Consider the following 57,671-nt stretch of genomic DNA (forward strand, 5'->3'; position numbering starts at 1 on the left):
TAGGGTAAAAACCAATCAAGTTCATGATGGCATCTGGAACACTTTCATTTTTGATGTTCTTTGTCACCTTGAAATCCTCCAACTCGTCATACACAAAGTTGATGACATACTTATCCTGTTTGGCATTCAAATCCTTTAATGCCGCAGAAAATGACACATTATTATATTGTCGAGTGATACGTTGGGCAGAAACGCCTATACTTATCACCGAAAGCAAAATCAAACTTATCAGATATTTACTCATAGCCTATTCTCTGTTTTTATAGTCCATATACTGTATATACAGTTGAGGGAATCAAAAAACTAAGCAAAACAACAACTTTTTTCGAAATTTACAGAAAAAACAATCAACGACTCCTTGTCTTCCACAAAGCCATAGGATGAAAAGTCTCTCGTTGATAGGCTGTCTTGTTTGTTGTCAGCATTGGAATTCCAAATACTCTCTGGTTCATGTACAGTTTGCAATGGTACTTTAACAATAGAGTCAGAAGCCACTTTCTCATAGTCATTTGCAGAATGATCTGTTTGTTCCTTAAAACTTAAAAAGAAAAAATTTCTTCCCCAACCATTACCAAATATAACATCTAATGGTTCCCCTGTATCTTTCCATATTCTGACTCTTGCTGCAAATCCAAAATCAAATTTAACGGCAGTACTATCATATGTAAAAGTTACAGTATAGAACTTTCTTCCTATCTGTTTTCTTATTTGAGGGCGGCTGTCTCCTCCGTAATCCTTCTTTTTAAAAACTTGAATATCCGATACGTTAGCCTCTTTAAAAAATGGAACATACGCAGGACCAAAGGTCAAAGCCACGTTTCTTGCGCTATTTACAAGAGTACTATTGTCTAAGACCTCTGGTCGCTTGCATGAACTCAAGAATAGTGTACATAATACCGCTATTCCCCAAACTACAATCATTATAAATGGTATTTTTTTCATAATTCGTAATTTTTATATTCTTGAAATATTGCGTATCGATTACTCTCTATTGATCCTTTCCACCAATTCGTCTGGTGTAAGTATCTCCATCTTGGAGAAACCAAACCACTTTTTGCCCAAGTCCTTTATGGATGCACCTATGTGATATACATCATCGTCTATACAAAGGAAGCGGTCATGTGATAAACGGAATGTTTCAACATCAATCGGTGCATATCTTCTATACGCTTGTCGGATTCTTCGTTTAAGGTCGCAATTTGCGACCTTAAACATTCGTCCTTGGTCAATTGAAACATGAAATCTTCTGGAAATCGTTTAATATTACGTTTTACTTGCTCATTAAGACGCTTTGTTTCAACGCCATAAAGTGTGGCAAGGTCACGGTCAAGCATAACTTGTTGTCCTCTAATGATTTTTATTAGAGGCTCTATATTGTCAACACCAACCAACTGGTCACGATTTGTGACCAGTTCGCCATTAACTGTCTTTTCCGTTATATCTGCCATATTTCTATCTTTATTTTTAAGGTCACAAATTGTGACCTTAAACGTGTTGTTACTTATTATTGTATGCAAAGGTAGTGCTTTTAGCCTTTAAGTCACTATTGCACAACCCCTTTCTTTGAAAAGAACGTAAAATCAATAGTATTATTGCGGTGATTGCACTTTTATTAATCGCTTCACTCGTTGTACAAATGAAAAAAGGAGTAAGAACATTATAGCCTTACTCCTTAATACGTATTTTATAAAATGTGAATACACATTTACAACGATTTGCAAAACAGATCTTTCATCTTATCCAAATCAGGCAAAGCCTTCTGTAATTCTTCAGGCATATCCTGTTTGGTTTTATATGTTGCTACTCCCATTGGGCTGTCGTAGTTCCTTACAACAATGTCAACAAAAGCCTTGTTCATTTCTTTGCATAAAACAATACCAATAGAAGGATTTTCGTGTGGCTTTTTTACAGTAAGGTCTAACGCTTGTAGATATGTACATAGTTGTCCCAAATATGAAGGTTTGAACTTACCGTATTTTAGTTCCACGGCTACCATTGCTGCAAGTTCTCGACTAAAGAACAAAAGGTCTATGAACATTTCTTCTCCTTCAAGTACGACACGATACTGGTTACCCATAAAGATAAAATCCTTTCCGAATTGAAGAATGAAATCGCGCATGTTTCTTACAATTTCTTGCTCAACTACACGTTCGTCAATGTCCTCAATCTCCAGTCCCAAATTTTCAGTATTGATGAAATCAAGCAAATATTCATCCTTAAACATTGATATTGTTTTCATTGATTGCTTAATGTCTGGTATCGCTTTCGGAAAATTGTTAGGCATATTGCCTTGATGGTGATATAGGTCATCTGATAAGTATTTCCGTAATACGTACTTGTTCCAATGATACAGGTTCACTTGATGTATATAGTAGATGCGCTCATCTAAAGTGGTAGTTTTATGCAAAATTTCCATATGATGAGTGAAACTAATGCCCACAAAATCCTCTATATGCAAGTCTGCTGACTCTATAGGTCTGTTAATACAAAGGAGTGTCTTTTCTCCTATTTCAACACCATCTTCTATCTTATTTTCAAACTGTTGTAATTGGTTCGCCAATGGCGAACCAATTGAAAGGCATTGCCATTCCTCATAGAAGATACGCATTTTCTTCAAGTTGCCTGAAGAAAAGCCTCTTAATCCTGGCAATTCACGCTGCAATCTCTCACTAATAGTATCAAGAGCTTTTGCGCCCCAATGTGCTTGCTGTAAATTGATAGACACATAACGCCCTATACCATAATATAAAGACAACTGTATGGCATTACTTGACTGGCTCGCCTGTGCTTGAGCTCGCAAAATTGCCCCTTTTATGGTTTGGACAGCTTTATCTACTGTTATATTGTTTTCTTCCATTATACTCTGTTTTGATATTATTTACAAAGGTAGTGCTTTTAGCCTTTAAGTCACTATTGCACAATCCTTTTTTTGAAAAGAACGTAAAATTAATAGTTTTATTGCTGTGATTGTAGTTTTATTAAACTCACCATGGAAGGGATATGCATAGTGTGTTGTATGCATTCCCTTCCAGGGTGATTTTTTTATGGTTCATCCAGAAATTCGATGATTTCTGCTACTTGTTGCCGGGTGTAGAAGTGGGAAAACTTGCCGGCGTAACCCGAACAGAGGCTCTGCTTGAGCTCGGGGCACCGGTTGATCCATCTCACCAGCCGGTTGAGCGCTACCCTGGGGGTAGCGGTGGGAAAGTAGAGCATGGCGAGCTCCGCCTTCCCGTAACTTCTGTCTTCTATCATAATTTGTTCTTTTTAGTCTGTTTTTGTCAGTTGCTTCTTTCTTCTGCCTGGTAGAATAAAATCTCTCCGATTCATAAGAAAATCCCTCCGAAAGATACGGAAATATCTCCGAAAGATAAAAAAATATCTCCGAAGCAGAATTTCCTAAAATGGGAGATTCTCGGGCGACTTATCGGCATCAGCCAATAGGTTTCCTTCCTGAAGTCAGTCAGTTTCTTGGAGTTTCCCTTGAGCTGCACGCTGGGTGTGTGATGCAGGGCAGCCGGTGCTTGATGTCCTCTGCCGTTCTCTTGTCCACTTCATCGCAGTAATACCAGTATCTGGTTTTATCGTTTTTTTCATGTTGCGAAGGTATACAAAATGTTTTACTTAGGCGGCGAGTCCTATGGGACTCGCTTTTCACAAAGAATAGCCTAGGTTAAAGTTTTTAACGCAGCATTTTTGCGCCCATTTTTGTTGGGGTATTTTGAAGAAGAAGTAGTGAAGAAGCGAAACATCGGAAAAGTGACGAGGTGAAGGGTGAAGGGTATATTTTAAATCTTATATTATATTCTTTTTTTTAGGATTTTTGGAAAAACCAGATAATCAGAAAAATGAAAAAACGGATTTTTTTCCTTGCCGCGCGTATATATAAAAAAGAGTTTTCAAACCTTCACCCTTCACCTTTTTAATTAAGGTTTTGTGTGTCAAATAGTTACGGGTGAAGGGTGGTGAAGGGTGTTTTTCGCTTTTTATAAACATATTTTAAGAATTCAGCCCATTTTTACATATTTTAAGCGTTTTTTTTTGGTTCCGAAATGGGTGCCTTTTTTTAGAGGTCCACTTTTTCCTCTTTTCTTACTGCTGAAATCTTTGAAAAATCGAGTGGGGTAGGGAATCACGTCTTATGTTGTGTTAAGCAATTATCTGATAAAAGAAGTTAACGATACCGAAAAAGGACTGGTTTTTAAACAAATATTAACGCAGAAAACTTGAAGTTTCGCATATTAGATTCTGGTTTCGCAAGTTCAGAAGTTAAAGAATTTTAAGGAGTTAAGAGACAATAGTCTTCTAGCTTAAACTTAGGACATTTGTCCCTTAACTTATCCCTAACTTCCTTTAACTTCCCCACATGCGAAAGTTCTGAAAATAAAAAGAGGGTGAGTCATCTGGTTATGACACACCCTCTTTTTTTGTCTTTTATTTCTTTTTCTTCTTCTTCTTTTTGATGCCGAAGAAATCGCGGAGGCCGTTGAAGTCTTTCTTCATGATGAGGCCGAGACCCTGCGTGTTCAGACTGTTGCGCGTAAAATAGCGGTCGTTGGTCTGATTGTACATGCGTATGGCGAGGTTGCCGCTAGGGAAGATGAGGTAGCGAAGGTCAAAATCGCCGATGAAACTCTGCGTGGCATTCGGATTGTCGCGATAACCGAACTGGCCATTGAAGAGCAGGCGGTTGTTGAGCAGCTTGCCACTCAGAATGCCCTCATATTCGGCATTGTTGAAACCTTCATCGCCCGTAGATATGTTGGCACCGAAATTCCAGTTGTTGCTCTTCACCACGTTGGAAAGTACGGTGTTCAGCTGCTGCGAGATGGTGCCGCTCAGCAGGCTCTGCATCGCCAGCGAAGTCTGACTCTGCTGTTCGCCGTCCTCGCTCACCTGGTTGTTGTTGGTCTGGGCGTAGAACCGGCCGATGCCCAAGAGATAGAGCACCTGCTGGTTCATCTCTTCCTGAGAATTGATGATAGAGTAGATCATCTGCTTCGCATCGCTGTTAACCGTAGGCAGGTCCATAGAGAAATCTACCTTAGGCGATTGAGGCGTGCCGGTGATGTCCATCAGGCAGTCTACGCGGATGTTGTTGCCCGAGAACGAACGGCCTATGCGCAGGTCGCTCAGCGGCACTCCGTTTACGGTATATTTAGCCCGCAGGTTGAGTGGGGCGTTGTATGGGTTGCCACCGAAGGCGATGGTGCCGCCCGGCATAAACTCGAACTCCTTCTTGATGAGATTCTGGATGGTGAGCTTGTAGGTGCCGTGGTCTACCACATAGTTGCCAAACATGTCGAACGAGCCCTTGTTGAAGTAGTTGGCGCGAATTACGCCATCTCCGTTCAGGGTGATGTAATCGCCCGACTGCTCGTCCATGATCAGCTTGAGCGTGAGGTTCTGGTTGGTGTTTACGAGGAAGTTGATGCGCATATCCGATTCGAAATCGATGTCATCCTCTCTCTGTTTCGTGGTTGGAGCCCCGTTCAGGCTGTCCATGATATCCGGCACAATCTCGTGCCAGTGGATAAAGCTCTTGTCGCTGATGGCGTCCGGACTTGCCACATTATATACAAAGATGCTGCCCGGTTCGGGCTCAGCGTTGATATCGATGACGGTTTCGCCGCTCTTGCCGTGGATGCCTACCTCGCCCGTGGCATAGATGGTGCCATAGAAGGTGTTGTCGCCAAACTCGCGGGTATCGAAGCCCAGGAAGTTGTGCGCCTTGATATCGAGGTCGTAGCTCAGCCTGGTGAGGTGCTTGTGGTGGATGCCTCCGCTCAGGATGGCTATGTTGCGGTTGCGGTCGAAGATGGTATCATTCTCTATGAGGATATCATCTGGGATAGCGTGGGCATGGAGCGCATCGAAGGTATAATCGGTGTTGAGCTGCTTGAGGTGCACCTTGCCGTGAGCGGTAAGGTCGCCCACAAGATTGATGTTCTTCAAATCGCCCACCACATTGAGATGGCCATCGCCCCAGGCTTCTACCTGGTTCATGAAACTGCCGCAGAAATTCTCGAGGAATTTCATGCTGGTGCCCTGGGCATCGATACCCAGGTCGATATAGTTACGCTTAGGCGAGACGTATCCGTTGATGAGCGTCTGATGCTCCGGACCATCGTCGGCAACTGCATGAATATCAATCTGTTCAAGCTCCTTGTTGAAGTTGACACCAGCATGGAGCACGCCGAGCGGTCCGTTTTCGAAGGTAAACTCCTTCACGTCCAGCTGGGCGTAGGCATCAGGGTCGTTGAAGAGGCTCTTGATGATAGCCTTGCCCGAAGCCTTGCCGGTGAAATCTACCGAATGGAAATTGATGAGGTTCAGCACGTATGCCACATCCACATCCTTCAGGTCGGCTACGATAGAATCGGTCTTCTCGGGTGTAGCAAGACCGGAAACGATGACGTGCTGCTGGTCGTGGCTCACGGCGAAATGGTCTACCAGCAGGCGGTTCTTGCTGTAGATGATGTCGGCAGGATGAACTTCCCACGGCGTGCCGTCGATTCTGATTTCAGACGGGTGTATGGTTACGTGGGCGGTAGAAACCTGATCTTCGTTCTTGAAGAACTGCGCCCTCGTATCGATGATGCCCTGGATAGGGAGCTTAGCCGAATGGTTGTTGTAGAAGAGCTTGGCGAAGAGCTGGTTGTCGGCAGCGGCTGCCTTTACGTGGATGCCCGGTCCGTTATCGCCCCATTTGCCCTGCCTGATCTGCGCATCTACCTTGAGCGAATCGTTGATGGTATGCAGTCGCACTTTGGCTCCATGATAGTCTTTGCCGCCATAGCTGAAGTCAGGCACGCTGGCATAGATGTTGACGGTTTTCTCGGCATCGTTCATGAATCCATCTGCAAAGACGGGCTGCTCTATCTGCAGCGGAATGCCCAGCATGCGCTGCAGTATCTCGGTAGAGGTGATTTCTGCCTGGAAGGTGAAATGGTTCTTCGCACTCCTGTCTACCTTGCCGATGCCCGGAAGGGTAGGCAGTTTGCTGGCTACCAGGTTGGTGAAGCTCTTGGTGAGGGTAGCGTAATCGTACTCTCCGTCAACATGGATGCTGGCGAACGGGGCTTCGAGGTCGAAATAGCTGTCCTTGCCCTGGTTCTTGGCGCTTACGGTGATGTCATCGAGACTGTAGGTCTTGTCGGCTACCTTCAGTCCCAGGATGGTTGGCAGCAGATGCTGAACATGGGCAGTAGCTGCATACTGTTTGCGCGGGATGGAGTAGGAGCCTTCTACCTGGATATTGGCGTTAGGGTCGGCGATGGATGCGAGTCCCTCTACCAGTCCCTGCTTATAGCTTCCGTCTATCTGAATGTTGCGGTAGCTGTACTTGTTGAAATCGAAGCGCGGAATGCTGCCCTTGGCATAGAAATGCTGCTTGTTGCCGTGAGCCGAAAGCGATGCTGCCAGGATGCCGAACTGCCCGTTGTCGAGGATTCGGCCCAGGTTGATGCCCTGGGTGTTGATGCTAGCCTTGAGCTCGGAGCCAGCCTTTTCGGCCTTGATGGCTACTTCGCCCACGCCGGTCTTCAGCTGGCCGCGGGTGCCTGCCTTCTTGCCAGCACCATATACTTCACCTATATAATATATGTCGCCCAAGCGCAGCACTTCTTTCGGAATGCTGATGCGTTTGCCCAGATTTCTGGAAACCTCTCCGATGCCATCGCCTGATATCTTGAGGGCTGAGATGTTTGCCTTCCAGCGCAGAAGGCGGTCCCAATCGCTCACACGGCCGTTAGCCCTGAGCAGCAGACTGCCGCTCTGAGTCTTGAATTCGAGGTTATGGATGCGGGCAGATGTACTGGTGCCCGAAAACTGGAGATGAAGCTGCAGGGCATCCTTGAACTTGCGGAGTTCAGGCACGAAGCAGGCAATATCGGCAAGCGTGATGACGGATGGCTTGATGCCGCCCTGAAACTGGAGTGTAGGCTTTACGATATGCTTGTTCTCGATGCGGTAGGTAGCGCGCAGGTCGTCAAACTGCAATTGCGAATGAGGAAGCTCGATGCTGAAGTCTCTGAGCTGGGCTTGCTGCTGGTCGGCATCGAGTTTGAATCTCAGATTTCTGAGTTGAAGTCCTGATTTATCTTTCAGCGCTATCTTCTTGACAGCCAAATGGATATCCCTGTCGGTGAGATGGCTCAGAATAATGTGGGCAGAGAGGTCGGTGATGCCTAGATGCTGCGGCGAAAAGACGCCCGGCTTAGGTGCAATATCGCGCTGGTTGTAGGCAACGGCACCATGCCGGATAATCAGACTTCCGATGTGCAGGTCGAGCGGAGTATGGCGGGTGGTATCTTTCGAAGCCAGCGAATCGAGCACGAACTGGATGTTCATCGGGCTCTTGGCATCCTGCTTGTAGATGTTGGCATTGAGACCGAAGAGCTGGGCAGATGAAACCGAAATCTTGCCATCCTTCAAAGGCAGGAAATCGAGCTTTGCCGATACGCGCGAAGCACAGATCATGCTGTCGCCCTTCTGGTCGAGCATCATCACGTCATCTATGATAATGCGGTTGAAGAAGCCCAGATTCACCTTTCCGATACTTACCTGAGTGCCGAATTTCTGAGCCAGTGCACCGGCTACTTCAGAGCCGATGAAGGCCTGTACTGGTGGCACGTGCAACAGTACGACAAGCAAGAAATAGACAGCAGCCAGCGTCCATATAATGCTATTGATGATATGTTTTAAATGTTTCAGAGTTGCTTTCTCTAGTTTACAAAAATGTTACTAATTTGAATTTTGCGACAAAATTACGGAAAAATCGGCATAAAATCGAATAATTCACACAATTTTTCTTTTTTATATCACTTTTTTTCACTATTTTTGCAGCACGTTAGAAGTTTCAGCATAGAAGTAGATAAAATATATGTTTTATGGCAGATGGCCAGTATAGCGTCTTGATGAGGGCGCTGACGCATATATCTTGAAGTGATTAGTAAATTTATATTTAATATTTTTTAATGTAGTTATGGCAAATGTAATTAAGTTACGTAAAGGCTTGGACATTAACCTTACGGGTAAGGCTTCCAAGGATGTAACGCTCCAGGTGGCTCAGGCTGGCGAGTATGCGCTGGTTCCTGCGGCTTTCGTGGGTGTGACTCCTAAGGTAGTGGTACGCGAGGGCGATCATGTCAATGCCGGAGATGCCTTGTTTGTGAACAAGGCTTGCCCGGAGGTGAAGTTTGCCTCGCCAGTGAGCGGAGAAGTAACCGCCATTGAGAGAGGTGAGCGCCGAAAGGTGCTCTGCGTGAAGGTGAAGGCCGACGCAGTACAGACCTCTACGGATTTTGGTAAGAAAAACGTTGATGCGTTAGACGGTGAGGCTGTCAAGCAGGCGCTGCTTGAGGCTGGTCTCTTCGGATACATCAACCAGTTGCCTTATGCTGTGTCCACAACTCCCGACACCAAGCCTAAGGCAATTTTCGTTTCTGCCCTCCGCGACATGCCGCTCGCAGCCGACTTTGAGGTAGAACTCGAAGGCAACGAAGAGGCTTTCCAGACGGGTTTGACAGCCTTGAGCAAGATTGCGAAAACTTATCTTGGTGTTGGCGTTGACCAGCACAGCAATGCGCTCGGCGAGGCTAAGAACGTAGAACTCAATGTATTCGACGGTCCTTGCCCAGCAGGTAATGTAGGCGTACAGGTGAACAACATCGACCCGGTTAACAAGGGCGAGGTGGTTTGGACAGTAGATCCAGCATCGGTTATCTTCTTCGGAAGACTCTTCCTGACAGGTAAGGTTGATTTGCACAAGACTGTAGCTGTGGCTGGTAGTGAAATCAAGACTCCTGGCTATGCTGAAGTATTGGTAGGTACACCTTTAAGCAGTTTTGTAGCCAATCAGCTGAAAGCTACTGACCATGTGCGACTTATCAATGGTAATCCTCTTACCGGTGTAAAGACGACTACAGCCGATTTTGTAGGTGGTCATACATCAGAGATTACAGCCATCCCAGAGGGTGATGACAACGACGAGATGCTGGGTTGGATTCTTCCACGTACCGATCAGTTCTCTACATCGCGTTCATATCTCTCCTGGCTCTTCGGCAAGAAGAAGGAGTATAATCTCGATGCCCGTGTGAAGGGTGGCGAGCGCCACATGATCATGAGCGGCGAGTATGACAAGGTGCTCCCGATGGACATCTATGGTGAGTATCTCATCAAGGCAATCATCACCGGCGATATCGACAAGCAGGAGCAGCTCGGTATCTACGAGGTAAGTCCTGAAGATTTTGCTGTGGCTGAGTTCGTGGATTCATCTAAGCTCGAATTGCAGAAGATTGTACGCGAGGGCTTGAATACCCTGCGCAAGGAGAACGCTTAGTTTTAGTTTACAGTTGACAGTTTATAGTTGATAGCAATGCTGCTAAACCCCTATAAACTCTTAACTATTAATTATTATAATAATGAGTGCATTAAGAAATTATCTCAATAAGATAAAGCCTAACTTCCAGAAGGGAGGTAAGTTGCATGCCTTCGAGAGCGTGTTTGACGGTTTTGAGAGCTTCCTGTACGTGCCAAATACGACAGCGAAGAGCGGAGCCAGCATCCACGATTCAATCGACTCGAAGCGCATCATGAGCTTTGTGGTAATCGCCCTGATTCCTGCTTTGCTCTTCGGTATGTATAATGTGGGATACCAGAATTTCAAGGCTGCAGGTACACTGGATGCTGCCAGCTTCATCGAGGTCTTCGGCTTCGGATTCCTGGCTGTCCTCCCTAAGTTGCTGGTTAGCTACATCGTGGGTCTCGGCATCGAGTTTGCCTGGGCTCAGTGGAAGCACGAGGAAATCCAGGAGGGTTACCTCGTCAGCGGTATCATCATCCCATTGATTATTCCTATCTCTACACCGCTGTGGATGCTCGCTCTGGCGTGCGCCTTCGCAGTTATCTTCTGCAAGGAGATCTTCGGTGGTACCGGTATGAACATCTTCAATGTGGCTGTGGGTGCCCGTATGTTCCTCTTCTTCTCATATCCATTGGCTATGAGTGGTGATAAGGTCTGGGTGGCTAAGGATGCTATCTTCGGTCTGGGTAACACCCTGCCTGATGGCTTCACAGCTGCTACTCCTCTCGGACAGCTGGCTCAGGGCAGCATGCCTTCAGCTAGTCTCTGCGATTCTATCATCGGTTTCATTCCTGGCTGTATCGGTGAGACTTCAGTCATCGCCATCGCCATCGGTGCCATCATCCTTCTCTGGACAGGCATCGCATCATGGAAGACCATGGGCAGCGTATTCGCAGGCGGCATCGTGATGGCGCTTATCTTCCAGGCTCTCGGCATGACACCTATCGCCTGGTATGAGCACATCATTCTCGGTGGTTTCTGCTTCGGTGCCGTATTCATGGCTACCGACCCTGTAACCTCAGCCCGTACTGAGAAGGGTAAGTACTTCTACGGATTCTTCATCGGTGCCATCGCCGTTATCGTACGTGTGATGAACCCAGGTTATCCAGAGGGTATGATGCTCGCTATCTTCTTCGGCAACATGTTTGCTCCACTCATCGACTACTGTGTAGTTCAGGGCAACATCTCACGCCGTGCTAAACGTGCTATTAAATAATGTAGGAGGAATGTAGATATGAAGACAAATTCAAATAGCTATACTATTATCTATTCGGTTATCATCGTGGTAATCGTGGCATTCCTGCTCGCGTTCGTGTCTTCTTCGCTGAAGGCAACACAGGATGCCAACGTGGCTCTTGATACTCAGAAGCAGATTCTCAACTCGCTGAACCTGCGCGACCTTGACAACGCTACTGCGGCTGCCAAATATAAAGAGGTGGTGAAGGACGAGAAGGAGAAGGACGGCATGAAGTATTACGAGTGCGAGATTGATGGTCAGAAGAAGACCGTTTACTCTGTAAAGGGTATGGGTCTCTGGGGCGGCATTTCAGGCTTCATCGCCGTGGATGCCGACAACAACACCATCTATGGCGTATATTTCAACCACGAAGGCGAGACTGCCGGACTTGGTGCTGAAATCAAGGACAACCTGAAGTGGCAGCAGAAGTTCCAGGGCAAGAAGATTCACAAGGATGGAGTAGAGGGCATCGCTCTGGGCGTTGAGAAAGACGCTCCTGCCGGCGACCCTAACAATGTAGATGCCGTTACCGGTGCTACATTGACATCCGATGGTGTGGATGCAATGCTCAAGGAAGGTCTTGCTAAATTCATTAAATAATTAAGCGAAATTATGGCATTATTTAGTAAACAAAATAAGGAGGCATTCATCAAGCCACTGAACGGCGACAACCCTATCCTCGTTCAGGTGCTTGGTATCTGTAGTGCCCTGGCTGTTACTTCCCAGCTGAAGCCAGCCATTGTGATGGGACTTGCCGTTACTATCATCACGGCATTCTCTAACGTAATTATTTCCATCATCCGCAACACCATCCCTCAGCGCATCCGTATCATCGTCCAGTTGGTGGTAGTTGCTGCCCTGGTTACCATCGTGAGCCAGGTGCTGAAGGCTTTCGCCTACGACGTGAGCGTGCAGCTCTCTGTGTATGTGGGTCTGATCATCACTAACTGTATTCTGATGGGTCGCTTGGAGGCGTTCGCCATGATGAACAAGCCTTGGCCTTCATTCCTCGATGGTGTAGGTAATGGTTTGGGTTACGCCCTCATCCTCGTGATTGTGGGTGCTGTTCGTGAGTTTCTGGGCCGCGGCTCATTGCTCGGTTTCCAGCTGATACCGGAGGGAGCTTACAACTTCGGATATGTTAACAACGGTATGATGACCATGCCAGCCATGGCATTGATTCTCGTTGGATGTGTAATCTGGGTACATCGTGCCTATATTTATAAGGAGGAGAAGTAAGATGGAGCACGCAATAAGTTTGTTTTTCCGTTCGATTTTCGTCGATAACATGATCTTCGCCTACTTCCTGGGTATGTGTTCATACTTGGCAGTATCCAAGAACGTGAAGACCTCTTTGGGCCTGGGCTTGGCAGTAACCTTCGTGTTGCTCATCACCGTGCCTGTAGATTACCTGTTGCAGACCAAGGTGCTCAGCGCCGATGGCATTCTGGGTGTTGACCTCACTTACCTGAGCTTCATCCTCTTCATCGCCGTCATCGCCGGTATCGTGCAGCTGGTAGAGATGATTGTAGAGAAGTTCTCACCATCGCTCTATGCAGCGCTGGGTATCTTCTTGCCATTGATTGCCGTAAACTGTGCCATCATGGGTGCATCGCTCTTCATGCAGCAGCGCATCCTGATGGAGCCTACCAATACTCAGGCTATTACCTCTGTATGGGATAGCATCGTTTATGCCGTAGGTTCCGGTCTGGGTTGGACTCTTGCCATCGTGCTGATGGGAGCCATCCGCGAGAAGATGCAGTATTGCGACGTGCCAAAGCCATTGCAGGGACTCGGCATCACATTTATCACAGTAGGCCTCATGGCAATGGCTATGCTTTGCTTCTCAGGCTTGAAAATCTAAAATAGGAGGACTATAGATATGGGTAATACATCATTTATATTGGCTAGTATCGGAGTTTTCCTCGTGGTGATTCTCCTGCTGGTTATCATCCTGCTCGTGGCTAAGAAGTATCTGAGCCCTAGCGGAAATGTAAATATCGAAATCAATGGCGACAAGACCATCAACGTGCCTCAGGGCAGCAGTTTGATGACTACGCTGAATGAGAACGGCATCTTCCTGCCTTCTGCCTGCGGCGGTAAGGCAAGCTGTGGCCAGTGTAAGGTTCAGGTGCTTGAGGGCGGCGGCGAGATTCTCGATTCTGAGAAGCCTCACTTCACCCGCAAGCAGATTAAGGACCACTGGCGTCTGGGATGCCAGTGCAAGGTGAAGGGCGACCTGAAGATCAAGGTGCCTGAGAGTGTGATGGGCGTGAAAGAGTGGGAGTGCGAGGTTATCTCCAACAAGAACGTTTCATCATTCATCAAGGAGTTCAAGGTGGCTCTGCCTCCAGGCGAGCACATGGACTTCGTTCCGGGTTCTTACGCTCAGATCAAGATTCCTGCATACGACTGCATCGATTACGACAAGGACTTCGACAAGGATCTCATTGGCGAGGAGTACATCGGAGCATGGAAGAAGTTCAACATATTCTCTCTCAAGGCTCACAATCCAGAGCCTACCGTTCGTGCTTACTCTATGGCGAACTATCCTGACGAGGGTGATATCATCACTCTTACTGTCCGTATCGCCACAACTCCATTCTTGCCACGTCCACAGGTTGGATTCCAGAACGTACCTACAGGTATCGCTTCTTCTTACATCTTCTCATTGAAGCCAGGCGACAAGGTAATGATGAGTGGTCCTTACGGAGACTTCCATCCTAACTTCACATCAGGCAAGGAGATGATCTGGATTGGTGGTGGTGCCGGTATGGCTCCATTGCGTGCGCAGATTATGCACATGACCAAGACTTTGCACACAACAGATCGTGAGCTGCACTTCTTCTACGGAGCGCGTGCGTTGGGTGAGGCATTCTTCCTGGAAGACTTCTGGGAGCTTGAGAAGGAATTCCCTAACTTCCACTTCCATCTTTCATTGGACCGCAAGGACCCAGTGGCAGATGCTCAGGGCGTGAAGTACTACGAGGGATTTGCTGTTAACTGCATCCGTGATACCTACTTGAAGGATCATGAGGCACCAGAGGATTGCGAGTACTATCTCTGCGGACCTCCAATGCTGATCAAGACCGTAACGGATTATCTGGATTCTCTCGGAGTAGATCCTGAGAGCATCATGTACGATAACTTCGGATAAAACGATAATTCAATCAAAAGAGCAATGCTTGTTCTCAAAAAAATGAGAGGCAAGTGTTGCTCTTTTTTTTATTTTTCTGAATATATACAATATAATAGAGATAATTACGTTTTTATCTTGAAAGTATAGATTTAATTATGAATAAGATAAAGGTAGGTGTATGTTTTGCCCTTTGCAGTCTGGCAGCCCCATCTATGGCACAGTATATGTGGCAAGAGGAGGATGGCACGGAGAAGATAGATCTTCGGGAAGATATACAATATGGTGTTGAGATGCAAGGGTCGTTTTCGAAAGGTAAAACCCCATTGTGGCTTAACGCAAACAAACATGGATTAAGTTCTTTAGAGAAGAATAACGGCTATCTCAGAGGTAGTCTGGTTCGTCCGCTTTCTGCAGATTCTGCCCGCCGCTGGGCTGTAGGATATGGAGTAGATGTGGCAGTACCGGTAAACTATACCAGCCATGTAGTGGTGCAGCAGGCTTATGTGGAGGCCCGCTGGCTTTATGGTGTGCTGACTGCAGGTGCCAAGGAATATCCGATGGAGCTAAAAAACCAGTCGCTCTCCAGTGGTAGCCAGTGTCTGGGTATCAATGCCCGTCCGATACCTCAGGTTCGTCTGGCGCTTCCTGAATATTGGACGCTTCCGTTTGGTAGAGGCTGGCTGCAACTGAAAGGTCATCTGGCTTATGGTATGACTACGGATGATGGCTGGCAGCATGATTTTACGAAACGGCAGACTAAATATTGTGACCACATGCTCTATCACAGCAAAGCAGGTTTTCTGCGTATCGGAAACGAGAATGCTTTCTGTCCGCTCAGCATAGAAATGGGCTTGGAAATGGTTGCTCAGTTTGGTGGCAATGCATATCGTCCAATAGGTGACAGTATGGAACAGATTCCTACCGAGAAAAATCTGAAAGGCTTCTGGCATGCGCTGTCGGCAACGGGCTCTGATGCAGGAGAAGGGGCTTATGCCAATGTTGCCGGCAACCAGTTGGGCAGTTGGCTGATGCGTATCAATTATGACACTGACAGTTGGAAAGCTGCCATCTATGCCGATCATTATTTCGAAGACCACAGCCAGATGTTTCTCCTCGACTATAATGGATATGGTGAGGGCGCAGACTGGAATAAGAAAGTAAAACGCCGTTTCTTCATGTATTCGTTGAAGGATATCATGCTGGGCTTCGAACTGAATCTGAAGTATTCACGCTGGCTGAAAAATGTGGTGCTGGAGTATCTCTATACCAAATATCAGAGTGGTCCGTACAATCATGACCGTACATCGGGTATCGCAGACCATATAGCGGGTACTGATGATTATTATAACCACAGCATCTATCCAGGATGGCAGCATTGGGGCCAGGTGATAGGAAATCCACTCTACCGTTCGCCTATTTATAATAACGACGGATATATTGATATCAGAAACAACCGCTTCATAGCTTATCATCTGGGTTTTGATGGTCAGCCTACACAGCGGTTGGGCTATCGTATATTAGGCACCTATCAGAAAGGTTGGGGTACATATAGCAACCCGTTTACAAAAAAGCATCATAATGTAAGCTTTCTGGTAGAGGCCCATTACGATTTCCCGCATCAGTGGCAGATAAAGGCAGGCTATGCGATGGATTTCGGTAGCGAAAAGATGCTGGGACATAATGCCGGTATGCAGATAACCATCAGCAAAAGAGGCTTGCTGACGAAAAGAAAATAATAATCGATAAGATAGAAAATATGAAAAAGATAATAGGGGTGCTTTCCCTTGCTGTTATGATGCTCACTCTAAGCTCATGTGAGGTAGAAACAAGCCAGAATGGTGATTTGGATGGTTTCTGGCATCTGGAGCAGGTAGATACTTTAGCTACAGGGGGTACTTGTAACTTTGCAGATAAGCGCGTGTTCTGGGGCTGCCAGTATAAGTTGATTCAGGTTGCTGATTATGATTACTTTGGTGATGGTAGAGGATTTTATCTGCGTTTTGAGCAAACCTCCGACAGTTTGCTGATTACATCTGTTTATCGTAATAAATGGCATGAAGATTATGGAGGCGATGTACTTTTAACAGAAATGAATGATTCTTTGCGTAGCTGTGGCATCAATCATCTGAATGAGCATTTTGCCAAGGAGGTAATGACCGGAGGTAAGATGCAACTGAAGAGTAAAACCCTGAGATTGCGGTTCAGAAAATTCTGAAAAAAAGCCCTCGATGCATGTAGCACCGGGGGCTTTTTGGGTATGCTCGGTTTCTTACTTCTTCCTTTCTGATTCCTTGATGAAACCATGTCGGTAAGCATAGAGAAGTTCCTTCAGGTCTTCTATCTGCTTACGGAGTTCGCAACCTATATCTGTGTCGGCTACCAGCATTCGGCGGTTCGACATTTCTACAATCTGTGTGGTACTCTTGATGTCGGTACCTTGCTTGATGGCATCTTCCATACTCGTAAATGGCTCGTGCTGGACCAGCTGAAATCCGCGGGAGTGATATACTAAGGTGTAGCCGGCAATGCCAGTCTCGTTGTGGTAGGCTTTAGAGAAACCTCCATCGATAACCATCAGCTTGCCGTTTGCCTTGATAGGGTTCTCGCCCTTGGTTGTGCGAACGGGCACGTGCCCATTGATGATATGGCGGTTAGGACCGGTTACCCCAAACTCATCCATAATATGGTCGATAACCTGTTCGTTATCGCGCAACAGGAAGTAGTATCCCTTCTCTTCTTTATGAGTCTCCTTATCGGTAATGAAATAGCGCTCGAAGGTGGCCATCTTACTCTTGTCGAAGAGCGGACTGTCAGGACCGCACCATAGGTAGATGAAATAATCGATGGCATATTCCTTTTCATTCGGATCAGAATCTGATTGGAAAGCTGTGCGTATCTGCATGCCCGTATGATGCATCAGGGCTCTGCCGCTGAATTTCTTGCCAGGATATATTTCTACCTCTTTTAATGAACCATCTTCGTTGAGCGGACAGGAAGCATGGAAAAGCAGGTTGTTGTTGAAGATAGCGTACATGCAACCATGCTGCAGCATAACGTTGATATGCTTGTGCAGCTTCTCGCAGACCATAAACGAATGATGCAGTTTCTGAATCAGAATTTCCTCTTCTTCAGATAGTTTGTCTGGATTGTCCGGATCGATGGTAGGGAAGTGGCATGAGGTCATGTCATACTCTTTTCCGTCAATCTCTACCTTGCCTTTCCTGTAATCGATATGGTCAAAAAGACAACGGTCTTTCATCTTCCATTCCGGATGCTTCTTGAAAAGCTGGCTCTCTAATTTAAACTGGATGACAGCTATAGCCTTGTGCATCTGAGAGGTGAGCCGCTGGGTCTTTTCATCCATTGCTGCTGCACCTCCGCTGAGCTTAGGCAGAAATTCTTTGCAATCATCCTCCTTGTAGGTTTCCATCGCAAAAGTAGCGAGTGGTACGAGGTTGATGCCATAGCCTTCTTCCAATGTCGAGAGGTTGGCGTATCGCAGGGAGAGACGGATCACATTACAGATGCAGGCATCATTGCCGGCAGCTGCTCCCATCCATAGTACATCGTGATTACCCCACTGGATGTCCCAACTGTGGTAGCGGCGCATCTTGTCCAAGATGATGTGGGCTCCTGGACCTCTATCGTAGATATCGCCCAGAATATGGAGCTGATCGATAGCCAGGCGCTGGATGACGTTGGCTATAGCGATGATGAAATCATCGGCTCTGCCTGTGCTGATAATCGTATCAACAATAACATTGACATAGGCTGTCTTGTCATGATCTTCGGTGTGCTCGTGCAAAAGCTCCTGGATAATATACGAGAAATCGCATGGCAGCGATTTGCGCACCTTGCTTCGGGTATATTTGCTGGAAACATCACGGCATACAGCCACCAACTGGTGCAGGGTGATGTGATACCAGTCGTTGATGTCGGGTTCGTTCTGCTTGACGAGTTCCAGTTTCTGCTCAGGATAGTAAATAAGAGAGCAGAGTTCTCGCTTCTCCTGTTCGCGAAGGGTATTGCCAAAGAGTTCGTTCACCTTACGCTTGATATTTCCTGATGCATTTTTCAGTACATGCAGGAAGGCCTCATACTCACCATGGATGTCGGCAAGAAAATGCTCGGTACCCTTTGGCAGGTTGAGGATGGCTTGCAGGTTGATAATCTCGGTGCTCGCCTCTGCTATAGTAGGGAACGACTGAGAGAGCAACTGCAAATATCTCATGTCTTGTTCTATATTATAATGTTTCATGTTTTTTTCCATTTTCTTAGAGCCTTTTTACTATTTATTATCTTTTGCAAAGATAGTATAAATAATAGATAAAACAAAGGAAAAAAGTATTTTTTTTGAAAAATCTTTCTGTTTTTTCAGATTTTTGCAGTACTTTTGCAGAAGAAATATAATAATTCTTCAAACTAACTATATTTGATTATGAAACAAACTATTCTTGTTACAGGTGGTACAGGCTTCATAGGTAGCCATACTACAGTAGAGTTGCAGCAGGCAGGCTACAATGTTGTTATCGTAGATGACCTCTCAAACTCAAAGATTGAAGTACTCGATGGTATCGAAAAGATTACTGGTATCCGCCCTGCTTTTGAACAGGTTGACTTGCGCGACAAGGCTGCTACCGAGGCTGTATTCCAGAAATATCCTGATATTAAGGGTATCATTCACTTTGCTGCAAGCAAGGCAGTAGGCGAGAGCGTACAGAAGCCTTTGTTGTATTATCGCAACAATATCGTATCGCTCATCAATCTTCTGGAACTTATGCCAAAGTATCAGGTAAAGGGTATCATCTTCTCTTCTTCTTGTACCGTTTATGGTCAGCCGAAGCCTGAGAATTTGCCTGTAACAGAAGAGGCTCCTCATCAGAAGGCTACTTCACCTTATGGCAATACTAAGGAGATTAATGAGCAGATCATAGCTGATTATATCCATAGTGGTGCAGCCATCAAGAGCATTGTATTGAGATATTTCAATCCTATAGGTGCACATCCTTCTGCTGAGATTGGTGAGTTGCCAAATGGTGTGCCAAACAATCTGATTCCATACGTTACTCAGACAGCTATGGGTATCCGCAAGGAACTCACTATCTTTGGTAATGATTATGATACTCCTGATGGAACCTGTATCCGCGACTATATTTATGTTGTAGACTTGGCTAAGGCACATGTAGCTGCTATGGCACGTGTTCTTGATAAGGAGACTGAGCCTATCGAATATTTCAATATCGGTACAGGTAATGGAAACTCAACTCTCGAAATTGTTGAGACTTTTGAAAAAGCTACAGGTGTGAAACTGAATTGGAAGTATGGTCCACGAAGAGAGGGCGATATTGAGAAAATTTGGGGTGATTGCACCAAGGCGAACAAGGTACTCGGCTGGAAGGCTGAGGCTAAGCTTGAAGATGTGTTGGCTTCTGCTTGGAAATGGCAGCAGAAACTTCGCGCTGATGGCATCATGTAAAGTGTTGGTTGTTTTAGAAAATAATGTGAATTGGCTTCTTTTTTCCTCTGAAAGGTTAAAAAAGCTAATTTTTGGGAAACTTATCGTCGGGAAGACGGTAAGTTTCCTTTTTTTTATATATCTTTGCAGAAAGAACTATTGGTTTAACGAAACTTGAAAATGTATGAAACGGACTTTACTTTCAATATTAACAATTGCAATGTTAGCACTTTCTGTTCCTTCGGATGCCATGGCCAACGAGGGAAACATAGAATGGGCAGACCTTGATGTGGCAGATATCAACTTGAACTATGCTGGGGGCGTGATGCATATCACAGGCGCTAGCGGGCAAGTGGTGAGAATATATAATGTGGCAGGTGTTACTATCAAGACCTTCCGCATAGAAGGTAATGACAAGCGCGTAAACTTGCCATTGGCTGAAGGTATCTATATTGTAAAGGTGGGGAATACCTTTACGCGCAAAATTTGCGTAAAGCATTAATAGTACTATAGAGGCCTTAGAATGCCGTTTAACTTTAATCAGAAAGTAAAAGTCTTTCATTTTTCGTTACTTATCATTTCTTGCTGTTTGATGTTCTGTTCTTGCCACGACAGGGTGCCAAACAGCAATTTCCAATTATCGTTAGATGATTATCAGGACTTACGTTCTTCTGCCTATGCTATCAATTCGAGGGCGGTAAGGAATCTGATAGACAGCATCATGCGAAATGATAAAGACCGACATGCTGCTGATTTGCATACCCGTCGCTATTATCAGAATGAAGGTAATCTGCTTTGGATTACACGTCATGGGGTAAATAGTCAGGCTGACTCCCTGGTGACTTGCCTGCGTTCCGTAGCGGATATGGGATTTGATAAACGTCGGTTCTATGTGGATGCTATTGCCCGAGATATTGATAGGTTACGAGATTTAAATCTAGATTCAGCTGATAATCAGATAAATCAAGTGATAGCCCGACTGGAGTATCGCTTGACCAAAGCTTACTTCAGATATACGATGGGGCAGAATTTTGGATTTATGAATCCTAGTTTTGTTTTCAATCGTTTAGATACTCTTGCTCCCAATCCTTATGATAGTGTCAAGAGACCCGTTAGGTTCAGAGGTCTGTTTGATGTAAAAATGGCTCATGCAGATGATGCGTTCTATCAGAAGGCTATGCAAATGGTTAGATGCGACTCGGTGGCTTCCTTCCTGAAAGAAGTACAGCCTAAGAATCCTTTCTATTATCAACTGCTGGAGAAATTGAAGGCTGGAGGACTGGGCAAGGCGATGAGAATCAAAATTCTCTGCAACATGGAACGTTGCCGCTGGAGACAGTATGATAATCCCTGGCAACACGAAAAATATGTGGTTGTCAATATACCATCGTTCCATCTGATGGCTATTGATCATCAGGATACGCTCTCGATGCGCATAGGATGTGGAGCCAGTAAAACCAAAACCCCGATATTGAACAGTCATATCAAACGTATGGAGTTGAATCCTCAATGGTTTGTTCCCCGTAGTATCGTTCTCCATGATATGATACACCGGGTGGGGAATCATGGCTACTTTCGCGCGCGTAACTACTATGTAAGGGAAGTGGCAACAGGTAAGGAGGTTGACTTAGACAGAGTAACTCGATCTATGCTTATTTCTGGTGCTTATGGCATCGCTCAGCGGGGCGGAAAGGGGAATGCTCTGGGAAGAATCATCTTCCGTTTTGATAATAATTTCTCGGTCTTCCTGCATGATACTAACAGTAAGGGCGTGTTTGGACAAGAGGATAGAGGAGTATCGCATGGATGTATCAGAATAGAAAAACCGTACGATTTCGCTGTCTTCCTATTGGCTGACAAAAACGAGAAACTGAAGGAAAAGATATACTATTCGATGACAGCAGATTCGCTAGCCAATAAAAAACTTGTTGTGAATAACGTAAAGGTTAATCCTCAAGTTCCTCTCTTCATAACCTATTATACACTCTATCCGTTAGCAGGAGGCAGAATAGCTGAATATTCTGATGTGTATGGATTTGATGCGGTAATATTCGATATGTTGAGAAAATATCTATAAACAACACATTTGTAAAAGCAATGATAAACGATAAAGAACTCTTGGCTATGATTAGGGATCCTAAGACCCAACGCGAAGGCTTTGCTGTACTGGTAAGTCAGTATAGCGAGCCGTTGTATTGGAAGGTTCGCCATATAGTTTTAGATCATGATGATGCTGATGATGTGTTGCAGAATGCCTTTGTTAAGGCTTGGACCAATCTGGATTCGTTTCAGGGAAAGTCTTCGCTCTCAACATGGCTTTACCGTATAGCAATTAACGAAGCGCTTGATTTCTTGAGACGCAAGAAGCAGATGGTAAATGTCAGTACCGAAGACGAGCCGGGCTTGGCTTCACGTCTTCTTGCCGATGACTATTTTGATGGTGACCAGATTCAGGCAGAACTGCAAGAGGCTGTAGCCCAACTGCCCGATGTTCAGCGCACAGTTTTCACTCTAAAATATTATGATAATATGAAATATTCAGAGATGAGTAAGGTGCTGTCAACAAGTGAAGGAGCTTTGAAGGCATCCTATCATCTTGCTGTGAAAAAAATAACCGATTTTTTCAATCGTAAGGATTAAACCTTTTCGGTTAGTTTTCGTCTATTTAATAAAGTATAAAAGAAAGGAATGAGGAATATGTTAAAAGAAGACAATATATTGAATAGCCGTTTTGGTAAGAAAAACCATTTCCAGGTGCCGGCTGGTTATTTCGACCAGCTGACGGATAGGGTGATGGCAAATTTGCCGGAGCAGGAACCCCGCATCATTCACATGCAGCCTAGCTTATGGCAGCGTATGCCGATTCGAAAGATTGCGGCGGCTGTTGCTGTTTTGGCTGTGATGGGAGGTGGTTCGGTATTGGCGCTGAAATATACGGGAAGCAGTAAGCCTGCTATGGCACATGTGGACCATATGGTTCAGAAAGCTGCTGTGAATAATAATGAGGATGCTACTTTTAATGAGATGGCCGATTATACGATGATGGATAATGAAACTATCTATGCATCGCTGATTGCAGAAAATTAATGGTTGGTATTTCTTTTTGTCTACAGATAAAGATTTAAAAAAAGATAAGGTATGAGAAAGATAATGCAACATAGGTTTCTTGCGCTTTTAGCTATGCTGATGATTAGCCTGGTTTCACTTGCTTCACAGCCTCAGGGTAGAAAACATCATGATGGATTTGATCCTAAAAGGTTTCAGGCTGAACTAGAACAGTTTATTACGACTAATGCCTGTCTTACGCCGAGAGAAGCTGCTAAATTCTTCCCGGTATATAGACAGATGGGTAAGAAAATGCGTATGATATTCGATGAAATGCGCCGATTCCGTCATGTGAATCCGAATGATAATGAGGCATGTGCCGAAGCTATCAGAAGACAGGATGAGTTGGATATTCAGCTGAAACAGTTGCAGCAAGAGTATCATTCTAGATTTATGACCATCTTGCCACCTAATAAGGTGTTCAGTGTCATCAAGGCAGAGGAACGGTTCCATCGGCAGGCATTCAGACGGATGAAGAAATAAATCTCTAAAAAAGTAGAGATAAAACCATTTAATATGTATTTATGTGACTTTTGGTCACATTAATAGGGTCGCGAAGATATTTTTAATAATATTTTCGCGATTTTATTTTGTCCTTTCCGTTATTTGTTGTACTTTTGCACTTTGGAAAATAATAATATAATATAATAAGGTATGTACAGAAGTAATACGTGTGGAGAGTTACGTCTCTCTGATGCCGGCAAGGAAGTGACACTTGCCGGTTGGGTACAGCGCTCAAGAAAGATGGGTGGTATGACATTCGTCGATTTGCGCGACCGTTATGGTATCACACAGTTGGTCTTCAATGAGGCTGATAACAAAGACTTGTGTGATGCAGCTAACAAGCTAGGTCGTGAATTCTGCATTCAAATAAAGGGTGTAGTAAGTGAACGACAGAGCAAGAATCCTAAAATGGATACTGGTGACATCGAAATCCTGGTGAAGGAACTCAATGTCCTCTCTCAGAGTCAGACCCCTCCTTTCACTATCGAAGATAATACAGATGGTGGTGATGATATCCGTATGAAGTATCGTTATCTTGATTTGCGTCGTCCTGCAGTGCGCAAAAATCTGGAGTTGCGTCATCGTATGTGCATCTTGATTCGTAACTTCCTCGATGCACAGAACTTCATGGAGGTTGAAACTCCTGTTCTTATTGGTAGTACACCAGAGGGAGCCCGCGACTTTGTTGTTCCTTCCCGTATGAATCCAGGTCAGTTCTACGCTCTTCCACAGAGTCCTCAGACTTTAAAGCAGCTCTTGATGGTTGCTGGCTTCGACCGCTATTTCCAGATTGCCAAGTGCTTCCGTGATGAGGATCTTCGTGCTGACCGTCAGCCAGAGTTTACACAGGTTGACTGTGAAATGAGTTTTGTTGATCAGGATGATGTCATCAACCTTTTCGAGGAAATGGCTCGCCATTTGTTTAAGGAGATTCGTGGTGTAGAACTTCCTAAATTGGAACAGATGACCTGGCACGATGCTATGCGCCGTTTCGGTAGCGATAAGCCAGACTTGCGCTTCGGTATGGAATTTGTTGAGTTGAAAGATGCTTTCACAGGTAAGGGTAATTTCTCTGTATTCGATGAGGCTAAGTATATTGGCGGTATCTGTGTTCCAGGTTGTGCTGATTATAGCCGTAAGCAGTTGAACGAATTGACCGATTTTGTTAAGCGTCCTCAGGTTGGAGCCAAGGGCTTGGTTTATATTAAGTACAATACAGATGGTACCGTGAAGAGTAGCATAGATAAGTTCTACTCTCCAGAGGAACTTGCTGAAATCAAGACCGTAATGGGAGCCAAGGATGGTGACCTCGTTTTGATTTTGAGCGGTGATAATGCTAACAAGACACGCATTCAGCTTTGCTCTTTGCGTTTGGAAATGGGTGACCGTTTGGGGCTTCGTGATAAGAATGTATTTAAGTGTCTTTGGATTATTGACTTCCCTCTCTTTGAGTGGAGCGATGAGGAACAGCGCCTGATGGCTACGCACCATCCATTCACTATGCCAAATCCTGATGATATACCATTGCTCGATGAGCATCCTGAACAGGTTCGTGCCAAGGCATACGACTTTGTTTGCAATGGTATCGAAGTAGGTGGAGGTTCTCTCCGTATCCATGATACTCAGTTGCAGGAGAAGATGTTCGAGGTTCTCGGCTTTACTCCAGAGCGTGCTGAGGCCCAGTTCGGTTTCTTGATGAATGCTTTCAAGTATGGTGCACCACCTCACGCAGGTCTTGCTTTCGGTTTGGACCGTTTCGTCAGCATTTTGGCTGGTCTCGACAGTATTCGTGATTGTATTGCTTTCCCAAAGAACAACTCTGGTCGCGATGTAATGCTCGATGCTCCTTCTGAACTTGACCCTAAGCAGTTGGATGAATTGGAAATCAAACTTGATTTGAAGGCTGAATAAAAATAGAGAAACGAAGGTATTCACTCCATAAAAGAGTATGCGTAAAATGCCTTGAGAAAAATTCAATGATTTATAATAAGTAATTGATTTTTAGTAAATAAAGTGCTGCGCTTCTTGACGTAAATCAAGAAATGCAGCACTTTTGTTTATAAGTAGTAGTTTTTTCTATTTTTCTAACACTATTTCGAAATAAAAGTTATAAATTTGCAGCAGATATTAAGGTTGAGCTGACGAAATGAGGCTCAATAGAATCATAAAATTCTTAAAACATGGTAGAAAAGAAAGCGACAACTAAGACTGCTGCAAAGAAGCCAGCAGCAAAGAAGGCTCCAGTAGCAAAGAAGGCTCCTGCAGCAAAGAAGGACGTTCTTTACTTGAACGCAGAGAACGCAGGTTTTAGAGCTGGTGATGTATATCAGGCATTGGCAGCTTCAGAAAAGGCTCTCACAGTAGCAGAAATTGCTAAGGCTGCTAAGATCAGTACAGAGGATGTAATCCTTGGTATCGGTTGGCTCTTCAAAGAGGGTAAGATTAAGGATGAGGACAACAAGGTTGCTCTCGCTTAAATAAGGTTTATTTTTCAAAGAGCCGCGGTTGCTTGTAAGTGAGTAACCGCGGTTTTTTCTTTTTGTGTCTTCTCTCTTGAAAGAGGACGAATGTTATGATTATTATATGAAACTTGATCAGGAGATATTCAATGTTCTTTTGGCTGCGGGTGCAAAAGGGTTGAAAGTAGAAAAAATAGCTCGTCATGTATATAATTCCTGTAATTCGATTTTTACACCTCTGAATTACAAGGATGTTCATAGCTATGTTACACAATATCTCACCAGATGCGCTAAAGACCCACAATCGCTTATAGAAAAAGGTAAGGGGTATGGTGTATATCATGTTAATTTTGATTCAAAGGCCGTACAGCAACTGATGCTCAATTTTTCTTCTTCTGTATTAGAAAATAGTAATGAAGAAGAGAGTAAGGCTGATGATAGTGCTCCTCAAAGTCTTTTTGATGAGAATATGTTCTAAATTATTTTTTTTATGAGGGGAATGTTGTAGTATGTTCGTATAATATATGTAGACTTTATAAAAACTGATAAAAGTTAAACAATAAACATATAAACGAATAAACTATGGCTAGTAGATATTTATTAGGTTTTGACGTAGGCTCAAGTTCTGTAAAGGCTTCGCTTACTGATGTTGACAATGGAGAAATCGTAGCTTCTGCATTCTATCCGGATCATGAAGCACCCATTATGGCTGTAAAGACCGGTTGGGCAGAGCAGGATCCTCAGATGTGGTGGGATAATGCTAAGTTGGCGCTTAAGAAAATCATGGCAGAATCTGGTGCCAAGGGTGAAGATATCCTTGCTATTGGTATCTCGTACCAGATGCATGGCTTGGTTTGTGTTGATAAGAATCAGCAAGTTTTGCGTCCTAGTATCATCTGGTGCGACTCTCGTGCCGTACCTTATGGCGAGAAGGCTTTTCATGATTTAGGTGAGGACTTCTGCTTGCGTAATCTGCTCAATTCTCCTGGAAACTTTACTGCATCTAAACTTGCTTGGGTAAAGGATAATGAACCGGAACTGTTTGATAAGATTGATAAGATTATGCTTCCTGGTGATTATCTGGCAATGAAACTTTCAGGTGAAGTTAAGACTACTATCAGTGGTCTTTCTGAAGGTATGATGTGGGACTTCAACCAGAAAAAGCCTGCTAAATTCCTGCTTGATTACTTTGGCTTCGATGAAAGCATTCTGGCTGATATTGTTCCTACTTTCTCTGTACAGAGTGTAGTAAGTAAAGCGGCAGCTGAAGAACTTGGTCTGAAAGAAGGTACACCAATATCTTATCGTGCGGGTGACCAGCCAAATAATGCTGTGAGTCTGAATGTGTTCAATCCGGGTGAAATTGCAAGTACTGCAGGTACATCAGGAGTTGTATATGGCGTATTGGGTGATGTTAACTATGATCCAAAGAGCCGTGTCAATACTTTTGCTCATGCTAATTATACTACAGACCTTGACCGTCTTGGTGTATTGTTGTGTATCAATGGAACTGGTATCTTGAATGCGTGGGTTCATCGAAATATCACTCCAGATGTAAGCTATGCGGATATGAATGATCTTGCAGCTTCTGTGCCAATAGGTAGTGATGGTGTTAAGATTATCCCATTTGGTAATGGAGCTGAGCGTGTATTAGAGAATAAGGAAGTTGGTTGTTCTATTCGTGGCATCAGCTTTAATAAGCATAATCGTGCTCATATTGTTCGTGCAGCACAAGAGGGTATCGTCTTCAGTTTCTGCTATGGAATGGAAATCATGCAGCAGATGGGTATGGATATTAAGAATATTCATGCAGGTAAGGCTAATATGTTCCTCAGTCCGTTGTTCCGAGATACCTTGGCGGGTGTGAGTGGTGCTACTATCGAACTTTATGAGACAGATGGTAGTGCAGGTGCTGCTAAGGGTGCTGGTATTGGTGCCGGTATCTATAAGGATCATAATGAGGCTTTTGCTTCATTGAAGAAACTTGCAGTCATAGATCCTGATGAGGCTAACCGTTCTGCTTATCTCGAGGCTTATTCTGCATGGAAAGAAGAGATGAAAAAACTTTAAACGTTTGTAATTTACTTTAGACAAACTTTTTTATAATATCAGATAAAGGGTGGGAGAAGTCTCACCCTTTATTTTTCTTTTTCCCGATTCTTTTGACTTTTGGGGGAGCTTCCGTCTTATTTAAGGATTGGATTTAAATATCTGTAGTTGATGTTTCTGAGTATCTATCCACCTATGTTTTGCCATGATGAACCGCTTTAGAAGATAGATAAGTGATTATACAATGAAAAAATCCCCCAGCCCGCTTGAGAAAGCAGGATGGGGGATTGGTATTTTGAATCAAAACAGTTTAATTCTTGAAACTGTGGATTGGAGCCGGAATACGACCGGCACGGTTTACGAATGCCTCGCAACTGAATGGGTTTACAGGCATGATTGGAGCATGACCGAGCAAACCGCCAAAATCTACATTGTCGCCTACCTTCATGCCCACAACTGGGATGATACGTACGGCAGTAGTCTTCTGGTTAACCATACCGATGGCAGCCTCGTCGGCAATGACACCGGAAATGGTGGTGGCTGGAGTATCGCCAGGGATGGCAATCATATCCAAACCTACTGAGCAGACACAAGTCATCGCCTCAAGCTTCTCGATGGTCAGCGCACCAGCCTCTACAGCGTTGATCATACCCTGGTCTTCGCTGACAGGGATGAAGGCACCGCTCAAACCACCTACATAAGAAGAAGCCATGATACCGCCCTTCTTAACCTGGTCGTTCAGGAGTGCAAGAGCTGCTGTGGTACCAGGAGCACCGGCATGCTCAAGACCGATGAGCTCGAGAATATCGGCTACACTATCACCGATAGCTGGGGTAGGAGCCAATGAAAGGTCGATGATGCCGAAAGGTACGTTCAGACGGCGTGAAGCCTCCTTGGCTACCAACTGACCTACACGGGTAATCTTGAAGGCGGTGCGCTTGATGGTTTCGCAAAGAACCTCGAAGCTTTCGCCCTTTACCTTCTCCAATGCATACTTTACAACGCCAGGACCGCTGACACCGACACTCACTACCGCATCGGCCTCAGAAACACCATGGAAGGCACCAGCCATGAACGGATTGTCGTCTGGCGCATTGCAGAGAACAACGAGTTTGGCGCAACCCAGAGAACCTCTGTCCTTGGTTGCCTCGGCTGTATCCTTTACGATTTCGCCCATCAGTCGGACGGCGTCCATGTTGATACCGGTCTTGGTAGAACCCACATTGACTGAGCTGCAGACGAAATCGGTCTGTGCCATCGCCTGAGGGATAGAACGGATAAGGAGCTCATCGCTCTTGCTCATACCCTTGCTTACGATGGCAGAATAGCCGCCCAGGAAGTTGACACCGAGCTCCTTGGCACACTGGTCGAGGGTCTTGGCAATCTTCACGTAATCGTCGGTAGTCTTGCAGGCAGAACCGCCTACCAGCGAGATAGGAGTGATGGAGATACGCTTGTTGACGATAGGCACACCAAACTCCTTGGAGATTTCTTCGCCGGTCTTCACCAGGTTCTTTGCCAGACGTGTAATCTTATTATGAATGTTCTGACAGAGCTCATCGAGATCGGTAGATGCGCAATCCAAAAGGTTGATACCCATGGTGATGGTACGCACATCGAAATTCTCCTGCTCTATCATCTTATTGGTTTCGATAACCTCAGATATATTGATCATATTGTTTGCTTTTTAAATTCTGTGCATCATATTGAAAATTTCCTCGCGCTGGCATTTGATCTGCACGCCCATAGCCTTACCAATATTGGTGAGTTCATCGGCTACTTCCTCGAAAGTTTTCTGCATCTTGCCCATGTCTACGATCATCATCATGTTGAAATACTCCTGTACGATGGTCTGAGAGATATCCAAGATGTTGATACTGTTCTCTGCCAAATAGGTACATACCTTGGCGATGATACCAACGGTATCCTTGCCCACTACTGTAATAATCGTTCTGTTCATGTATTTATTCCTTATTTTAAATTGGTAAGTTTTCGGCTGCAAATTTACAACTATTTTGTTAGACTACCAAATAAAAAGTCAGAAAACTTGTAAAATCACTAACGCTTTGCAAGTTTTCTGACTCATTTTTACCTTTCTTGTTTCCTTATCTTACTTGATACCTCTTTCGTTGAGTGCCTTAGAATATTTGGCTGCATTCTGCAGATGCTCATCGTAAGTGCGGGCAAAATTATGAGTGCCGCTGAAATCCTCCTTGGCACACATGTAGAGGTAATCGTGATGCACATGGTTGAGGACGGCATCGATACCTGCTACGCTCGGAATACGGATAGGCCCCGGTGGCAAACCTGGGTTCTTGTAGGTATTATACGGGCTCTTGATAGACAGGAGGTTGTTGTAGATGCGCTTGAGGTCGAATCGCTGCCACGCATATTTAATGGTAGGATCGGCCTGCAATGGCATTCCCTCTGGATATTCGGCATTGCGAAGCATCAGACGGTTATAATACATGCCGGCTATCATCGGTTTCTCACCGTTGTTGGCTGTTTCTTCGTCCACGATGCTGGCAAGGGTGATGATCTCAACCGGTGTCAGCTTCATAGCCTTTGCCTTTTCGGTGCGCTCAAAGTTCCAGAACTTGTCGCTTTCTTTCTTCATGCGCTCCAGAAATTTATCTACCGAGATGTTCCAGTAGAGATCGTAGGTGTTAGGTACGAACATGCAGGCGATGGTGGCAGTATCGTAACCATATTTCTGACAGACGCTCTCGTCGCGCAGGGCATGGTAGAGGTCGTTGCTGCCAAACATCATCTTCTTGCCAATCTCATCAGAGAGTTTGTCGAGCGTGCGTACCGAAGGGATGGTAAGGCTAACCGGTTCCTGCAAACCGTTCTTCATGTGGCGCCATGTCTTGAGGGCACCATCGCCCGGAGCAATGGCGTATCTGCCGGTGCGGATATGATCGGCATAGCCGGAATGGAGGGTCAGGGTCTTGAATGCCTGGAACGGAATGCTCTTGGCAAATGGGCGGAGCTTGTTGTATACAGAGTCGATGTTATCATCGCTGTCGATGTAAACATACTCGGTGTTGCTGCTCTTCGAGAAGGAAGAGAAACAGTAGATGTAGCCCACGATGGCGATGACTGCGATGCAGCCTATAGCACCATACAGATAGAGCTTAGAAAATGATTTTTTCTTTTTCATATTCTTCTTGTTTGTTATTTTTCGGGTGCAAAAGTACAGTAAAAATGGGAAATAGCAAAGTATAGGAATTTAAAATAGGTTAATTGTCATCTTTCTTTATCCGTTGTGTCTGCTTTTTTGTTACCTTTGCACTTGACATTGAGAATCAACATGTGTATCGGTGCTTTCGGGCACATTATTATAAAAGGATTATGAAAATGAAGTTTTCGATAGCGTATGCTGCCAAGTGGGGTCATGCCCTGCATGTAGAATTAACTTTTGCCGCTGCTGACGGCTATCAAGATACGATGGACTTGCCGATGACCACCCGGGACGGTTATCACTGGGAGGTGGAAATGGCGTCAAGGCAGAACCGCCATCACCCTTTCGTAGCTGTAGCTTACTGCTACTGCGTGAAAGATGCTGAGGGAAAGGTGCTGCGTAGGGAATCGCTCGCTTCTGCCCGCCAATATGTTTTTGATGAGAGTAAGAATTTCTATTTTCAGGACTATTGGCTGGAGGAGGATAATCCTTACGTGGAAAAAAATGCCTTCGTATTGCAGCAGGTAAAGTTTACTGATGTCAAGCCAGCGCGTCTGCCTCTCTTCGACCGTACTATCATCTTCAAGATTCATGCCCCGAAACTCTATGAGGGTGAGGCTGTAGCTCTGTTGGGAAATCATCCTACGCTGGGCAAATGGAATCCGGCTCATTTCCTGAAGATGCAGAACAATCATGGCAAGGACTGGGAAATATCTGTGAATGTGCAGGCTATCGATGAGCCGATAGAATATAAATATGTGGTGATTGATGCACAGACCCAGAAACTGAAGAGATGGGAATTTGGGGATAACAGAATCTTTGGCATTTCGGGTAATGAACAGGCTGGTGGACAGGGAACTCCTCAGGGTGAAATCCGCGTATACCATCAGGATGTTTATGTGCTACACGGCGGTGAGTTCCGCATCAAGAGGGTTCCGGTTCATGCCCAGTTCAATTTCGATACCTATATCTTCGATCTTGACGGAACCCTGATTTCTTCTCTCCACGACCTGGCTGCAAGCTGCAATTATGCGCTGAAGCTGAACGGGATGCCTGAACGTACGCTGGAGGAGGTACGCATGTTTGTAGGAAACGGGGTGAAGAAACTTATGGAACGTGCCGTGCCGGGAGGATTGGAGAACGAGAAGTTTGAGAAAACCCTACAGGATTTCCGCAAGCATTATATGGTGCACAATATGGATAATACGAAACCTTATCCGGACGTGATGGAGATGCTGGAGGAACTGAAGAATAGGGGAAAGAACATTGCGGTGGTAAGCAACAAGTTTTATGCTGCTACCCAGAAAATCTGCCGCCATTTCTTCGGCGACCTGGTAGATGTGGCGATAGGAGAGCGGGAGAATATCAAGAAAAAACCGGCTCCAGATACCGTAAACGAAGCCTTGCGACAGCTGCATGCGGATAGAGAAAGGGCGGTATATATCGGCGACAGCGACGTGGATGTGATGACGGCAAAGAACAGTGGAATGCCTTGTATCTCTGTCCTTTGGGGATTCAGAGATCACGATTTCCTGTTGGCACATGGAGCTTCTATCCTGGTATCATCACCCTTGCAGATATTATAAGAAAGGTAGGATAAAACTATCTGGAAGACCATCATAGAGAATGGTCTTCCAGATAGTTCTTGATAAATTCAAAGTAGGTTTCTGATATCGGAATGCTCTGGTCGCCATAGGTAATGTGCTGCTGATCTACCGTATCAAACTTTGTCATGTTGGCAAGGAACGAACGGTGTACACGCTTGAATTTCTCTCTTGGCAGCCTTTCTTCCAACTGTTTGAGGTTGCCCAGGGTTCTGATGTTAGGCCTGCCCTCAAGATGGAAACGGATGTAGTCTTTGTCGCAGTCAACAAACAGAATATCATCTATCGGGATTCTTACGCATTTGTAATCTCGTTTTACCACCAGAAAACCGTCGCGCTTGATAGGGTTGTAGTTATCGTCCTGCATGTAGCTTTCGAAGACTTTCTGGCATGATCCCATAAAGTCATCGTAGGTGATGGGCTTGAGCAGATAGTCGAATGCATTCACTTTGTAGGCTTCGATGGCATACTCTTTGAATGCGGTGGTGAAGACAATCTTCACGTTCTTGGGTACAACCTTTGCAAATTCCAGACCGCTGATCTGCTGCATGTGGATGGCGAGAAAAAGTATGTCGAGATGGTTGTGATGGATGCCGTCTACAGCATCTATCGCACTTTTGTAGGCTCCGATCAAATGCAGGGTCGGAGTTTTCTCTATATACTGTTCCAGGAGTTGCAAAGCTTCCGGATCTTCATCTATGATGGCGCAATTTAAAATCATAATTTTACTGTTTTAGTGATTTTATTCTCGATTTTCGTAAAAACGAAAATTGTGTTTGTTTATTGTATCAAGCTGCAGATTTTTTCAGATAAAAATCTATTTTCATGATTTTACCTTAAATTTGTTTAATCTATTTGGCTATTTGAGGAAAAAACCGTAATTTTGGAGATTGATAAGTCAGACTATAACTGTAGAATATGAAATACAATAAGAAACAACATACCAAATTGTCCTGTCGGAGCAAGTGTTTTTTCCTTGCCTTGGCTTTGGCTATGGCATCGGTTGATGCCTCAGCCCAGAAGATTTCGCTAGGCTCTTGCATCACCCGTGACGGAGGTCAGTTTAAAGGCGAAATGGTGAGCGGAAAGCCGCAGGGAAAAGGTACTACCATCTATAAGAATGGGGATACCTACGAAGGCTCTTATATGAAAGGTAAGCGCGAAGGTTATGGCGTTTATACCTTCAGTGATGGCGAAAAGTATGAGGGACAGTGGATGCAGGACCAGCAGCATGGTAAGGGTACCTACTATTTCCAGAACAACAACAAATATGTAGGCCTCTGGTTCCGCGATTACCAGCATGGTCATGGCGTCATGTTCTATTATAATGGTGATAAATATGACGGCGACTGGTATAAGGACAAGCGTCAGGGACGCGGCGTTTATACTTATGCCAATGGCGCACAGTATAAAGGCCAGTGGATGAACGATATGAAGAATGGAAACGGCTTCTTCAACTGGGGAGACGGAACTACTTATGACGGTCAGTGGCTAGACAACCAGCGCTCAGGAAAAGGTACTTTCAAATATGCTGATGGCGATGTGTATATCGGCGACTGGAAGGATGATATCCAGGACGGAAAGGGTATCTATAAATTTCATAATGGCGACATTTATGAAGGCGATTATGTGCAGGGAGAACGCACGGGTATAGGCATCTTCCGCTCTGCAAAGGGCGCCAAGTATAACGGACAGTTTAAGGATGGCTTGCGTACCGGTCAGGGTACCTTCATCTGGAAGAATGGCGATATCTATGTAGGCGACTGGAAGGATGATCTGCAGAACGGCAGGGGCAAACTGACCAAGAAGAACGGCGACGTGTTTGAAGGTGAGTTCAAGAACGGTCTGGTTGATGGTAATGTCGTGATTCATTATGCTGATGGCAGAAGATTCAAGGGTGCCTATCACAAAGGTAAGCGTCAGGGACCTTGCATAGAAGAAGATAAAAACGGTAAGCGTTTCGAAGGAACCTACCGTAACGATGTGCGTGACGGAAGATTTGTAGAAAAAGACCGCAACGGACAGGTTACAGCCAAGGGAGCCTACGAAAACGGCAAACGATTTGAAGACTAATCTCTTCGGAAAATTAGAAAAATACAAAGAAATTATAAATAACGAGATAGAGAACCTTTATATTTTAAATAATGAGAAAAAAGAACATATTATAATGTTGAATATTGAATGTTCAATGTTCTGTTTTCAAATCTCAAAGTTAAAAGTAAATGTTCAAATCTCAATGCTTAAACTAGAATTATGGTAGTAGATACTTTAGACAATCTGGAGAAATACGTTTCTCTCAATCCGCTCTTCGCTGATGTTGTGAAGTTTATCAAAGATAATGACCTCTTTAAATTGGAGGACGGTAAGCATTTAATCAAGGAGGGTGACCTCTTTGTTAACATAACGACAGCTCACGGAAAAAGCGAGGAAGATGCTGTTCTTGAAACACATCGCAAGATGATTGATATTCAGATTCCTCTTGACAACGAGGAGACTTATGGCTATACTCCTCTTGCTGATCTTCCTGAAGTGGAATATAACGAGGCTAAGGATGTAACCAAGTATCCTGGTGTGAAAGCGCAGACGCTCGTTACCTGCAAGCCAGGTCAGTTTGCTATCTTCTGGCCACAAGACGGTCATCAGCCATGCATCGGTAGTGGTGATATCCACAAGGCTATCTTCAAGATTAAGAATTAAATAAGAAATCTTCAAGATAAAATTAAAGAATAATATAGAGTAACCATCTAAAATCATGATATATGGCAACAGAAAAGAAAACTACAGCCCAGAAGGCTGCAACTAAAAAGGCAACTGCAAAGAAACCAGTTGCAAAAAAGGCAGCGAAGGCTGTGGTAAAGCATATCGGACTCGTGAAGAACGACCCATATCTGGCAGACTATGAGGATGCCATCAAGGGCCGACACGACCATGCACTCTGGAAACTCGGTCAGCTGACTAATAACGGCAAACAGACATTGAGCGATTTTGCCAATGGATACGAGTATTTCGGACTGCATAAGACTGCCCGTGGATGGGTGTTCCGTGAGTGGGCACCTAATGCAACAGATATCTATCTGATAGGTGACTTCAACAACTGGCAGGAAACCGAAAAGTATCGTGCCAAAAGAATAAAGAATACTGGCAACTGGGAACTCAAACTTCCGGAGAAAGCGATGAAACATGGCGATCTCTTCAAGATGAAAGTTCATTGGGAAGGTGGTGAAGGCGAGCGTATTCCTGCATGGGCACAGCGCGTAGTACAGGACGACCAGACCAAGATTTTCTCTGCTCAGGTTTGGAATCCGGAACCATATAAATGGAAGAAGAAAACCTTCAGACCAAATGTGGCGCCTCTGCTCATCTATGAATGCCATATCGGTATGGCACAGGATGCTGAGAAGGTTGGCACTTATACAGAATTTAAGGAGAATGTGTTGCCACGTATCATCAAGGATGGTTACAACTGCATTCAGATTATGGCTATCCAGGAGCATCCGTATTATGGCTCCTTCGGCTATCATGTAAGCAGTTTCTTTGCTGCAAGTAGCCGCTTCGGAACTCCTGAAGAGTTGAAGGATCTCATTGATACAGCTCACCAGAATGGTATTGCCGTCATCATGGACATCGTTCACTCTCATGCCGTAAAGAACGAGGTGGAAGGACTGGGTAATCTCGCTGGCGATCCTAACCAGTATTTCTATCCTGGCGACCGTCATGAGCATCCGGCTTGGGACAGTCTCTGCTTCGACTATGGAAAGGATGAAGTCATCCACTTTCTGTTGAGCAACTGCAAGTATTGGCTCAATGAGTTCCATTTCGACGGATTCCGTTTTGATGGTGTAACATCCATGCTCTATTACAGTCATGGCTTGGGTGAGGCATTCTGCAACTACGGCGATTATTTCAATGGTCACGAGGATGATAATGCCATCTGCTATCTTACCCTTGCCAACTGTCTGATTCACGAGGTTAACAAGCATGCCATTACGATTGCCGAAGAGGTGAGCGGAATGCCGGGCCTGGCAGCCAAGTTTGAGGATGGCGGTTATGGTTTTGACTATCGCATGGCGATGAATATTCCAGATTATTGGATTAAGACCATCAAGGAACTGAAGGATGAGGACTGGAAACCATCCAGTATCTTCTGGGAGGTAAAGAACCGCCGTTCGGATGAGAAAACCATCTCTTACTGTGAGAGTCATGACCAGGCATTGGTGGGCGATAAAACCATCATCTTCCGTCTGATTGATGCCGATATGTACTGGCATTTCAAGAAGGGCGATGAAAACGAAATGGCTCATCGTGGTATTGCTCTGCATAAGATGATCCGTCTGGTTACCGCCTCTACAATCAATGGCGGTTATCTCAACTTCATGGGTAATGAGTTCGGTCACCCAGAGTGGATCGATTTCCCTCGCGAGGGTAATGGCTGGAGCCATAAATATGCCCGCAGACAGTGGAATCTGGTAGATAATCATGAACTCTGCTACCACTATCTTGGAGATTTCGACCGAGAAATGCTCAAGACGATTACAAGCGAAAAGAATTTTAACAAGACACCAGTTGTAGAAATCTGGCATAATGATGGCGATCAGGTTCTCGCCTTTATGCGTGGCGATCTGCTCTTCGTGTTTAACTTCTCGCCAACCCGCTCTTTCACCGACTATGGCTTCCTGGTTCCAACCGGTTCCTACGGCGTAGTGCTTGATTCTGACAGCAAGGATTTCGGCGGTAATGGCTTGAATGATGACACGATGACGCATCTGACTAATTACGATCCACTTTATGTGAAAGACCGTAAGGAGTGGCTGAAACTTTATCTGCCAGCTCGTACAGCTTTGGTGCTGAAGAAAAATTAATAGATTGATTTATGAAAAATAAAAGGAGTAGTACTGCGAAGATGCAAATCGCCTGTGCTATCATCTTTATCACATTTACCTATGTCTACCTGGCATTTTACCAGGCAGACGTACTGGCAGTGGCTCAGCATGTTTTCTCAGGCGGTTTGACCAACTACAGTTACACGCTGGCTCCACTGCTTATCACGCTCGTACTCTATCTGCTGCAAGTGGGAGTGTACGCGGTAACCCGTGTGAAACGCCGTTTCCACGGGCTTACTTATTTCCCTTCGTTCCTCATCCTGACGATGATTACCGATATCCCCGTTGATATCGACCGTTATCATTCGCTGGGGGCGTGGTGGATTATCCTGCCACTCTGTCTGATTCTCTGGGGCGGATTAATATGGATAGCCCGCCAGTTGGAGCCGATAGAAACAGAGCCTCACAGTAACGGCTGGTTTTCCCGCTATATGTGGGTGAATCTGCTCCAGATGCTGGTGATAATATTGCTTGTCAACTTTGTTGCTAGCAATGATCGGCTGTTTCATGAACGTATGCGCATGGAACATCTGATGAAAGAAAAACAGTATGAAAAAGCTTTGGAAGTAGGTGAAAAATCTCTGAAAACAGATTCTTCGCTGACGATGCTCCGTATAGCCTGTCTCAACGAAACAGGCGAGTTGGGCAGCCGTCTCTTTACTTATCCGCTGGTAGGTGGAAGTAAGGCGATGATGCCGGATAGCGTAACCGTGAAGGCTATGATGTGGAAGGCGCCAAAATGGATGCAGAAACCTTCGGCATGGATGGTTAAACATCATCTCAAGTATCGTCTGCCTGTTGACTATCAGCTTTGTGCACTCTTGCTGGACAAGCAACTAGACAAGTTCGTAGCAGAGGTGCAGAAACATTACAAAGTAACTTCGGGCAAACTGCCTGTTCATTATAAGGAAGCGTTGGTTCTTTATACGCATCGCCGCAGTAATCCAAGTATCGTTTATCACGATAATGTGATGGATACAGACTTTGAGGATTTCCAGCAGATGGATCACAAATATGCTAATGAGACAGAAAAGCAGAATGCTCTTCGGGATACTTATGGAAATACCTACTGGTATTATTATGAGTATGGAAACAAATGAAAGTTTTAATTTAGGAGATTAATATGAAAATACAGATATTCAGAAACTTATGGGTCTTACAGATAGTTTTTCTCCTGTTGGCGCCATTAGGGCTGCAGGCACAGAAGAAAGAGATTTCTGCAGCCAAAGATCTGGTAAAGGCTGGCAAGGATTTGGCGAAGGCCGAATCCAGTATGTGCAAACTCCTGACGGATTCTGCCAACCGGAATAACAAGAAAATTTGGAATATTCTCTTCGATGCTGTGAAGAAGCAGTATGAACAGGGTAATGAGAAACTCTACCTCAAACAGGCGTATGATACAGCCCAACTCTTCAATGCAACTCGACAGCTCTTCGTTATAGCCCAAGGACTTGATTCCGTTGAGATGATTCCTAACAAGAAAGGAAAATGTGAGTTTGATTTCCGCAAGTCTCATTCTGAATATTTGAACAGGATACGGCCGAACCTCTATAACGGAGGAACCTGGTTTATCAGGAAGCAGAAATACAAGGAGGCTTATCAGTTCTTTGACCTGTACATAGAGTGCAGTACAGCACCGATGTTCCAATCTTATAAGTATGCCCAGAAAGACAAATATCTTTCTTCGGCAGCTTATTGGGCTGTATATGCCGGATATAAGATGAAAGATACCAAAGCTACGCTTCATCATTCTTATGAGGCGCTAAAAGATACGGCTCATTATAACTATATGTTACAGTATCTGGCTGAGACTTACAAACTGGAGAAGGATACTGCGCGCTATCTCTCGACCTTGAAGGAAGGTTTTGAGCGGGATCCGAAATTCCCGTTCTTCTTCCCGCGTCTGGTAGAGTATTATTCGCAGGAAAACCAACTCGATTCTGCACTCGCCGTAGCAGATAAGGCGCTGGCGATAGCTCCCGACAATGATATCTATCTCTTTACCAAGGGAACCATTCTCCTGAATATGGGTGATTTCAAGCAATGCATCGAAGTGAGCAAAAAGGCACTTGCCGTGAACGATTCTTTGGCTGGTGCTTATTATAATATAGGTTTGGCTTATTTCAATCAGGCGGTTGAAATGGATAAGAATTCACTGCAATCCCGCAAAACGCATCAGGTGATAGACGGACTTTACAAGAGTGCAATGCCTTATCTACAGAAGTACAGAACGATGGCGCCTGATATGCAGGACCAGTGGGCTTTGCCGCTATATACCATCTATCTGAACCTGAACATGGGTAAGGAGTTTGATGAGATTGACAAACTGCTCAATCAGAAAAAGAAATAATGCCTCATGATGAGGAATTTATGAAAACTTCTCTTGAAAGGAAAACTTCTCTTTAATAAAAGAATACTTCTCTATTGAAATTGATTATTAGGAAATTTATGGTAGACAGAATTTTAGATAAACTGGGCATTGAGCTCAATGATATGCAGCAGGATTCCTTGCAGGCAATCTTGCACGGGAACAAGGATGTGGTGATACTTTCGCCAACAGGTAGTGGCAAGACACTGGCTTATCTTTTGCCTCTTACCCAACTTATAGATGCTACTGATGACGAGGCACAGGCGGTGGTGGTAACTCCTGGTCGGGAACTCGCTTTGCAGTCGGCTAACGTATTGAAAAATATGGGCAGCGGTTTGCGTGCGATGGCTTGCTATGGTGGTCGTGCTACGATGGATGAGCATCGCGTGATGAAACAGGTTCGTCCTCAGATTGTATTTGGAACTCCAGGTCGTCTCAATGATCATTTGGATAAGGGAAATCTTTCTCCATATCACATCAAATACCTGATTATTGATGAGTTTGACAAGTGTCTGGAGATGGGTTTCCAGGACGAAATGAGCCGACTGATTAAGTCATTGCCTGGCTTGCGTCGTCACTTCCTGCTTTCTGCTACCGAAGCAGAGGAAATTCCTCATTTCGTACACATGGGTAGGGTAGAAAAGATAGATTACCGTGTGGATGAAGATCAGGTTCCTGATCGTGTGCATATATATAAGGTGGAAAGTCCGGTAAAGGATAAACTGGAGAGCCTGGCACTTTTGCTTCGTAGCCTGGGCGACCAGAGTACTATTGTTTTTCTCAATTACCGTGATAGTGTAGAGCGTACCAACAAATATCTGGTAGAACAAGGTTTTTCTACATCTTTCTTCCATGGTGGATTGGAACAGAAGGAGCGAGAGGCTTCTCTCTACCGTTTTAGCAACGGAAGTGCCAATATTCTGGTGAGTACGGATCTGGCTTCGCGCGGACTTGATATTCCAGATATAGATAATATTATCCATTATCACATGCCGGAAAGTGAGGATGGTTATATCCATCGTGTAGGGCGTACGGCAAGATGGGAAGCCCAGGGCAGGGCTTTCTTCCTGTTAGGTCCTGAAGAGCATATTCCGGAATATGTGGATGCTGAAATTGAGGATTACGAGATGCCTGCTGCTGATCAGCTTCCTGCGCCAGCCAAACCTAAGATGGCTACTATATATATAGGTAAAGGCAAGAAGGATAAAATCAGCAAGGGTGACATCTTAGGCTTCCTTTGCAAGAAGGGTGGGCTGCAGTCGGCTGAAATCGGAAAGATTGATGTTAATGACCGTTATGCTTATGCTGCCATTTCCCGAACGAAGTTGCGCAGCGTACTGAATAATGTAAAGGGCGAAAAGATAAAAGGCGTCAAAACGATAGTGGAAGAGGTAAGGTAGTTGACAAACTGCTATTATCTTTTCTCTGTTGCTTGCTAATGTATAATAAATGTAAAAATAGACATAAATATGCAGTTATTATACTAAAATGACTAACAAAATGAAAGAAATCTGCGCAAAACGCTAAAAATGTGCAGAAAAGTTTGGTAGTTTCAAATAAAAAGTGTAATTTCGCAGTCGTAAATACAATCCAAAGGTTTACTATGTATCCTATATGGGTGTATTGTGCACTAATTTTTCCTGCTAACAGGATTATATCGTATAAAACTTAAATAATTATACAAAGATGAAGAAGTACAATTTTAACGCAGGTCCATCAATGCTTCCACGCGAAGTGATTGAGAACACAGCAAAGCAGATTTTGGATTTTAATGGTTCAGGTCTTTCATTGATGGAAATCAGCCACCGTGCTAAGGATTTCCAGCCAGTAGTTGATGAGGCAGTCTCCTTATTCAAGGAGCTTCTTGACATTCCTGAGGGTTATTCCGTAATCTTCCTTGGTGGTGGTGCGTCATTGCAGTTTATGCAGATTCCAGCAAACTTCCTCATCAAGAAGGCTGCCTACATTAATTCTGGCACTTGGGCTAAGAAGGCAATGAAAGAGGCAAAGCATTTTGGTGAGGTCGTGGAGATCGCATCATCGTCCGACGCCAATTTCACTTTCTATCCACAGGTTCCTAACACTGTACCAGCCGATTGTGATTACTTGCATTTGACAAGCAACAATACTATATATGGTACTGAACTCCGTGTAGATCCAGACGTAAACGTACCATTGATTTCTGATATGTCTTCAGATATCATGAGCCGTCCAGTAGATGTTTCTAAGTATACTGCCATCTATGCAGGTGCTCAGAAGAATCTTTCTATGGCAGGTGTTACCGTTATCATCGTAAAGGATGATATGCTCGGCAAGGCTCCTCGCGAGCTTCCTACAATGCTCGATTATCGTACTCACGTAGAGAAGGGCAGTATGTTCAATACTCCTCCTGTTGTTCCTATCTATACTTTGATGGAGAATCTCCGCTGGTTGAAGGCTAACGGTGGTGTTGAGGCAGCTGATAAGCGTGCTCACGAACGTGCAGAAGTTCTTTATGCTGAAATCGACCGCAACAAACTCTTCAAGGGTACAGTGGAAGAGGCTTCACGCTCATTGATGAACATCTGTTTCGTGATGAACGATGAGTACAAGGAGTTGGAGAAGCCATTCCTCGACTTCGCTACAGAGCGTGGCATGGTAGGTATCAAGGGTCACCGCTCAGTGGGTGGTTTCCGTGCCAGCTGCTACAATGCACAGACCATGGAGGGTGTTCAGGCACTCGTCAAGGCCATGCAGAATTTTGAAGCACAACATTAATTTTTGAATTTGTATGAAAGTATTAGTTGCAACAGAAAAGCCATTCGCAGCGGCTGCTGTGGAAGGCATTAAGAAAGAAATAGAGGGAGCAGGCAACGAATTGGTGCTGCTCGAAAAATATACAGAGAAAGCTCAGCTTCTCGATGCAGTGAAGGATGTGGACGCGATGATTATCCGCTCTGACAAGGCTGATGCCGAGGTGCTCGATGCAGCAAAGAACCTGAAGATTATCGTTCGTGCTGGTGCAGGTTATGATAACATCGACCTTGCTGCTGCTACTGCTCATAATGTAGTGGCTGAGAATACTCCTGGTCAGAACTCTAACGCAGTAGCTGAGTTGGTATTCGGCTTGTTGGTCTTTACTGTACGTAATTTCTACAACGGCAAGGCTGGCAGCGAGTTGAAGGGTAAGAAACTGGGTATTCTTGCTTTCGGTAATGTAGGTCGAAATGTGGCTCGCATCGCTAAGGGATTCGGCATGGAAGTAGCTGCTTACGATGCATTCTGCCCAGCTGATGTTATCGAGGCTGCCGGTGTTCATGCTGTAAAGTCACAGGATGAGTTGTTCCAGACTTGTGACATCGTTTCTCTTCATATCCCTGCTACTCCAGAGACTATCAAGAGCATCGACTACAAGACTGTAAACCAGTTGCCTAAGGGTGGCATCCTCATCAATACAGCGCGTAAGGAGGTTATCAATGAGCCTGAGCTCCTGAAACTTCTCGCTGAGCGTGAGGACTTGAAGTTCATCACTGATATCAAGCCTGATGCTGATGCAGACTTTGCCAAGTTCGAGGGTCGCTACTTTTCAACTCCTAAGAAGATGGGTGCACAGACTGCAGAAGCAAATATCAATGCCGGTATTGCTGCAGCTAAGCAGATTAATGCGTTCTTTAAGGATGGATGCACTAAATTCCAGGTAAATAAGTAATTATTCTCCCCATACATATAGCTCATGAAGGGTGCTTTTTCACAGAAGCACTCTTGATGGGCTTTTCATGTTTTTATTAAACTAGTCAATTTAAACGAAATATTATGGCAATAGTAAAACCTTTTAAGGGAGTAAGACCTCCTAAAAATCTCGTTGAGCAAGTTGAGTCTCGTCCTTACGATGTTCTCAATTCTGAGGAAGCACGTGCCGAGGCAGGCGATAACGAGAAGAGCCTTTATCATATTATTAAACCTGAAATCAATTTCGAACCAGGTACTTCTGAGTACGATCCTCGCGTTTATGAAAGCGCTGCAGAGAACTTCAGAAAGTTCCAGGAGAATGGCTGGTTAAAACAGGATGATAAGGAACAGTATTATATCTATGCACAGACTATGAATGGTAAGACTCAGTATGGTCTTGTTGTAGGTGCGTATGTAAACGACTATATGACGGGTGTCATCAAGAAACATGAGCTGACACGCCGCGATAAGGAAGAAGACCGTATGAAACATGTTCGTGTATGCAATGCCAATATCGAACCAGTATTTTTCGCTTATCCTGATAATGAGGTGCTTAACGGACTTCTGATGCGTTATGCAGCAACAACACCGGAATATGATTTCATTGCTCCAATTGATGGTTTCCGTCATCAGTTCTGGGTTGTAAGCGATGATCAGGATATTGCCACAATTACAGCGGAATTTGCCAAGATGCCTAGCCTTTATATTGCTGACGGCCATCACCGTTCTGCTGCTGCTGCTCTGGTAGGTGCAGAAAAAGCTAAGCAGAATCCTAATCATACAGGTAAGGAGGAATATAACTACTTTATGGCAGTTTGTTTCCAGGCAAGTCAGCTTACCATTCTCGATTATAACCGAGTTGTGAAGGATTTGAATGGCCTGACTTCTGATCAGTTCCTCGATGCTTTGACAAAGAACTTCGAAGTGATAGATATTGATGCAATCAATGTGAATGTATCTGGTGATGAAGAGGGCATACCTTGCTATGAAAAGATGGCTATTGATGATGCTATCAGCCAGTTTGGCTTGGATATTCTGAAACCAGCTGCTCTCCATTCTTTCCTCCTCTATCTGGACGGTAAATGGTACGGTTTGTTTGCCAAGCCGGGAACCTATGATGATGCTGATCCAATCGGCGTGCTTGATGTGGATATTTCATCTCGCCTGATTCTTGATGAAATTCTAGGTATCAAGGATTTGCGTTCTGATAAGCGCATCGATTTTGTGGGCGGTCTTCGCGGTCTCGGTGAGTTGAAACGTCGTGTGGATAGCGGTGAGATGAAGATGGCACTTGCTTTGCATCCGGTTTCTATGCAGCAGATTATGGATATCGCTGACAGTGGTAAGATTATGCCACCTAAGGCAACTTGGTTTGAACCTAAGTTGCGTAGCGGTTTGATTATTCACAAGTTGGATTAATGATAGACGAATTTAAGACAATATCAGATACGATAGGCGAGGGATATTACACCGAGAAAAGGAGTAAGTTTCTCGCCTTTGCTCACCATGTTACAACTGTTGACGAGGTGAAGGAAATTGTTGCCGGGTACCGTAAGAAATATTACGATGCCCGACATTGTTGTTATGCATATATGCTAGGTCCTGAACGGACAGAGTTCCGTGCCAATGATGATGGCGAACCTTCTTCTACGGCAGGAAAACCAATCCTCGGCCAAATCACGAAATCAGAATTGACGGATATTTTAATTGTTGTCATTCGGTATTTCGGAGGAGTGAAATTGGGAACCAGCGGACTCATTGTTGCTTATCGTGAAGCTGCCATTGATGCTTTGGCTCATTGTGAGGAGGTTACGCAACAGATAGAGGAAATCGTAACCTATGATTTTACTTATCCGATGATGAATGATGTGATGAGGATAGTCAAAGATATGAATCCGCGTATTCTGGATCAGACTTTCGATAATACTTGCAGCATCAAACTTTCTATAAGAAAGAGCGAGGCTGAGCAGTTACGTTCCCGTCTGAAAAAGCTGTCGTTTGAATAGTAGATAACTGACAGACAGATGAATAACTGCTGGGTAAATAAAAAGAGGGTGTGTCATAAGCCTGGATAACATATCAGTAATATTCCAACAAAAAGAGGGTGAATCATTAATTTATGATACACCCTCTTTTTGATGGTTATTTCTTTTGAATTTATCCCTTTTCTTCCAGTTCCTTCTGCAATCGGATGATTTCATCGCGATATTGGGCAGCTTGCATGAAGTCGAGGTCTTTGGCAGCTTGCTTCATCAATGCCGTAGTATTGGCAATGCTCTTCTCCAATTCTTCCTTGCTCATACTGCGAACAATAGGGTCGGCAACGAAGGCTGCACTTTCCGGTTCCACGTAAACGCGAGGCTTGGAACCCTCGGCTCCCATCGGAACAATCTTTGCTCCTTCTTCCTTGCTAGTAGGCAGAGCTGAGGTTATTGCTTTCACAATCTGTTTTGGAGTAATGCCATGGTCGGCATTGTATTTCAACTGGATGCTTCGGCGGCGGGCTGTCTCATCTATCGTTTTCTGCATGCTGTCTGTGATGTTGTCTGCATACATGATTACCTTGCCGTTCACGTTTCGGGCAGCACGGCCTGCCGTCTGGGTCAGAGAACGGTGACTGCGAAGGAAGCCTTCCTTGTCTGCATCGAGAATAGCTACGAGCGAAACTTCCGGCAAGTCGAGTCCTTCTCGTAACAGGTTGACGCCCACCAGTACATCGTATACTCCTGCACGGAGATCGTTCATGATCTTTACTCGGTCTAAGGTTGCCACATCACTGTGGATATAGGCAGCCTTTACGTTGTGGTTGAGCAGGAACTCGGTGAGTTCTTCTGCCATGCGCTTTGTAAGAGTCGTAATTAGAACTCGCTCGTTGCGGTGTGTTCTTGTTAATATTTCGTCCAGAAGATCATCTATCTGATTCTCACTTGGACGGACTTCGATTTCCGGGTCCAGGAGTCCTGTAGGACGAATCAACTGTTCTACAACCACGCCTTCGGCTTCTCTCAATTCATAGTCTGCCGGAGTTGCACTTACATAGATGGCCTGCGGAATGAGATCGTGAAATTCCTCGAATTTCAGCGGACGGTTATCGAAGGCAGCAGGTAAGCGGAAACCATATTCTACCAGGTTCTTCTTTCGTGCCCGGTCGCCTCCATACATGGCTCCAATCTGCGGGATGCTCACATGGCTCTCGTCAACCACAAGCAGGAAATCTTTAGGGAAGAAATCGAGCAGGCAATACGGGCGTTCGCCTTCGTGTCTGCCATCAAAATAGCGGGAATAGTTCTCGATGCCCGAACAGTGGCCCAATTCCTTGATCATTTCCATATCATATTCTACACGTTCCTTGATGCGCTGTGCCTTGATTCCATCTCCAATATTCTTGAAGAATTCTACCTGTTTAACCAGGTCGTCCTGAATTCTGCGAATGGCACTTTCCTGCTGTTCTTTTGTTGTTACGAAAAGGTTGGCTGGATAAATCTCGTAATCTTCGAACGAGGCAAGGCGGTGATAAGAGAGCGAATCCACTTCTTCGATACTGTCAATCTCATCGTCCCACCATGTTACGCGCAAAACATGATCGCTGTAAGCCATAAAGATGTCAACCGTTTCGCCTTTCACTCTAAAGTTGCCACGTTGCAGTTCTATGTCATTTCTAACGTAAAGTGCATCAACGAGTTTCCTCAGAAATTCATTTCTGTCGAGTCGCTGCCCGCGATGAATCTTGATGATGTTCTCCTGCATCGCCACAGGTCCGCCCATACCATAGATGCACGATACGGATGAGACAACGATGACATCCTTTCTGCCCGAGAGAAGGGCAGAAACAGCACCGAGTCGCAACTTGTCTATTTCATCATTGATGGCGAGGTCTTTTTCTATATATGTATCAGTAGTTGGCAGATAAGCTTCCGGCTGATAATAGTCGTAGTATGAAACATAATATTCTACAGCGTTCTCAGGGAAGAAACCCTTCATCTCCTGATACAGTTGGGCGGCAAGAGTTTTGTTGTGGCTCAAGATGAGCGTAGGCTTCCCCACGTTGGCAATCACGTTTGCCACCGTAAAGGTTTTACCCGAGCCGGTTACACCCAACAACACCTGTGCAGGGTCTCCTTCAAGCACCCCCTCTGTGAGTTGCCTGATGGCTTGCGGCTGGTCGCCAGTTGGCTTATATTTTGATGTAATCTTAAAATCCATTTTCTTCCTGATTTCTTCTCAAAAGTTCTGTTTCAAGGTGCAAAATTACAAAAAAAACGCCATTAATCGTTATAAAGATTAATTTTTTACGAAAAAATGTATCTTTTCTTTTGATAATAAGTAAATTATGAGTAACTTTGCAGTTCAAAATGAGAATTATGAAAAAATTGACTCTTATTGCATCGTGTGTTGCATTGCTCTTGTCAAGCTGTGCCCACGAATATAACCAGGTATTGAAATCAGGCGATTATACTTATAAGTATGAGTACGCCAAGCAGAGCTATGCCCAGGGCAAGTATTCCCGTGCCATTCCTCTTCTGCAGGAACTGGTAACGATGAAGAAAGGTTCTACCGAGGGTGAGGAATGTTTGTACATGCTGGCTATGGCCGAGTATGGTATGAAGGATTATGAGACTGCTGCAGAGTATTTCAAGAAGTATTACTCTTCTTATCCTAAAGGTAAGTTTGCTGAAAATGCAAAGTACTTTGTGGGAGAGAGTCTGTATCAGAATGCTCCAGAGCCTCGTCTTGACCAGAGTACCACGATTACAGCCATCGCAGCCTTCCAGGAGTTTCTGGATCTTTATCCAGATGCCCGACTCAAGCAGCAGGCTACAAACCGCCTTTTTGCTCTTCAGGACCTCTTAGTTGAGAAGGAGTATAAGAGTGCCAAGCTCTATTTTGATATGGGCACCTATTTCGGCAACTGTACCAGCGGAGGCAACAATTATGAGGCTTGTATCGTAACTGCACAGAATGCGCTTAAGGATTATCCTTACAGCAACCGACGCGAGGAGTTTGCATCGCTCATCATGAAAGGTAAATACGAACTGGCAAAGATGAGTGTCGAGAAAAAGCAGCTGGAGCGCTATCAGGATGCTGAGGATGAGTGTTATGGCTTTATCAACGAATATCCTGATTCAAAGGACCGTGCACTTGCCGAGAAGTATATTGAGAAGTGCAAGCAGTACGAGAAAGAGCATCCGGAGTCAGCTCTCGACCAGCTTGGCAATAATGCCAATTAAAAAAAGCATATATATAATAAGGTAAAAACAATATAATAATAATAGTACTATAATTATGGATTTCAAAAAATCAAAGGCACCAGTAAACACAGTAACTCGCAACATTATGGATCTCTGCGATGATACCCATAATATCTACGAGAGCGTAGCTATCATTGCAAAGCGCGCTAATCAGATTTCTATCGAAATCAAGCAGGAGTTGAGCAAGAAACTTCAGGAGTTTGCTTCTTATAACGATTCTTTGGAGGAAGTTTTTGAGAACCGCGAACAGATTGAAATCTCTCGCTACTACGAGAAGTTGCCAAAGCCAACTTTGCTCGCTACAGAAGAGTTTATTGAGAATAATATTTATTGGCGTGATCCTACCAAGACATCTGCACCAATGGTTCACGAGAGCGAAATTTAATATTCCAGAGCTATATGATACAGCGTAAACAGACATTATTTCTGCTCTTTGCTGTCATCGCCATTGCTATCTGTCTTTTCCTTCCTATCGCCAGCATCGCAGCTAAGACGATGGGAGGAGACACTATGGTTTATAACCTCGGAGTGGTAGGGGAGGCAGGAATGCAGATTTCAACTACTTGTGTTCCTCTGTTCCTTCTGCTCGCCGTTTCAGCCATCATAGCATTGGTAAACATCTTTTTGTACAAGAATCTGAAGCTTCAGAAATCACTCTGTTCACTTGCCATGCTTTTTGCAGGTTTATGGTATGTAGATTATATCGTGATGTTCATGGGCTTGATTCCTGTTCCTGAAGCAGAAGGAACGATGAAGTTTCAGTTTGCCGCTTGCCTTCCTTTGGTAGCAATCATATTCGAATGGATGGCAATGAAAGGTGTGAACGATGACATCAAACTCTTGAGAGCAGCAGACCGAATCAGATAAAAAATGCTAAAAAAGCATTTGAATATCGATAAAAGTTTGCTCAATTCAAATTAAAGTAGTAATTTTGCACCCGCTGTCACGAGATGGCAGCATAAAATTCAAACCTCATTATAAATTAAATTAAAATTAAGATTTAAAAATGGCAACAAAAATCAGATTGCAGCGCGGCGGTCGTAAGAGCTATGCTTTCTACAGCATCGTAATCGCTGACGTTAGAGCACCACGTGATGGTAAATTTACTGAGAAGATTGGTACTTTCAACCCTAACACCAATCCAGCTACTGTAGATTTGAATTTCGAGCGCGCACTCTACTGGGTAGAGACTGGTGCACAGCCAACAGACACAGTTCGCAACATCCTCAAGGGCGAGGGCGTTTACTTGATGAAGCACCTCAAGGGTGGCGTTAAGAAGGGCGCATTCGACGATGCTGAGGCTCAGAAGCGTTTCGACGCTTGGAAGAATAGCAAGGACGCTAAGATTTCTGCTGTTCGCGAGGGCGATGCTAAGGCAAAGAAGGAAGCTGCTGCTAAGGAGCTCGAGGCTGAGAAGAAGATGAACGAGGCAATCGCTAAGAAGGTAGCTGACAAGAAGGCTGCTGCAGCTGCTGCTGAGGCAGAGGCTAAGGCTGCTGAGGAAGCTCCTGCAGAGGAGGCTCCAGCTGAGGCTTAATCTTCGACAGAATCTTCTTTTGAGATTTTAAAGTATAAAGGTTGAATTTCTCTTTCGGGAAATCCAACCTTTTTTTGTTTCTTTTGATTATGGGTGATAAAAAGGAAAATAGTTATTCGCATATTCTGAAATATACAGGATTGTTTGGCAGTGTGCAAGGATTGGGAATTCTTGTAGGAGTTTTGCGCAATAAATTTACGGCGCTCTTCCTCGGACCTTCTGGAATGGGACTGCTGTCTCTTTTTAGCTCAACGATTTCTGTTCTCAGTTCTGCATGTAATTTCGGTATTCCCGCAAGTGGTGTTAAATTTATTTCTGAAAAGGAACATGCTGCAGATGAATCGCAGTCTGAAAAGGCTGATATCGCCGGGGCGGTTCTTCTTGTCCGCACCTATAGTCTGCTTGCTGCATTTTTCGGAGCCATCGTCTGTGTGCTGCTGGGTCCGTTACTCAATGGGTTTACTTTTTCCTGGGGCAATCATACGCTACATTTCATTCTCCTGGCACCAACCGTTTTCTTCACGATTCTGGCTGGAGGTGAAACTGCTATTCTGAAAGCTACCGGACAGTTGCGTGCGTTGGCGATGCAGGCAAGTCTTCTGGCTATTCTTCTGCTTTTGGTTTCGGTTCCGGTTTATTGGATATTTGGTGAGAGAGGTATTCTGCCCGTTCTGTTTATTTTGGCATTTATGCAATGGGCTCTGAATTTTCGATATTCCCGACGAGTTGTACGGTGGGGCGTAAATATGCGAAAAATGACGCTAGTTGCAGGTTTCCCACTTTTGCGACTTGGCGGGGCATTTGTACTTTCGGGTTTGATGAATAGCGGATGCGAATTTCTGATTCGTGCCTTTTTGAACCAACAAGGCGATCTGGAAGTTGTCGGACTTTTCAATGCCGGTATAACGATTGTCTTTGTTTATGCGGGAATGGTGTTCTCGGTCATGGATCAGGATTTTTATCCCCGTCTCTCCGGCATTTCGGGTTCCAGAAAAAACGAGGAGTCTGTTAAAGAGCGCAATCTCTGTGTGAACCGCCAGCTTGAAATGAATGTCCTGTTGCTGGGGCCTATCGTTGCAGCTATCATTTTAGGTCTGCCTCTCATTATTCCGATATTATACAATGCCCAGTTTATGGGGATGCTCCAGATGACTCAGCTTGCTGCTGTTGCCATGTTGTTCAAGGCGGTTTATCTTCCAATAGAATATCTCCCGCTGTCAAGGGGAGATTCCAAACTTTTTCTCATTCAGGAAAGTTTTTGTGTAATCTTGCTGATAATCTGTGAAATAGCTGGTTATCAGTTAGATGGATTGAGAGGAGTAGGAGGGGGTATTGCCGTTGCTTATGCCATAGAGACCTTAGCAGTATTGGCTTTCAGCAGAGCCGTTTATGGTTATCGTTTATCCGCTCTTGGTTTCAGATTCTGTATCTTTCAACTTCTGATTCTGCTCTTGATGTTGTTCCTGGTTTTCATGATCAGTTATCGTGATTGGCTTTACTGGTTGATTGGCGTTATCATTGTACTCATGAGTACATCGTTTAGTTTTAGGAAAATTCGAAAACTGGTTAGATACAAATAGAAACTCTGTAGGATAAATTATTTTCTCCGAAAGATAGAAGAATATCTCCGAAAGATAAAAGAATATCTCTCGGAGATATTTTTTATTCCAGTAGGATAAATAAGAAAAAGCCTTGAGAATCAGCTGATTCTCAAGGCTTTTATATGTTTTGTATCTCAAAGAGAAATTACTTCTTGTTGATAGCGAGGTCAATAGCTACGGCGATAGCAACAGTAGCACCTACCATAGGGTTGTTACCCATACCGAGGAAGCCCATCATCTCTACGTGAGCAGGAACTGAAGAAGAACCTGCGAACTGAGCGTCTGAGTGCATACGACCCATAGTATCAGTCATACCGTAAGAAGCAGGACCAGCAGCCATGTTATCTGGGTGCAAAGTACGGCCTGTACCACCACCAGAAGCTACTGAGAAGTATGGCTTACCAGCAGCAATACGCTCCTTCTTGTATGTACCAGCTACTGGGTGCTGGAAACGTGTAGGGTTTGTAGAGTTACCTGTGATAGATACGTCTACATCCTCGCTCCAGTTGATAGCAACACCCTCGCGAACGTCGTCAGCGCCATAGCAGTTAACCTTAGCACGTGGACCGTCGCTGTAAGCGATGCGGTTAACAACCTTCAACTCACCTGTATAGTAGTCGAACTTTGTCTGTACGTATGTGAAACCGTTGATGCGGCTGATGATCTGAGCAGCATCCTTACCAAGACCGTTCAAGATAACGCGCAATGGGTTCTTGCGAACCTTGTTTGCCATCTCAGCAATCTTGATAGCACCCTCAGCAGCAGCGAAAGACTCGTGACCAGCCAAGAAAGCGAAGCACTGAGTCTCCTCACGGAGCAAACGAGCAGCCAAGTTACCGTGACCGAGACCAACCTTACGGTCGTCAGCTACAGAACCAGGGATGCAGAAAGCCTGCAAACCGATACCGATAGCCTCAGCTGCGTCAGCAGCAGTCTTAGCACCTTTCTTGATAGCGATAGCAGCACCAGCTACATACGCCCACTTAGCGTTCTCGAAGCAGATACGCTGAGTATCTTCACACATCTGATAAGGGTCAACACCTGCGTCCTCGCAGATTTGATTAGCCTCTTCCAAGCTCTGAATACCGTTAGCATTAAGAGCAGCAAGAACCTGCTTCTCGCGACGTTCCTGACTTTCGTAACTTACTTTTCTAATCATATCTGTATCTCCTTATTATTCTTTACGTGGATCAATTGCTTTAACAACACCCTGCTCAGCAGTTGTACGACCGTAGCTACCTGTGAACTTCTTGACAGCCTCGTTAGCGTCCATACCGTTCTTGATAGCTTCCATCATCTTGCCGAGGTGAACATACTCATAACCACAAACCTGGCTGTCCTTATCGAGGAACTGCTTTGTGATGTAACCCTCTGTCAACTCGAGGTAACGTGTACCCTTAGCTACAGTACCATAGAGAGTACCAGTCTGTGAACGAAGACCCTTACCCAAGTCCTCAAGACCTGCACCGATAACGAGACCGCCCTCAGAGAAAGCGCTCTGGCTACGACCGTAAACAATCTGGAGGAAGAGCTCGCGCATAGCTGTATTGATAGCATCGCATACGAGGTCTGTGTTCAAAGCCTCAAGAATAGTCTTGCCTGGGAGAATCTCAGAAGCCATAGCAGCTGAGTGAGTCATACCAGTACAACCGATAGTCTCAACAAGAGCCTCCTGAATAACGCCTTCCTTGATGTTCAAAGAGAGCTTGCAAGCACCCTGCTGAGGAGCACACCAACCCACACCGTGAGTATAACCAGAGATGTCTTTGATCTCTTTTGCCTGAATCCATTTTCCCTCTTCAGGAATTGGAGCTGGTCCGTGGTTAGGACCCTTAGCGACAACGCACATGTTGTCTACTTCTTTAGAATAGATCATATTCGCTAAATTTTATATTAATGAATATTATAAGTATAAAGTTCTGTACTTAATTCATATTGTTTTGCTGAAACATCGGTGCCATCACCTCAATTCCGAGCACAAAAGTACAAAAAAAATCCGGAAAATACCTAAAAATGGGTATTCTTTTTAACTCTTTAACCTAATATTTAGATTTTTTCTTGGGTTTATGCACAATTTCATGTATCTTTGCAAACTGAAAATTGCAATTTTGTAGATTATGATCGAAGTAAAGATAAACGATGCCAAGCTTCAGCATGCTGCCGAGGCGGGCATGGATGAATTTGTAAAGGCTTTCGTGGACGCTATCCGCGAAGCGATTGGTGGTGAACTGACTGCCGAAACCATGGCGCAGCTCAACAGCGACCAGATTACTCTTCTGGCTTGGGATATCCTGCATGAGGAGATGATGGATGGCGGAATGGTTCAGCTCATACATAACGGCTACGGTGCTTTCCTCTGGAAGAATCCTACCGACAAGGCGTTTAAAAACTGGGGATTGACAGAACTCGCCAAACTCATCAAGAAGAGTCATTTCCTGTATAAAACAAACCATGAGGAGATTGAGCGCGATCTGACCGATGAGGAGTTTATGGCGCTCTACGAAAAATTTCCTGAGTTTGATGATTTTGACGATGAGTTCGTTGAGAACGAAGAAGAGTGGACCAGCAAGGTTGCCTTCTACATCGATGATCATATCGACAATTTCTGCGAAATTGTCAAAAGTTAATAGTTGATAGTTAATAGCGGTTTCGCCGTATAGCAGGCTTGCCCTATAAACTATAAACTTTAAGCTATAAACTTATAATACATTATTATATATATGAACAAGCAAGAACAGGAACTCCGTAAGAAGAGTCCGATACAGATACGCAACAAGAAGGCTTCGTTCGAGTACTTCTTCGTTGATACTTATACCGCAGGCATTGTGCTTACGGGTACAGAGATAAAGTCAATCCGTGGCGGAAAGGCTTCGCTGGTAGATTGTTATTGCGATTTCTATCAGGGCGAACTTTGGGTCAAGGGAATGAACATCTCTCCTTATTTTTATGGTTCTTTCAGCAATCATGAGGCTCGCCGCGACCGCAAGCTTCTTCTCACCAAGCGCGAATTGCGCCGTCTTGAAGAGGACAGCAAGCAGCCTGGTTTCACCATTGTTCCAACCCTCATCTTTATCGATAATCACGGTAGAGCCAAGGTGGATATTGCCCTCTGTAAGGGAAAGAAGGAGTATGACAAGCGCCAGACTCTGAAAGAAAAGGAAGACAGAAGAGAGATGGATAGAGCAATCAAGCACTTTTAGACAATGAAGAATTTAAGAGAGATTGTGAAGGAGAAAATTCTGATTCTCGATGGTGCCATGGGTACTGAGATTCAGAAGTATAATCTTACAGAAGAAGACTTCAGAGGAGAGCGGTTCCGCGATTTGCCGGGTATGATGAAAGGCAACAACGACATGCTCAACATTACTCGTCCTGATGTGATATCTGATATTTACCGACGCTACCTGGAGGCTGGCGCCGATATTATTACAGCGAATACTTTTTCGTGCCAGCGCATTTCGCAGGCTGATTATCACCTGGAGAACTGCGCCCGCGAAATGGCATTCGAGGGTGCCCGACTGGCACGTATCGAATGCGATAAGTTTTCTACGCCTGATAAACCACGCTTCGTTGCAGGAGATGTGGGACCAACCAACAAGACTTGCTCCATGAGTCCGGACGTCAGCAATCCTGCCGCCCGTGAGATTACCTACGATGAGCTTTTCACCGATGTATGCGAACAGGTGGACGGACTTATCGAAGGCGGTGCTGACGTGATTCTCATCGAAACCATCTTTGATACACTCAATTGCAAGGCGATGATAGATGCGGCGCTCACCATGATGAAGAAACATGGAGTAGAGTTGCCTGTCATGATCAGTCTTACGGTAAGTGATCTGGCGGGCAGAACGCTCAGCGGTCAGACTGTAGATGCTTTCCTTGCTTCGCTTTCTCCTTATCCTATCTTCTCTGTCGGCATGAACTGTGCCTTTGGTGCTCCTCAGATGAAACCTTTCATCGAACACATGGCTCAGGTTGCACCTTATTATATTAGTGCGCATCCTAATGCCGGTTTGCCTAACGAAATGGGCGAATATGACGAGACAGCCGAATCGATGGCTCCGCAAATAGCCGAATTCATCGATGAGGGCATCGTGAACATCATAGGCGGATGCTGCGGTACTAGTCCTGAATTCATCGCACATTACGCCCGTATCGCTGAGGGTAAAAAGCCGCATCAAGTGGTGGAGAAACCTAAGTATATGTGGCTCTCGGGATTAGACCTTCTGCAGGTCGATGATTCCGTACATTTGCCGGTTGACGCCAGCCGGTTTGTCAACGTGGGCGAACGCTGTAACGTAGCAGGTAGCAGGAAGTTCCTGCGTTTGATTAACGAAAAGAATTATGAAGAAGCCATCGGTATTGCCAGAAAGCAAGTGGCTGATGGAGCAGCTGTCGTTGACGTGAATATGGACGATGGTTTGCTTGATGCGAAAGCCGAGATGGTTAACTTCCTGAATATGATTGCAGCCGAACCAGACATTGCGAAGGTTCCGGTGATGATCGACTCTTCCAAATGGGACGTCATAGTGGCTGGCTTGAAGTGCTGCCAGGGCAAGTGTATTGTCAATTCCATCAGTTTGAAGGAGGGTGAGGAAGTATTCCTTTCTCATGCCTGCGATGTGTTGCGCTATGGTGCAGCAGTCGTTGTGATGTGTTTTGATGAGGTTGGTCAGGCTACCACTTTCGAGCGCCGCATCAAGATAGCAGAACGTGCTTATCATCTTCTGGTAGACAAGTTGGGCATGAATCCGCTCGATATCATCTTCGACCCGAACGTACTTGCCATAGCTACCGGTATGGAAGAGCATGATAATTATGCTGTTGAGTTCATCCGCGCAACGGAGTGGATTCATCAGAATCTGCCTGGCGCACATGTCAGCGGAGGTGTCAGTAACCTCTCGTTCTCATTCCGTGGCAATACTTACATCCGTGAGGCTATCCATTGTGTTTTCCTGCATCATGCCCAGCAGGTAGGTATGGACTTTGGTATTGTAAATGCCAAAGCCAGAATGGATTACTATAAGATTCCTGAAGAACAGCTTCTGCTCATCGAGGATGTGGTGCTGAATAGGAGAAAAGGTGCTGCAGATGAACTCATCGAGCTTGCGGCAGAGATAAAAGCCCAGGCTGATGCTGCCAAGGCTGCAGCTAAGGCAGGTGGTGTTGCTCCCAAGAAACCGGCTGCTCCTGAATGGCGAAAGGAGAGTGTAGAAGAACGTCTGA

Annotated in this window: 51 protein-coding genes and 1 pseudogene (1 of these 52 running past the window's edge); 38 read left to right on the top strand and 14 right to left on the bottom strand. The window is 44.8% G+C overall.

Features of this window, described 5'->3' with window-relative positions:
• From NNC77_RS07850 to NNC77_RS07875, 6 genes are all read right to left on the bottom strand, one after another.
• Positions 1 to 244, bottom strand: a 244-nt coding sequence (locus NNC77_RS07850; RefSeq protein ID WP_254971972.1) for a hypothetical protein, incomplete at its 3' end; no start/stop codon positions are given.
• 59 nt (positions 245 to 303) lie between these two features.
• Positions 304 to 942, bottom strand: a complete 639-nt coding sequence (locus NNC77_RS07855; protein WP_254986871.1) for a hypothetical protein — start codon at positions 940 to 942, stop codon at positions 304 to 306.
• Between the two features lie 158 nt (positions 943 to 1,100).
• The gene (locus NNC77_RS07860; protein WP_234699073.1) at positions 1,101 to 1,448 is read right to left on the bottom strand and encodes an ORF6N domain-containing protein; all 348 of its coding nucleotides are present in this window, start codon (positions 1,446 to 1,448) and stop codon (positions 1,101 to 1,103) included.
• A 257-nt stretch (positions 1,449 to 1,705) separates the two neighbouring features.
• Positions 1,706 to 2,857 (bottom strand): PDDEXK nuclease domain-containing protein, encoded by a 1,152-nt coding sequence (locus tag NNC77_RS07865; protein WP_200758046.1) that lies wholly within the window; start codon positions 2,855 to 2,857, stop codon positions 1,706 to 1,708.
• 185 nt (positions 2,858 to 3,042) lie between these two features.
• Positions 3,043 to 3,255 (bottom strand): DUF4248 domain-containing protein, encoded by a 213-nt coding sequence (locus NNC77_RS07870; protein ID WP_006846744.1) that lies wholly within the window; start codon positions 3,253 to 3,255, stop codon positions 3,043 to 3,045.
• A 1,179-nt stretch (positions 3,256 to 4,434) separates the two neighbouring features.
• Positions 4,435 to 8,634 (bottom strand): translocation/assembly module TamB domain-containing protein, encoded by a 4,200-nt coding sequence (locus NNC77_RS07875; protein WP_254970385.1) that lies wholly within the window; start codon positions 8,632 to 8,634, stop codon positions 4,435 to 4,437.
• Positions 8,635 to 8,986: 352 nt separating this feature from the next.
• Between NNC77_RS07875 and NNC77_RS07880 the strand changes: the two genes are divergently transcribed.
• The 8 genes from NNC77_RS07880 (at position 8,987) to NNC77_RS07915 (ending at position 16,957) form a co-directional block, all read left to right on the top strand.
• Entirely contained in the window at positions 8,987 to 10,342 is a 1,356-nt protein-coding gene (locus tag NNC77_RS07880) for a Na(+)-translocating NADH-quinone reductase subunit A (protein WP_118064478.1), read from the top strand.
• Between the two features lie 82 nt (positions 10,343 to 10,424).
• Entirely contained in the window at positions 10,425 to 11,582 is a 1,158-nt protein-coding gene (locus NNC77_RS07885; RefSeq protein WP_254970384.1) for an NADH:ubiquinone reductase (Na(+)-transporting) subunit B, read from the top strand.
• Positions 11,583 to 11,600: 18 nt separating this feature from the next.
• Positions 11,601 to 12,203 (top strand): FMN-binding protein, encoded by a 603-nt coding sequence (locus NNC77_RS07890; protein WP_089542478.1) that lies wholly within the window; start codon positions 11,601 to 11,603, stop codon positions 12,201 to 12,203.
• Positions 12,204 to 12,215: 12 nt separating this feature from the next.
• A complete protein-coding gene (locus tag NNC77_RS07895) occupies positions 12,216 to 12,842 on the top strand; it encodes an NADH:ubiquinone reductase (Na(+)-transporting) subunit D (protein ID WP_006848995.1) in 627 nt (208 codons plus the stop codon).
• Position 12,843: 1 nt separating this feature from the next.
• Positions 12,844 to 13,467: an NADH:ubiquinone reductase (Na(+)-transporting) subunit E gene (nqrE, locus tag NNC77_RS07900; protein WP_006848996.1), complete on the top strand. Its 624-nt coding sequence runs from the start codon at positions 12,844 to 12,846 to the stop codon at positions 13,465 to 13,467.
• Between the two features lie 18 nt (positions 13,468 to 13,485).
• Entirely contained in the window at positions 13,486 to 14,760 is a 1,275-nt protein-coding gene (gene nqrF, locus NNC77_RS07905) for an NADH:ubiquinone reductase (Na(+)-transporting) subunit F (protein WP_089542481.1), read from the top strand.
• Between the two features lie 137 nt (positions 14,761 to 14,897).
• Positions 14,898 to 16,478: a capsule assembly Wzi family protein gene (locus NNC77_RS07910; protein WP_254970383.1), complete on the top strand. Its 1,581-nt coding sequence runs from the start codon at positions 14,898 to 14,900 to the stop codon at positions 16,476 to 16,478.
• 20 nt (positions 16,479 to 16,498) lie between these two features.
• Positions 16,499 to 16,957 (top strand): lipocalin-like domain-containing protein, encoded by a 459-nt coding sequence (locus tag NNC77_RS07915; protein ID WP_117727982.1) that lies wholly within the window; start codon positions 16,499 to 16,501, stop codon positions 16,955 to 16,957.
• Positions 16,958 to 17,011: 54 nt separating this feature from the next.
• On the opposite strand, the gene NNC77_RS07920 is transcribed toward NNC77_RS07915, so the two are convergent.
• On the bottom strand, positions 17,012 to 19,000 hold the full coding sequence (locus tag NNC77_RS07920) for a fructose-1,6-bisphosphatase (protein WP_117727995.1): 1,989 nt from the start codon (positions 18,998 to 19,000) through the stop codon (positions 17,012 to 17,014).
• 180 nt (positions 19,001 to 19,180) lie between these two features.
• Here NNC77_RS07920 and galE point away from each other — a divergent pair, with 180 nt between their 5' ends.
• The 10 genes from galE to NNC77_RS07970 all read left to right on the top strand — a co-directional run bounded on the left by galE (position 19,181) and on the right by NNC77_RS07970 (position 28,335).
• Positions 19,181 to 20,218 carry a UDP-glucose 4-epimerase GalE gene (galE, locus tag NNC77_RS07925; RefSeq protein ID WP_006849003.1) on the top strand — a complete coding sequence of 346 codons (1,038 nt, stop codon included), beginning with the start codon at positions 19,181 to 19,183 and terminating at the stop codon, positions 20,216 to 20,218.
• 199 nt (positions 20,219 to 20,417) lie between these two features.
• Positions 20,418 to 20,699: a T9SS type A sorting domain-containing protein gene (locus NNC77_RS07930; protein WP_254970382.1), complete on the top strand. Its 282-nt coding sequence runs from the start codon at positions 20,418 to 20,420 to the stop codon at positions 20,697 to 20,699.
• A 114-nt stretch (positions 20,700 to 20,813) separates the two neighbouring features.
• On the top strand, positions 20,814 to 22,274 hold the full coding sequence (locus NNC77_RS07935; RefSeq protein WP_367398726.1) for a L,D-transpeptidase family protein: 1,461 nt from the start codon (positions 20,814 to 20,816) through the stop codon (positions 22,272 to 22,274).
• Between the two features lie 20 nt (positions 22,275 to 22,294).
• Positions 22,295 to 22,837, top strand: coding sequence for an RNA polymerase sigma factor (locus NNC77_RS07940; RefSeq protein ID WP_006849006.1), 543 nt, complete (start codon positions 22,295 to 22,297; stop codon positions 22,835 to 22,837).
• Between the two features lie 57 nt (positions 22,838 to 22,894).
• On the top strand, positions 22,895 to 23,284 hold the full coding sequence (locus NNC77_RS07945; RefSeq protein WP_040553691.1) for a hypothetical protein: 390 nt from the start codon (positions 22,895 to 22,897) through the stop codon (positions 23,282 to 23,284).
• Between the two features lie 51 nt (positions 23,285 to 23,335).
• The gene (locus NNC77_RS07950; protein WP_117586734.1) at positions 23,336 to 23,785 is read left to right on the top strand and encodes a hypothetical protein; all 450 of its coding nucleotides are present in this window, start codon (positions 23,336 to 23,338) and stop codon (positions 23,783 to 23,785) included.
• Positions 23,786 to 23,956: 171 nt separating this feature from the next.
• Positions 23,957 to 25,717 (top strand): aspartate--tRNA ligase, encoded by a 1,761-nt coding sequence (gene aspS / locus NNC77_RS07955; RefSeq protein WP_254970381.1) that lies wholly within the window; start codon positions 23,957 to 23,959, stop codon positions 25,715 to 25,717.
• A gap of 269 nt (positions 25,718 to 25,986) precedes the next feature.
• Positions 25,987 to 26,283: a winged helix-turn-helix domain-containing protein gene (locus tag NNC77_RS07960; protein ID WP_022121836.1), complete on the top strand. Its 297-nt coding sequence runs from the start codon at positions 25,987 to 25,989 to the stop codon at positions 26,281 to 26,283.
• A gap of 106 nt (positions 26,284 to 26,389) precedes the next feature.
• Positions 26,390 to 26,743 (top strand): hypothetical protein, encoded by a 354-nt coding sequence (locus NNC77_RS07965; RefSeq protein WP_117586753.1) that lies wholly within the window; start codon positions 26,390 to 26,392, stop codon positions 26,741 to 26,743.
• 104 nt (positions 26,744 to 26,847) lie between these two features.
• Positions 26,848 to 28,335 carry a xylulokinase gene (locus NNC77_RS07970; RefSeq protein ID WP_117727976.1) on the top strand — a complete coding sequence of 496 codons (1,488 nt, stop codon included), beginning with the start codon at positions 26,848 to 26,850 and terminating at the stop codon, positions 28,333 to 28,335.
• Between the two features lie 289 nt (positions 28,336 to 28,624).
• On the opposite strand, the gene NNC77_RS07975 is transcribed toward NNC77_RS07970, so the two are convergent.
• The 3 genes from NNC77_RS07975 to mltG all read right to left on the bottom strand — a co-directional run bounded on the left by NNC77_RS07975 (position 28,625) and on the right by mltG (position 31,477).
• Positions 28,625 to 29,989 carry a PFL family protein gene (locus NNC77_RS07975; protein ID WP_117693627.1) on the bottom strand — a complete coding sequence of 455 codons (1,365 nt, stop codon included), beginning with the start codon at positions 29,987 to 29,989 and terminating at the stop codon, positions 28,625 to 28,627.
• A 12-nt stretch (positions 29,990 to 30,001) separates the two neighbouring features.
• Positions 30,002 to 30,274: an ACT domain-containing protein gene (locus tag NNC77_RS07980; RefSeq protein ID WP_254970380.1), complete on the bottom strand. Its 273-nt coding sequence runs from the start codon at positions 30,272 to 30,274 to the stop codon at positions 30,002 to 30,004.
• A gap of 150 nt (positions 30,275 to 30,424) precedes the next feature.
• Positions 30,425 to 31,477, bottom strand: a complete 1,053-nt coding sequence (gene mltG / locus NNC77_RS07985; protein WP_022121832.1) for an endolytic transglycosylase MltG — start codon at positions 31,475 to 31,477, stop codon at positions 30,425 to 30,427.
• A gap of 335 nt (positions 31,478 to 31,812) precedes the next feature.
• Between mltG and NNC77_RS07990 the strand changes: the two are divergent.
• A pseudogene (locus NNC77_RS07990) lies at positions 31,813 to 32,322 on the top strand (carbohydrate-binding module family 20 domain-containing protein); the annotation flags it as partial.
• 99 nt (positions 32,323 to 32,421) lie between these two features.
• Positions 32,422 to 33,084 carry an HAD family hydrolase gene (locus tag NNC77_RS07995; protein ID WP_254970386.1) on the top strand — a complete coding sequence of 221 codons (663 nt, stop codon included), beginning with the start codon at positions 32,422 to 32,424 and terminating at the stop codon, positions 33,082 to 33,084.
• Between the two features lie 31 nt (positions 33,085 to 33,115).
• On the opposite strand, the gene NNC77_RS08000 is transcribed toward NNC77_RS07995, so the two are convergent.
• Positions 33,116 to 33,823, bottom strand: a complete 708-nt coding sequence (locus NNC77_RS08000) for a LytR/AlgR family response regulator transcription factor (protein WP_118064459.1) — start codon at positions 33,821 to 33,823, stop codon at positions 33,116 to 33,118.
• Positions 33,824 to 34,095: 272 nt separating this feature from the next.
• Between NNC77_RS08000 and NNC77_RS08005 the strand changes: the two genes are divergently transcribed.
• The 10 genes from NNC77_RS08005 to NNC77_RS08050 all read left to right on the top strand — a co-directional run bounded on the left by NNC77_RS08005 (position 34,096) and on the right by NNC77_RS08050 (position 46,064).
• A complete protein-coding gene (locus NNC77_RS08005; protein ID WP_118080022.1) occupies positions 34,096 to 35,175 on the top strand; it encodes a phosphatidylinositol-4-phosphate 5-kinase in 1,080 nt (359 codons plus the stop codon).
• A gap of 180 nt (positions 35,176 to 35,355) precedes the next feature.
• Positions 35,356 to 35,799, top strand: coding sequence for a YhcH/YjgK/YiaL family protein (locus NNC77_RS08010; RefSeq protein ID WP_254970379.1), 444 nt, complete (start codon positions 35,356 to 35,358; stop codon positions 35,797 to 35,799).
• Between the two features lie 62 nt (positions 35,800 to 35,861).
• Positions 35,862 to 37,961 carry an alpha amylase C-terminal domain-containing protein gene (locus tag NNC77_RS08015; protein WP_254970378.1) on the top strand — a complete coding sequence of 700 codons (2,100 nt, stop codon included), beginning with the start codon at positions 35,862 to 35,864 and terminating at the stop codon, positions 37,959 to 37,961.
• A gap of 11 nt (positions 37,962 to 37,972) precedes the next feature.
• Entirely contained in the window at positions 37,973 to 39,082 is a 1,110-nt protein-coding gene (locus NNC77_RS08020; RefSeq protein ID WP_117727972.1) for a DUF6057 family protein, read from the top strand.
• 23 nt (positions 39,083 to 39,105) lie between these two features.
• On the top strand, positions 39,106 to 40,332 hold the full coding sequence (locus NNC77_RS08025; RefSeq protein WP_254970377.1) for a tetratricopeptide repeat protein: 1,227 nt from the start codon (positions 39,106 to 39,108) through the stop codon (positions 40,330 to 40,332).
• A 98-nt stretch (positions 40,333 to 40,430) separates the two neighbouring features.
• A complete protein-coding gene (locus NNC77_RS08030; protein WP_254970376.1) occupies positions 40,431 to 41,750 on the top strand; it encodes a DEAD/DEAH box helicase in 1,320 nt (439 codons plus the stop codon).
• 286 nt (positions 41,751 to 42,036) lie between these two features.
• Positions 42,037 to 43,107, top strand: coding sequence for a 3-phosphoserine/phosphohydroxythreonine transaminase (gene serC, locus NNC77_RS08035; RefSeq protein ID WP_254970375.1), 1,071 nt, complete (start codon positions 42,037 to 42,039; stop codon positions 43,105 to 43,107).
• Between the two features lie 13 nt (positions 43,108 to 43,120).
• The gene (locus NNC77_RS08040; protein WP_022121822.1) at positions 43,121 to 44,038 is read left to right on the top strand and encodes an NAD(P)-dependent oxidoreductase; all 918 of its coding nucleotides are present in this window, start codon (positions 43,121 to 43,123) and stop codon (positions 44,036 to 44,038) included.
• 104 nt (positions 44,039 to 44,142) lie between these two features.
• A complete protein-coding gene (locus NNC77_RS08045) occupies positions 44,143 to 45,477 on the top strand; it encodes a DUF1015 domain-containing protein (RefSeq protein WP_254970374.1) in 1,335 nt (444 codons plus the stop codon).
• Positions 45,477 to 46,064 carry an IMPACT family protein gene (locus tag NNC77_RS08050; protein ID WP_006849028.1) on the top strand — a complete coding sequence of 196 codons (588 nt, stop codon included), beginning with the start codon at positions 45,477 to 45,479 and terminating at the stop codon, positions 46,062 to 46,064. Before NNC77_RS08045 ends, NNC77_RS08050 begins: the two co-directional genes overlap by 1 nt.
• A 151-nt stretch (positions 46,065 to 46,215) precedes the next feature.
• Here NNC77_RS08050 and uvrB read toward each other — a convergent pair whose 3' ends face one another.
• On the bottom strand, positions 46,216 to 48,261 hold the full coding sequence (gene uvrB, locus NNC77_RS08055) for an excinuclease ABC subunit UvrB (RefSeq protein WP_254970373.1): 2,046 nt from the start codon (positions 48,259 to 48,261) through the stop codon (positions 46,216 to 46,218).
• 158 nt (positions 48,262 to 48,419) lie between these two features.
• Here uvrB and NNC77_RS08060 point away from each other — a divergent pair, with 158 nt between their 5' ends.
• From NNC77_RS08060 to NNC77_RS08080, 5 genes are all read left to right on the top strand, one after another.
• The gene (locus tag NNC77_RS08060; RefSeq protein ID WP_118253384.1) at positions 48,420 to 49,286 is read left to right on the top strand and encodes an outer membrane protein assembly factor BamD; all 867 of its coding nucleotides are present in this window, start codon (positions 48,420 to 48,422) and stop codon (positions 49,284 to 49,286) included.
• A 55-nt stretch (positions 49,287 to 49,341) separates the two neighbouring features.
• Positions 49,342 to 49,692, top strand: a complete 351-nt coding sequence (locus NNC77_RS08065) for a DNA-directed RNA polymerase subunit omega (protein ID WP_006849031.1) — start codon at positions 49,342 to 49,344, stop codon at positions 49,690 to 49,692.
• Between the two features lie 14 nt (positions 49,693 to 49,706).
• Positions 49,707 to 50,174: a DUF4293 domain-containing protein gene (locus NNC77_RS08070; RefSeq protein ID WP_006849032.1), complete on the top strand. Its 468-nt coding sequence runs from the start codon at positions 49,707 to 49,709 to the stop codon at positions 50,172 to 50,174.
• A 139-nt stretch (positions 50,175 to 50,313) separates the two neighbouring features.
• Positions 50,314 to 50,844, top strand: a complete 531-nt coding sequence (locus NNC77_RS08075) for a 30S ribosomal protein S16 (protein WP_022121818.1) — start codon at positions 50,314 to 50,316, stop codon at positions 50,842 to 50,844.
• Positions 50,845 to 50,933: 89 nt separating this feature from the next.
• Positions 50,934 to 52,424, top strand: coding sequence for a hypothetical protein (locus NNC77_RS08080; protein WP_254970372.1), 1,491 nt, complete (start codon positions 50,934 to 50,936; stop codon positions 52,422 to 52,424).
• Between the two features lie 166 nt (positions 52,425 to 52,590).
• Here the strand turns inward: NNC77_RS08080 and NNC77_RS08085 are convergent, their stop codons facing one another.
• Both NNC77_RS08085 and NNC77_RS08090 read right to left on the bottom strand, forming a co-directional pair.
• On the bottom strand, positions 52,591 to 53,604 hold the full coding sequence (locus NNC77_RS08085; RefSeq protein ID WP_089543362.1) for a GGGtGRT protein: 1,014 nt from the start codon (positions 53,602 to 53,604) through the stop codon (positions 52,591 to 52,593).
• Between the two features lie 15 nt (positions 53,605 to 53,619).
• Positions 53,620 to 54,321, bottom strand: coding sequence for an iron-sulfur cluster assembly scaffold protein (locus tag NNC77_RS08090; RefSeq protein ID WP_006849036.1), 702 nt, complete (start codon positions 54,319 to 54,321; stop codon positions 53,620 to 53,622).
• A gap of 241 nt (positions 54,322 to 54,562) precedes the next feature.
• Between NNC77_RS08090 and NNC77_RS08095 the strand changes: the two genes are divergently transcribed.
• The 3 genes from NNC77_RS08095 to metH all read left to right on the top strand — a co-directional run.
• Entirely contained in the window at positions 54,563 to 55,072 is a 510-nt protein-coding gene (locus tag NNC77_RS08095; RefSeq protein ID WP_006849037.1) for a DMP19 family protein, read from the top strand.
• A 93-nt stretch (positions 55,073 to 55,165) separates the two neighbouring features.
• The gene (gene smpB, locus NNC77_RS08100; protein WP_006849038.1) at positions 55,166 to 55,645 is read left to right on the top strand and encodes an SsrA-binding protein SmpB; all 480 of its coding nucleotides are present in this window, start codon (positions 55,166 to 55,168) and stop codon (positions 55,643 to 55,645) included.
• 3 nt (positions 55,646 to 55,648) lie between these two features.
• Positions 55,649 to 57,671: the 5' portion of a methionine synthase gene (gene metH, locus NNC77_RS08105; RefSeq protein ID WP_254970371.1), read on the top strand. Its footprint extends 761 nt past the window's final position; only the first 2,023 of its 2,784 coding nucleotides appear in the window; it begins with the start codon at positions 55,649 to 55,651; its stop codon lies beyond the right edge, outside the window.

Origin of the sequence: Segatella copri, assembly GCF_024330485.1 — a bacterium.
Lineage (GTDB): Bacteria > Bacteroidota > Bacteroidia > Bacteroidales > Bacteroidaceae > Prevotella > Prevotella copri_L.

Excerpts from the sequence above, each read along its gene's own strand:
- NNC77_RS07855 (WP_254986871.1), bottom strand. The coding sequence starts at position 942 with ATGAAAAAAATACCATTTATAATGATTGTAGTTTGGGGAATAGCGGTA.
- NNC77_RS07860 (WP_234699073.1), bottom strand. The coding sequence starts at position 1,448 with ATGGCAGATATAACGGAAAAGACAGTTAATGGCGAACTGGTCACAAAT.
- NNC77_RS07865 (WP_200758046.1), bottom strand. The coding sequence starts at position 2,857 with ATGGAAGAAAACAATATAACAGTAGATAAAGCTGTCCAAACCATAAAA.
- NNC77_RS07870 (WP_006846744.1), bottom strand. The coding sequence starts at position 3,255 with ATGATAGAAGACAGAAGTTACGGGAAGGCGGAGCTCGCCATGCTCTAC.
- NNC77_RS07880 (WP_118064478.1), top strand. The coding sequence starts at position 8,987 with ATGGCAAATGTAATTAAGTTACGTAAAGGCTTGGACATTAACCTTACG.
- NNC77_RS07885 (WP_254970384.1), top strand. The coding sequence starts at position 10,425 with ATGAGTGCATTAAGAAATTATCTCAATAAGATAAAGCCTAACTTCCAG.
- NNC77_RS07890 (WP_089542478.1), top strand. The coding sequence starts at position 11,601 with ATGAAGACAAATTCAAATAGCTATACTATTATCTATTCGGTTATCATC.
- NNC77_RS07895 (WP_006848995.1), top strand. The coding sequence starts at position 12,216 with ATGGCATTATTTAGTAAACAAAATAAGGAGGCATTCATCAAGCCACTG.
- nqrE (WP_006848996.1), top strand. The coding sequence starts at position 12,844 with ATGGAGCACGCAATAAGTTTGTTTTTCCGTTCGATTTTCGTCGATAAC.
- nqrF (WP_089542481.1), top strand. The coding sequence starts at position 13,486 with ATGGGTAATACATCATTTATATTGGCTAGTATCGGAGTTTTCCTCGTG.
- NNC77_RS07910 (WP_254970383.1), top strand. The coding sequence starts at position 14,898 with ATGAATAAGATAAAGGTAGGTGTATGTTTTGCCCTTTGCAGTCTGGCA.
- NNC77_RS07915 (WP_117727982.1), top strand. The coding sequence starts at position 16,499 with ATGAAAAAGATAATAGGGGTGCTTTCCCTTGCTGTTATGATGCTCACT.
- NNC77_RS07920 (WP_117727995.1), bottom strand. The coding sequence starts at position 19,000 with ATGAAACATTATAATATAGAACAAGACATGAGATATTTGCAGTTGCTC.
- galE (WP_006849003.1), top strand. The coding sequence starts at position 19,181 with ATGAAACAAACTATTCTTGTTACAGGTGGTACAGGCTTCATAGGTAGC.
- NNC77_RS07930 (WP_254970382.1), top strand. The coding sequence starts at position 20,418 with ATGTTAGCACTTTCTGTTCCTTCGGATGCCATGGCCAACGAGGGAAAC.
- NNC77_RS07940 (WP_006849006.1), top strand. The coding sequence starts at position 22,295 with ATGATAAACGATAAAGAACTCTTGGCTATGATTAGGGATCCTAAGACC.
- NNC77_RS07945 (WP_040553691.1), top strand. The coding sequence starts at position 22,895 with ATGTTAAAAGAAGACAATATATTGAATAGCCGTTTTGGTAAGAAAAAC.
- NNC77_RS07950 (WP_117586734.1), top strand. The coding sequence starts at position 23,336 with ATGAGAAAGATAATGCAACATAGGTTTCTTGCGCTTTTAGCTATGCTG.
- aspS (WP_254970381.1), top strand. The coding sequence starts at position 23,957 with ATGTACAGAAGTAATACGTGTGGAGAGTTACGTCTCTCTGATGCCGGC.
- NNC77_RS07960 (WP_022121836.1), top strand. The coding sequence starts at position 25,987 with ATGGTAGAAAAGAAAGCGACAACTAAGACTGCTGCAAAGAAGCCAGCA.
- NNC77_RS07965 (WP_117586753.1), top strand. The coding sequence starts at position 26,390 with ATGAAACTTGATCAGGAGATATTCAATGTTCTTTTGGCTGCGGGTGCA.
- NNC77_RS07970 (WP_117727976.1), top strand. The coding sequence starts at position 26,848 with ATGGCTAGTAGATATTTATTAGGTTTTGACGTAGGCTCAAGTTCTGTA.
- NNC77_RS07975 (WP_117693627.1), bottom strand. The coding sequence starts at position 29,989 with ATGATCAATATATCTGAGGTTATCGAAACCAATAAGATGATAGAGCAG.
- NNC77_RS07980 (WP_254970380.1), bottom strand. The coding sequence starts at position 30,274 with ATGAACAGAACGATTATTACAGTAGTGGGCAAGGATACCGTTGGTATC.
- mltG (WP_022121832.1), bottom strand. The coding sequence starts at position 31,477 with ATGAAAAAGAAAAAATCATTTTCTAAGCTCTATCTGTATGGTGCTATA.
- NNC77_RS08000 (WP_118064459.1), bottom strand. The coding sequence starts at position 33,823 with ATGATTTTAAATTGCGCCATCATAGATGAAGATCCGGAAGCTTTGCAA.
- NNC77_RS08005 (WP_118080022.1), top strand. The coding sequence starts at position 34,096 with ATGGCATCGGTTGATGCCTCAGCCCAGAAGATTTCGCTAGGCTCTTGC.
- NNC77_RS08010 (WP_254970379.1), top strand. The coding sequence starts at position 35,356 with ATGGTAGTAGATACTTTAGACAATCTGGAGAAATACGTTTCTCTCAAT.
- NNC77_RS08015 (WP_254970378.1), top strand. The coding sequence starts at position 35,862 with ATGGCAACAGAAAAGAAAACTACAGCCCAGAAGGCTGCAACTAAAAAG.
- NNC77_RS08020 (WP_117727972.1), top strand. The coding sequence starts at position 37,973 with ATGAAAAATAAAAGGAGTAGTACTGCGAAGATGCAAATCGCCTGTGCT.
- NNC77_RS08025 (WP_254970377.1), top strand. The coding sequence starts at position 39,106 with ATGAAAATACAGATATTCAGAAACTTATGGGTCTTACAGATAGTTTTT.
- NNC77_RS08030 (WP_254970376.1), top strand. The coding sequence starts at position 40,431 with ATGGTAGACAGAATTTTAGATAAACTGGGCATTGAGCTCAATGATATG.
- serC (WP_254970375.1), top strand. The coding sequence starts at position 42,037 with ATGAAGAAGTACAATTTTAACGCAGGTCCATCAATGCTTCCACGCGAA.
- NNC77_RS08040 (WP_022121822.1), top strand. The coding sequence starts at position 43,121 with ATGAAAGTATTAGTTGCAACAGAAAAGCCATTCGCAGCGGCTGCTGTG.
- NNC77_RS08045 (WP_254970374.1), top strand. The coding sequence starts at position 44,143 with ATGGCAATAGTAAAACCTTTTAAGGGAGTAAGACCTCCTAAAAATCTC.
- NNC77_RS08050 (WP_006849028.1), top strand. The coding sequence starts at position 45,477 with ATGATAGACGAATTTAAGACAATATCAGATACGATAGGCGAGGGATAT.
- uvrB (WP_254970373.1), bottom strand. The coding sequence starts at position 48,261 with ATGGATTTTAAGATTACATCAAAATATAAGCCAACTGGCGACCAGCCG.
- NNC77_RS08060 (WP_118253384.1), top strand. The coding sequence starts at position 48,420 with ATGAAAAAATTGACTCTTATTGCATCGTGTGTTGCATTGCTCTTGTCA.
- NNC77_RS08065 (WP_006849031.1), top strand. The coding sequence starts at position 49,342 with ATGGATTTCAAAAAATCAAAGGCACCAGTAAACACAGTAACTCGCAAC.
- NNC77_RS08070 (WP_006849032.1), top strand. The coding sequence starts at position 49,707 with ATGATACAGCGTAAACAGACATTATTTCTGCTCTTTGCTGTCATCGCC.
- NNC77_RS08075 (WP_022121818.1), top strand. The coding sequence starts at position 50,314 with ATGGCAACAAAAATCAGATTGCAGCGCGGCGGTCGTAAGAGCTATGCT.
- NNC77_RS08080 (WP_254970372.1), top strand. The coding sequence starts at position 50,934 with ATGGGTGATAAAAAGGAAAATAGTTATTCGCATATTCTGAAATATACA.
- NNC77_RS08085 (WP_089543362.1), bottom strand. The coding sequence starts at position 53,604 with ATGATTAGAAAAGTAAGTTACGAAAGTCAGGAACGTCGCGAGAAGCAG.
- NNC77_RS08090 (WP_006849036.1), bottom strand. The coding sequence starts at position 54,321 with ATGATCTATTCTAAAGAAGTAGACAACATGTGCGTTGTCGCTAAGGGT.
- NNC77_RS08095 (WP_006849037.1), top strand. The coding sequence starts at position 54,563 with ATGATCGAAGTAAAGATAAACGATGCCAAGCTTCAGCATGCTGCCGAG.
- smpB (WP_006849038.1), top strand. The coding sequence starts at position 55,166 with ATGAACAAGCAAGAACAGGAACTCCGTAAGAAGAGTCCGATACAGATA.